This window comes from Cryobacterium sp. TMT1-2-1 (genome assembly GCF_004403955.1).
Lineage (GTDB): Bacteria > Actinomycetota > Actinomycetes > Actinomycetales > Microbacteriaceae > Cryobacterium > Cryobacterium psychrotolerans.
Genome location: NZ_SOHC01000005.1, coordinates 1 through 56,949 on the forward strand (window position 1 = coordinate 1; position 56,949 = coordinate 56,949).

A 56,949-nucleotide genomic window follows, 5' to 3' on the forward strand; every position below is an offset into this window, starting at 1 on the left:
CGAGCCGGCCTCGCCCGAAGAACCCGCGCCGCCCGAGGCTGCACCGGCGGCGCCCTCGCCGCGCACACCCGCGTTGCCCGCGCCCGCGCCGCCCTCGCCGGGTTCGGCGGGTTCGGCGAAGTCACCCATCAGGTAGGTTTCGCCGCCGCCGTGCGAGGTCCAGCCGATGTGGAGTGCGTCCCGCACGACGCTCCGTGCGCCGTCGGCGCCGACCACGTATCGGGCGCAGACCGAGCCCCGACCCCGTGCCGTGACCTCAACGTGGTCTCCGACGTCGCGCACCCCCAGCACTGTGACGCCGGGGCGCAGCCCGCCGGGCCGAAGCTGCTCGAACCTGGCGCGGAGCAGGGCCTCGGTCTCATACTGGGGAAGGGCGACGACGAACGGATACCGCGCCGCGGCCTCCGCGAAGGAGAGCCGTCCGAGCGTGCGCCCGTCGCAGCTCACGACGCCGCCGCGGATCCGCACGGCCCGCGCGATCAGGTCGTCGGCGACGCCGATCTGCTCCAGCGCCCCGAGCGACGGCGGGTGGATGCCGATCGCCCGCGAGCGCATCGACGGCTGCCGGCGCTGCTCCAGCACCTCGACGTCGACCCCGCGCACCGCGAGCAGACAGCCGAGCAGGATGCCGACGGGCCCCCCGCCGACGATGACGACGTCACGCATGCGCGGGCCCCGACCCTGTCGCCGAGCTTGAGCGTTCCGGTCGAGTTTGCCCGGCGCGCCCGTCAATCTCGACCGGAACCGTCGAACTCGATGACTGCGACCCCGATCCCGCACGCGAACCCGACGCGCCGGACGAGCGCGACACCGGCGCCTCCCAGTGCAGCACAAGCCGCGACGGGAGTTCCCGCGTCACCCGCCACCCGGCGGGGAGCACGCTCCGCAGCTCCGCGGCCGTGAAGCTGCGACGGATCGAGGTGAGCCCGTCGGCGCGAATGAACGAGCCGCGGAAGAACGGCCAGGTCGCCAGCCCGAAGCCGAGGTAGGCCGATCGGCTCCGCTCGATGTCGCTGTGCAGCACCCGCCCGGCGCACAGCCGCTCGGAGTCGACCAGCAGCCCGCCGAGCTCCGCCGCGCCCAGGTGGTGCAGCACATGGTTGGACACCACGAAGTCGAAACGGGCCCCCTCTGCGACCAGCTCGGAGCTCAGCGCCCGCCGGAACGACAGCCCGGGCAGCGGCGGGCGGGCGGTCGCGTACGCGTGGGCGCGGGCATCCGGGTCGATCGCGGTGACCCGCAACTGCAGCCCGTCGCGCGCGGCCCACCGGGCGAGCGCCCGCGCCACGTCCCCGCCGCCGGAGCCGATGTCGAGCAGAGTTCGCGGACGGGTGCGGGACAACGCCGGGCGGATGTCGCGCCGGTACATTCCCCGCCAGCCCGACACGAACGCGTTCACGATCCGGAAGTCGGCGTAGGTGCGGGCGAGCCGTTCGGGGTCGCACCCGGGGTCGTCCATGATTTCGACGGCGTCGCTCGCGCGCACGCGCAGCGAGCGCGCACGCCGCGCGGGCACGTGCGGCGCGGACAGGCCCATGCCCTAGCCGACGGCGACGGTCATCAGGCCGGACTCGACGGTCAGCCCCGGCCCGAAGGCCATGGCACAGACACGCTGTCCGTCCTCGGTCGTCGGGGCGTCCATGATGGCCTTCATCACGAAGAGGATCGTGGTGCTGCTCATGTTTCCGTACTGGCGCAGGGTCTCCCGCGACGGCACGAGCTGGGCTTCGGTGAGCCCCAGCTTGGCCTCTGTCTTGTCCAGGATGCTTCGCCCGCCCGGGTGGATCGCCCAATGCGCGATGGCCGTGCTGAGGGTGTCCGCCGGCGCACCCGCGCCCGGCCCCGCGCCCGGGCCTGACCCCGCGCCCACCGCCGCAGCCCCGGCACCGGCCCCGGCACCCGACGAGACCAGCGACTCGGCGAGCACCTGGGAGAGCACGTCGGCCAGGACCTCGATCTCCGCGGCCTCTTCCGCCTCCTCGACCGGCAGCAGTCCGGCCAGGGTCTCGTCACCGTCGAACAGCGGCGCGAGCGCGCCCTCGATGTGCTCGTCGATGATGTGCGGCACATAGGAGCTGAGCACCATCTCAAAGCCCTCGTCGCCGATCTTCCAGGCCATGTCCCCTTCGCCGACCGGGGTGATCACGGTTTCGAAGCGGTCGAGGTTCAGCGCGACCTCGCCCGGCGCCAGGGCGCGGCTGCTCACGATGCCGGCGGCGGCGCCATCCGCGAACAGGGAGGAGGCCACGATCGTGTCCGGGTCGTTGGAGCTGCGCAGGTGCAGCGAGCACAGCTCGGCGCTGACCACGAGCACGACGGCGTCGGGGTCGGCCAGGACGAACTGTTTGGCGGTGCGGAGCGCCGGCATCGAGGCGTAGCAGCCCATGAAGCCGAGGTGGTAGCGCTGCGTGGCGGGGCTGAGGCCGAGCTCCCGCACGAGCATGTAGTCAGGACCCGGCGCGTAGAAACCCGTGCAGGACACGGTGACGACGTGCGTGACATCCGCGGCCTCGATACCCGGGCAGGCGTCGACGGCGCGTCGGCCTGCCTCGACGAAGAGCTTCGTGGCCTCGGTGATGTACAGCTCGTTGCGCACCTTCGTGCTCGGCACCAGCAGCCGCTGGGTCACCGAGTCGAAGAACCGCGGATCGGCCGCGTCCCCGTCGAGGGTCAGCTCCTCGATCACGGTGTGCCGTTTCTCGATTCCCGACAGGTTGAAGGATGTCGACACCAGCCGCTGGGCGAGACGGCTGAGGTCGGGCTGGGCTGCGAAGACATCCCGCACCTCGTCCTGGATCAGGATGGTCGGCGGGACAACGGTCTGGATCGCTCTGAGCGTGACGGCCATGCCCCAGTGTGACACGCACCCGCCCCACGGGCCAGTTTCGGGTTGAGTTGCGGAAAAAGTACCGTCAATCTCACGTCGAAGGTGCTTTGTCCGCATCTCAACGGGAGGTGGCCGGTCAGGGCAGCGGGTCGAAGAGGCGGGTGGCCGTGAGCGCGATAAGGAAGCCGGAGGCGGCGATCGCCGTGAGGCCGCCGATGTAGGCGATCAGGGCACCGGATGCCCCGCCGGACGTATCGAGGAGGGTGACGACCAGCGCCGCCCCCGAGATCACCGCGAAGGGAATCGCGATCCACCACTGCCGGCTCGGGGAGTCGTGCGGCGGCAGGTCTGCAACCGCGCGGCTGAACGAGAGAACGGCCCCGCCCACGCACCCCCAGAAAGCGACCACGAGCAGCGCGGCGATCACGTCGCTGGGGCGGTGCCACTGGTCGGCCAGGGTAGACAGACCCGCGAGCACGGCGAAGACGGTGCCCCAGACGCCCACCCGCGAGCGTGTCCGGGGGCTGGCCACCAGGAATAGCGCCAGGGCGGATGCCGCGGCGACGGTCGTATGCCCGGAGGGGAATGAATTGCCGGCGTACCCCTCGACGCCGAGGTCGGGACGCGACAGGATGCCGTACTTGAGCAACTGCGTCGTCGCGATCGCGGCGGCGGCAACACCGACCGCCACGACGAACGTCTTCAGGTGGCGACGGATCAACGCGACGATGATCGTCAGCAACAGTCCGACCACGGCCGAGGCGATCGGCAGCCAGTCGAGGATTCCCTGCGTGAACGGGGTCACGCTCCGACGCCCGAATTCCGCGCCATCGTAGGCGAGCTGGTCGACCGCCTGCCCGGTGTGCGTCTGCACGAAGAACAGGTAGAGCAGCACGAACACGGCGGTCGACAGAAGCGCTCCGCCGAAGAAACGGACGGGGTTGGATCGGGTGCGCACGGTCCACCTTTGCACAGCCAGGCCGGTTCCTCCTGAATCCGCCGCGGCTCGGGCACGTAGCGAGGGACCCCGGCAACTGAAACAGCCTCCGGGGTCCCTCTGATCTGACTTGCGTCCGATGTCCAACACAAGCTACGCCGATCCTCAGCCGGCGCAAGGGTGCCGGCGCACGGGCGCCTGCGCACGGGCGCCGGAGGGGGCGCGCAGGGAGCCGGGGGCGGGGGGCCGGTTACGCCGCGTGACCCGCAGCGTTACGCCGTGTGACCCGCAGCGTTACGGCGTGTGACCCGCAGCGTTACGGCGTGTGAACGCGGGGCGGGGCGGAGGCCGCAATGGTTCGTACTCTGAAGTTCCCGCCCCACACTCTCCAGGAAGAAGCCTCCCGTGATTATCGAATCCTCCCGTTCCATTTCCGCCGACGAGCGCGCCGCTCGCCTTGTCTCCGCCGGCACCGCCTGGGCGGACCGGATCGGCGCCGACGCCCGGAGCGCCCAGCTCTCCTACACGGTCAAGGGAGAAGGCGAAGGTTCCGTTGCCAGCCGGATCACCGCCGGCCGGCAGGTCTTCTTCGTCGACGAGCCTGCCGCCCTGGCCGGCGACGATATCGCTGCCAGCCCCGTGGAGTACGCGCTGGGCGCACTCATCTCGTGCCAGATCGTGGTGTACCGCCTGTACGCGCAGAACCTCGGCATCCGCGTGGACTCCATCTCGGCCACGGCCGAGGGTGACCTCGACGCGCATGGCCTGTTCGGCCTCGACGACGCCGTGCGTCCCGGATTCTCCGCCGTGCGCCTCGATGTGCGGGTGACCGGCCCGGAGTCGGACGAGCGCTACGCGGAGCTGCACTCCGCAGTGGACGCGCACTGCCCCGTGCTCGACATCTTCACGAACCCGACGCCGGTGACGGTCTCGCTCACCGCAAACTAGCCGGGGCGAGGAGTCCTCTCGTTTCACCGTTCGCGGTCAGCGATCACCGCTTGATTTCACCGCAGGGCGGCGTACCGTGAAAGCATGTTCCCGTGGCGACGCGACCGGAGGACCGGCAGCGAAGACTCAACCAGCGCTGACACCAGCGCTGACAAGCGCAGCGCTGGTGTCAGCGCCGATTCAACCGGCGCAGGCGCAGCCCGCGCAGAGCCCGGCAAGAACTCGTTCCGGAAGAAGTCGCCGAAGCCCGGCGCGGAGAGTTACGGGTTCACCGGGCTCGAGGGCGACTTCGAGGCGGAACGTCGGCGCGCCGCCGAGGCGACGCACGAGCCAGCCGAGCCCTACGAGGGTGAAGACGGCAGGCATCCGCTGCCGGGCACGGCCGGCGGGCTGACCCACCCGTAGCAAACCGTGGCGAGCAACCGTCACGTCCTGAAACGATGAGCGGGGCCGGTGAGCGCTTCGGCCATGCCGCGCAAGATCCAGGTGCAGAGCTCGAACGAAGACCGGCTGACCGCGAAAGAGGGAGGCGAGCGCCAGACCAGCGGCTCGTAGTACGAACGCCGGTCCAGCAGGCCACACGGGGTCCGGGGAGCACTCCGGGCCCCCTGTTTTCGCGCCGGAATCACGGGGATCTCCGCGCCGGAATCACGCGCCGGATCCGTCGCCGCATCTTTTCTGTCCTCTCTTCTGGGGGCGCGCCGGTTACCTCCTGTTCATGTTCTTCTGCTCCAATAGAGGCAGTACCGTTAGTGCGCCGTCGCAGAGTGCGTACTTCCGAACGAATGGAAGCTCAGTGAACATTCGAACGGCCGAGCACCCCAGGCCGGAACATTTCCTGCTCCACCTCAGCGACACGCACCTGCTCGCCGGAGGCAATCGCCTCTACGGCAGCGTGGACAGTGCGGCGCACCTCGCCCGGCTCTTCGACGACGTTGAGGCATCCGGCGGTCGACCTGAGGCGATCGTCGTCACCGGCGACCTGGCCGACAAGGGCGAGCCGGATGCCTACGATCGGCTGCGTCGAATCGTCGAGCCCGCGGCGGAACGCCTGGGCTCACAGGTCATCTGGGTGATGGGCAACCACGACGACCGTGCGTCGTTCCGAGCCAACCTGCTCGACGAGCTACCCACGTCGAATCCGATCAATCGCGTGCACAATGTGAACGGACTGCGCGTGATCACCCTGGACACCTCGGTGCCCGGTCATCACCACGGGGAGATCTCTGCGGAGAGCCTCGGCTGGCTGGCGACACAACTCCGCATGCCCGCGCCCGACGGCACGATCCTCGCCATGCACCACCCGCCGGTGCCGAGCATGCTCGACCTTGCGGCGACGGTGGAGTTGCGCGATCAAAGCGCCCTGGCCAGGGTTGTGCGCGGCTCGGATGTTCGCAGCATCATCGCCGGACACCTGCACTATTCGTCAACCGCGACCTTCGCCGGCATTCCGGTGTCGGTCGCGTCGGCCACCTGCTACACGCAGGACCTCAACGTGCCCGTCGGCGGCACCCGGGGCCGCGACGGCGCCCGCGCGTTCAACCTCGTGCACGTGTATCAGGACACGGTGCTGCACTCGGTCGTGCCGCTCGGCAGCTACCCCACGCTGGACTACATCGATGCCGCCGAGAGTGCCCGGCGGCTCGCCGCCTCCAACGTGACGTTCACTCCCGCGGGTACTCTGCCAGTGTTCCGTGAACCGCCGATGACCACACCGATCCCGGTCCTGCGATAACGGATTCGCCGCTCACCCGGCTTTCGTTCTCCCAGGGGGCCGCGATCGGGAAGTACAGTTCAAGGAACCCGGTCACCGCTGCCACGCGCACCTCGTCCGAGATTTCCGGGAAGCTTCCGTCGTTCAGGCAGAACATGTCGTGGTCGCGGCGTTTGCGCAGGCGGTTCATCTGGCGGAGCGCCACCCGCAGGGTCGTCTCCACGTAGAGGGACTTCGCCTGCGTCTGGGCGACCGCGCGACCGGTCATCAGCGCGTAGTAGTGGTACAGCGAGTTGGTGACCGAGATGTCCGTCGCCGAGCGGAACCGGCTCGCGGCCGTGCGGGCGAAGTCCTCTGGGAACTCGGCCTCGAGCTGGCGCATGACGCTCTTCCGCATGGGGGCCGCTGTGTGCTCGAGGTGGCGGGTGGTGACCTTGCCGAAACGCTCGTGCAACAGGGCGCGGTTGACGCGCGCCGCATTCTCGAATCCGCTGCGGGTCGGGTCGTTCTCGCCCAGCCCGATCCGGGTCGACGCCTCGATGAACTTGGTCACGCCGCCCGGGGAGAAGAAGAGCTCCGGCCCGACCGGACGACCGAAGAACATGTCGTCGTTCGAGTAGAGGAAGTGCTCGGCCAGGCCCGGGATGCGGTGCAGCTGGCTCTCGACCGCGTGCGAGTTGTGTGTGGGCAGCACGCTCGGGTCGGGGAAGAAGTCCTCGCTGCGCATGAGCGTGACCTTCGGGTGGTCGGCCAGCCACTCGGGTGCGGGCGAATCAGTGGCGATGAAGATGCGCCGCACCCAGGGGGCGAACAGGTAGACGCTGCGCAGCGCGTACTTGAGCTCGTCGATCTGGCGGAAGCGGGCGTCGGACTCGTCGCCCTCGCCCACGACGTAGGCCTTCATCCGCTTGGCGCGTTCGCGCTGGAAGTCCGTCGACGAGCCGTCGACCCAGGAGAAGACCATGTCGATGTCGAAGCTGATGTCGCTGGCGAGGTCGTCGAACATGTTCTGCAGCGTGCGCCAGCTTCGGCCGTAGAGCTCGATCGTGGTTTCGCGTGCCTCTGAGCGCGGCATCCGGGTGCGCATGAGCTGGTTCTCGACCGGGGCGACGATCTCGTCGTCGCCGAAGCGCCACATTTCCAGCTGGAACGCGGTCTGCGAGCCGTAGCGGAGGCGGCCGATCGGTTCGATCCGCGGGCGGTACACGCGGAAAACGGAGGACTTGCGCAGCGACGAGAGGGTGCCGTCGGCCAGCAGAAGCGGCTCGGTCCGGGCGCCGTCCAGCGGCTTGGCGTAGAAAGGCTCGTTGGCGAACGCCGAGGCGAGCACCCGGGTGAGCGCCTTGCGGCTCTTGCGGTCGACCGCGATGACCGGGCGGCCGCCATCGCCGCGCACGAGCAGGAAGTCGATGCCGGCGGCCTCGAGCGCGTCGCGCACCGCGAGCAGGTCCTTGACCATGGACTCCTGGGGCGTGAAGTTGCCGTTGATGAGCGCGATTTCGCCCTTGCGCACGACGAGGTCGTCGCGATCGAAACGGCGGGTTCTGGCGTCCGGCGTGATCAGCACCAGTTCGGGTTCGGTGCTCAGGGAGAGGGTCGGCGGCGTCGGGGCATCCGCGCTCGGTGTGTCTGATCGATCGAATGTCGCCATGGTCCTCCTCAGGGGGTGGGAACACTCGTTCACGAGGCAACCACACGCTATGCCAAGGGGAGTGCGTCCGGTATCACCGAAGCGCTGCGCTGAAGTCCGAAACCGAGAGCGAAGCAGCCGGCGGAACGCGGTGGCGCTTCTTCCAGTGTACGCTGCCGCGGCCTGGGCCGAGATTGCGTGCTGCGCTGGCGCCTGGGTTGAGTTGCGGAGAACGCACCTTCGTTCGGAGATTGAAGGTACCTTTTCCGCAACTCAACGTGGCTGCTGGGCTGCAGTGCGCTCAGCTGCAGGGCGCTCGACTGGAGGGCGCTGGCCTAGAGTGCGCTGATCCCGAACAGGCCGATGATCAGGGCCATAACCACCAGGGTGACCAGCTCGTGGGCGATGTTGAGCACGGTCAGGCCCCACGGTCGGCGATCGAATGCGTCGTGGGTGACCATGCGCGCCGCGGTGAAGCCGGCCCAGAGGATGATCGCGGTCAGGACCGTGTTGGCGAGGAAGCTGCCCCCGTAGAAATTCTGCACGATCGCGGCGCTTCCGGCCAGCACCCACGCGGTGATAAAGCTGACAATGACCGTGACGATGATCGGCGCGGCCGCTCCCCCCATGGTTTCCGAGGTGTGGCCGACGGCCTTCATCCAGTACGTGCCGAACACCCGTCGCGCATACCAGATCGTGCCGACGACCATGCTGGAGGCGGTGGCGAGCAGCACAGCCCAGATGTTGACTTCGGGAATCATGGTGGAGTCCTCTCAGCAGCGGCGCCGCCCCGGAATCGCAGCGGATGCCCCGATGCTAGCGCCCGGGGGCGGCGACGGGCCTGATTTCCGGGGCGTCAGTCCTGTGCCGGAGCCTCAGCGGGTTCGGCCAGGTCCGCGCCGAGGTACTCGGCCAGCACGCGGGCGTGGTTGTCGCGCCGCTCCCGGGCGCCGTAGAGCAGGGTGACGCGCACGGGCGCACGCTCCGCGGCGAGCGCCCGCAACTCGGCCACGGCCTGCACGCTCGCCGGGTTCCCGTCGAGTTCGGCCCGGTACCGGAGCGCGAACTCGTCGAAGCCTCCCCCGTTGTGGAACCAGCGGCGCAGCTCCGTCGACGGGGCAATCTCCTTGAGCCAGGCGTCGAGCCGGGCGCGCTCGGTAGAGACCCCGCGCGGCCAGAGGCGGTCGACCAGCACGCGGCATCCGTCGTCGTCGGCCGGGTCGTCGTAGATCCGTTTGAGGGCGATGTTCCCGGGTTCGACGCTCATGGCCGGCCTCCCGCCGGGTCCAGGTTTGCCGGATCGGTGACCGGCAGTCGGCAGACGAAGTCGCGGCAGAGGTAGGCGGTCGGCGCTCCGGCGCGGGCGGTGCGCTCCGCGAAGAGTTCGAATCCCGAGGCGGCGAAGGCGGAGGCCTGGGCCTCTGTGACGGATGCGACGAGTCCACTCCCCCGCCGGCGAACGGCGGCGAGGAGGCCGGCCGGGTCCTCCGGCTCGCGGCCGGGCGCCGCGGCGGGCGTGACGACGACGAGCTGCTCGACCGGCGCAGCCAACTGCGCGATGAGCCGAAGCGCTGCCCCGAACGCGAGCGGGCGGGCCGGGGCCAGCGCGGTGAGTGTTCCCATCGCGTGCTCCGCGGTCGCGCGGTAGCGACGCTCCGCAGTGAGCAGGTAGAGCAGCTCCGCGGCGTCCGCGGTGGCGCTCAGCCCGGAGGGGTAGGCGCCCTCGGACGGATCGGCATCCAGGGCCAGGCCCTGCGCGGCCAGCACCGGGTCGGGACCGTTCGGGGCGGTGAACGGTTGCGCCAGGGGTGGGACGTCGGCGGGGGCGGGACTGTCGGCCGGGGCGTCGGCGGGGGCGGGACTGTCGGTGGCCGGGATTAGCGTGCTGTCAATGAGCCCGCGCGCCGCAGTGGCGTAGCCGCTCTCCCCCGTCAGCAGGGCGAGGTGAAGGAGTCCGTGTGCGAACATCCCGTAGTCCTCCAGGGTGGCCGGGGCCGTCGAAACCCGGTCGTCAATGGACGCCCGCACGAGGGTTCCGCGATCGTGCGGTCCGCGCTTCGGGAGGTGGTGCTCGAGCAGGAAATCGGCGGCCCGTCGCGCGGCGCCGGTGAACGTGTCGTTGTCGAAAGCGAACCCGGCCAGGGACAGCGCTGCGATGGCGAGCCCGTTCCAGCCCGTGAGGACCTTCGCATCGAGTGCCGGCGGGGTTTCGCCCGCGCGGCCCTCGGCGTCCAGCGCGTAGTAACCTCCCTCGACGCGGTGGCCGTCGACCGTGCTCTCGGAGTCCTGGGCGCTGGCGAAGCCGCCGCCGGGCAGTTGCATGACGGTGATGAGGAAGTCCGCGACACCCTCCGCGACCGAGCGCGCCCACTGCTCCCCGGTGACTTGCCACGCGCGGGTATACAGCTCGAGGAGCTGGGCGTTGTCGTAGAGCATCCGTTCGTAGTGAGGTTCGCTCCAGTCGCGGTTCACGGCGTAACGGAAGAAGCCCCCTTCGACCGGGTCCCGGAGCGGGGACGCCCCCATTCGTTTGAGAGCGCGCAGGGCCAGGGCCTGGCCGGCAGCAGGCCCGTCGGCAGGCTGGGCCAGCAGGAAGGCGAGCGCCGGCGCCGCCGGGAATTTTGGGGCTCCGCCGAATCCGCCGTGGGTCGTGTCCTCGTAGGCGGCGAGTTCGGCGACCGTGCGTCCGAGCGTGGCCGCGTCGGGCAGCGAACCGCCGCCGCGATGCTGCCGGGTGCCCTCGGTGATTGCCGCCGACAGGAGTGCGGCGCTGGCGGTGACCTCGTCACGCCTGGTGGTCCAGGCCTCCGTCACGGCTTCCAGCACCTGCCGGAACGCGGGCTGGCCGCGCATCGGCCGCGGCGGGAAGTAGGTCCCGGCGTGGAACGCCCGGCCGTCGGGGGTGACGAACACGTTCAAGGGCCAGCCCAGCCCCTCGATGAATGCGCCGGCCGCCGCGAGGTAGCTCGCGTCGACATCCGGATGCTCCTCGCGGTCGACCTTGATGCTGACGAAGTGCTCGTTGAGGTAGGCGGCGAGGTCCGGGTCGCTGAAGCTCTCCCGCGCCATCACGTGGCACCAGTGGCAGGTCGAATAACCGATCGAGACGAGCACCGGCAGATCTCGTGCGCGTGCCTCCGCGAACGCCTCCGCTCCCCAGCCGTGCCAGTCGACCGGGTTGTCCGCGTGCGAACGCAGGTAGGGGCTGATCGCTGTTGCAAGGCGGTTCGGCATGGCTCCATTCTGCTCCGCACCGGTTCGCGGTACCCCTATTGACCGGCGGCCGAGGGGGATATTTTGGCGCCATCGGGCTCAGTTCGAACAAAGAAGCTATGGCGTGACACAGGAAATCCTGGCGCAACGGCTGTGGACCGCTGCGCAGAACGATTCAGGCCTTCTCACCAGGCTACGGAGCGCATACCGCGGCCGGTTCGACGTACGAGATGCCCTCTGGTGGAGGGCCAATCCCCTCGCGCCGACTCCCTCCGGCCGGCCCGATCCGGCGGCCGAACTCTTCGAACTCAAGGCCGCGGTGTACTGCATGCATTCGGTCCCCGAGCCGCTCGTGGAGTTCGTCGACCCGATCACCCTGCGCACCGTGCACGCCACGGAAACCGAGCACCGCCTTCGTCAGCGGATGCGCGAGCAGGCACAGGAGGACGCCGCGCTCGACGCCGCGCTCGCGACAGCGGACCGTTGGGCGGACGCGGCCGACGTGCTCGACGCGCTCGACGGGCCCGCCCAGGCAAGCCCGCCGGCCGCGCTGGGCCGGGCCGACCCTGCCGATGAGGGCCTGGGGACCGAAAACGCCGACGACTCGGGGGCCGGCGGATGGAGGCCGCGGGGATCCGCCTCGCAGGGATCTGTTCCAGGGGGATCTGCCACGACTCGATCGCTCAGGACTCAATTCGGGCTCTACCCGGGCGCCCCCCGGCCCCAGCGCCGCTTCGCCCTGCTCCTGGTCGCCGTCGGCGCGCTCGTCGGCGCGCTCGTCGCCGCGCTGATGGTTCCGGCTCTCGTTGGCCCGGCCGACCTCCCCGAAGCGGCCGCCCCTGCGGCCGACATCGGCTCCGGGCCCGGGGCTCTCGGCGCGGCAGACCCCCAGGCACTCGAGCAGGACTACCTGCGCATTTTCGACGAGCCGGCGGACTTCGCCGACGGGAAGGCGCCGTACCTCGGCGCCGAATTCAGCCACGACTCGATTCGGAGCGTCGGTGCGGCGCCTGCGGGGGCCAGCTTCGGCGTCTACGTCGCCCGGCGCGGAACGGGTCAGTATTGCATCATCGTGCAAAACGCCGACCATACCGGCACGAGCGCCTGCGCCGGCCCGGGAACCCTGGCCAGGACCGGGCTGCGGGTCAACGCTACCGTGCGTGGGACCGTGTCGGTGGGCGGCAATCCGAGCAAGGCGGTGCTGCTCGAACTGTCCGTCGTCTGGGCGCCGGACGGATCGATCACGACGTCGTCGCACCCTCAGGGCGACTCGTGCGTGGCCTCACCAGCCATCTGCTGATCGACGAGCTCGCCCTGCGGCGCATCGCCCCAGCCGCGGCCGAGGGTCAGTTGACCTCGTCCGGATGCGCGCTGACGCGGCCGGCACGTTCGAGGGAGGTGATCGCGGCGAGCTCCGCGGCACTCAACTCGAAGTCGAACACGTCGAAGTTTTCCGCCATCCGCGAGCGCCGGTCCGACTTGGGGAAGACGATGTTGCCCATCTGCAGGTGCCATCGGATGACGACCTGGGCCGAGGTCTTGTCGTGCGCTGCCGCGGCACCGGCCACGGCGGGCTCGTCGAACAGGGGGTACTTGCCCTGGCCGAGCGGGCCCCAGGCCTCGATCTGGATGCCGTTGGCGCGCGCGAACGCGGTGACCTCCGGCTGCTGGTGGGCCGGGTGCAGTTCGATCTGGTTGACCGCGGGCACGACATCCGTCTCGGCCAGCAGGCGCTCGAGGTGCGGCACGAGGAAGTTGGAGACGCCGATCGAGCGGGCGCGGCCGGACTCGCGAATCTGCTCGAGCGCCTTCCAGGCCTCGACGTACTTGTTGTTGGCGGGAGCCGGCCAGTGGATCAGGTAGAGGTCGACGTATTCGAGGCCGAGCTTCTCCAGGCTCTCGTCGAACGCGTCAAATGCCGACTGGGTGCCCTGGCGGTCGTTCCACAGCTTCGTGGTCACGAACAGCTCCGAGCGGTCGATCCCGGAGTTCGCGAGTGCGTCGCCGACGCCGGCCTCGTTGCCGTAGATCGCCGCGGTGTCGATGTGGCGGTAGCCCACCTCGAGGGCATCCGAGACAATCCGGAGCGTCTCGTTCGGGTCGACCTTGAACACGCCGAACCCGAGCTGCGGGATGGTGTGGCCGTCGTTGAGGGTCAGGGTGGGTACCGGATTCGTCATGGGTCCAGCCTAGGGCTGGCGCCGGGGTGAGCGTCGCGCCGGCCACGGCCTCTTCGCGGGTGGCGCCGCGCGCAGCGAGGCCGGAGAAGGGTGCGCCGTGGACCCGCGCCGGGGAACCATCGCGCCCGGGAAGTACGATTGGGGTGCCATGCTCCCCGTTGCCATCACCTTCCCCGCCGAACTGCCGGTCAGCCAGCGACGGGACGACATCGCCGCCGCCATCCGCGACCACCAGGTCGTCATCCTCGCCGGCGCGACGGGCTCGGGGAAGACCACGCAGCTGCCCAAGATCTGCCTGGAGCTCGGCCGGGAGAGCATCGGTCACACCCAGCCGCGCCGCCTCGCCGCCCGCACGATCGCCGAGCGCATCGCAGAGGAACTCGGCCAGGAGGTCGGCCAGACGGTCGGCTACCAGGTGCGCTTCACCGACCGCGTCGGCGCCGACACCCGGATCAAGCTGATGACCGACGGCATCCTGCTGAACGAAATCCACCGCGACCGGATGCTGCGGAAGTACGACACGATCATCATCGACGAGGCGCACGAGCGCAGCCTCAACATCGACTTCCTGCTCGGTTACCTCCGCCAGCTGCTGCCCCGGCGCCCCGACCTCAAGCTCATCATCACCTCGGCGACCATCGACCCGCAGAGCTTCGCGAAGCATTTCGCCTCAGCCGACGGCACCCCGGCGCCGGTGATCGAGGTCTCCGGCCGCACCTACCCGGTCGAGGTCCGCTACCGCGCGCTCGTCGCCGAGGCCATGGACGAGGACGAGACGACGGATGCCGCGCCGGCCGTCGACCGCGACTACATCGAGGGCATCTCCGCCGCGCTCGACGAGCTCGAACGGGAGTCGACCGGCGACGTGCTCGTCTTCCTCAGCGGCGAGACCGAGATCCGGGATGCCGCCGACGCGCTGCAGGGCAAGTTCGCCTCCGGCGGCCGCACCAGCCCGACCGAGATCCTCCCGCTCTACGGCCGGCTCTCCTCCGCCGACCAGCACCGCGTGTTCCAGCCCTCTGCCGTGGCCGGCGTGCGCCGGCGGATCGTGCTCGCCACGAACGTGGCCGAGACCAGCCTCACCGTGCCGGGCATCAAGTACGTGATCGACGCCGGCACCGCCCGGATCAGCCGCTACAGCGTGCGCTCCAAGGTGCAGCGGCTGCCGATCGAGGCGATCTCGCAGGCATCCGCGAACCAGCGATCCGGCCGAAGCGGCCGCACCAGCGACGGCATCGCGATCCGGCTGTACTCCGAGGAGGACTTCACCCGCCGCTCCGAGTACATGGAGCCGGAGATCCTGCGCACGAACCTGGCCGCGGTCATCCTGCAGATGATCTCCCTCGGCCTGGGCGACATCGCCGCGTTCCCCTTCCTTACTCCGCCGGACTCGCGCGGCATCAAGGACGGCCTCGACCTCCTCGCCGAGCTCGGCGCCGTCGCCCCCGGCGCCACCGGGGCCGGCGCAGCGAAACTCACTCGGGTCGGCCAGCAGCTGGCGAAGCTGCCCATCGACCCGCGCTTCGGCCGGATGGTGATCGAGTCGAAGACCCAGGGCACCAGCCGCGAGGTGATGGCAATCGTCGCCGGGCTCACCATCCAGGACCCGCGCGAGCGGCCGCTGGAGCGCCGGGCCCAGGCCGACCAGCAGCACGCCCGCTTCGCCGACCCGACGAGCGACTTCCTCAGCCTGCTCAACCTCTGGAACTACCTCGAGACCCAGCAGAAGGAACTCGGCTCGAGCGCCTTCCGGCGCCTGTGCAAGACCGAGTACCTCAACTACCTGCGCGTGCGGGAGTGGCAGGACGTCTTCCGGCAGCTTCGGCAGCTGGCCAAGCCGCTCGGCCTGCAGATCGGCGAGCCGAGCGCGAACCCCGACGGCATCCACCGGTCGCTGCTGGCCGGCCTCCTGTCGCACATCGGGCTGAAGGACACCGCGAAGAAGGATTACATCGGCGCCCGGCAGCAGCGCTTCGTGCTCTTCCCCGGCTCGGCGCTGGCGAAGAAGCAGCCGAACGCCGTGATGAGCGCCGAGCTGGTCGAGACCAGCCGCCTGTTCGCCCGGATGAACGCCGTCGTCGACCCGGCCTGGGCCGAGGCGCTCGCCGGGGACCTCTGCAAGCGCAGCTACTCCGAACCGCACTGGGAGAAGAAGCAGGGAGCGGCCGTCGTCTACGAGCGGGTCACCCTCTACGGGGTGCCGATCGTGGCCAGGCGGCGCGTGTTGTTCTCCCGGGTCGACCCCGCCTACGCCCGCGAGCTGTTCATCCGGCACGCGCTGGTCGAGGGCGAATGGGATCGGGACCGGGCCGACAACCGCGCAGACAACCCCGTGGAGACCCGCGGCGGCCTGGGCGACAAGGGGCCCAACCGCGGCGGAAACCGGGCCGACGACCGGTCCGGCCGGCCCGCCTCGTCGCGTCCGGGGGCCGGCCCCGGTATGTGGGCGTTCGACCTGGCGAACAAGAAACTGCGCGCCGAACTGGCCGAACTCGAGGAGCGCACCAGGCGCCGCGACATCCTCTTCGACGACGAGGCCATCTTCGAGTTCTACCAGCGGCGCATCCCGGCCGACGTGAATTCCACCCGGTCGTTCGAGGCCTGGTGGCGCACGACAAGGCTCGAGACGCCCGACCTGCTCACGATGACCGCGGACGCCCTGGTCGCCGAGGACACCCCCGAGGTCGACGAGTCGCTGTTCCCACCCACCTGGCAGCAGGGCGACCAGCGATACGCGCTCGGTTACCGGTTCGAACCGGGCGCGGACGACGACGGCGTGACCGTGCGGGTGCCGCTCGCTTTGCTGGCACGGATGTCTCCAGCCGGCTTCGACTGGCAGGTGCCGGGGCTCAGGGCCGAGCTGGTCACGGCGCTGATCAAGTCCCTGCCGAAGGCAATCCGACGCAACGTCGTGCCGGCGGCCGACTGGGCGGTCCGGCTGCTCACCGAAGTGCCGCCGGCGCCGGGAGTGGTGTCGACGGTCTCGACCGGCTCCGCCGTCAGCGAGACCGCGTTCACCGAGACGCTCGCCGCGCTGATCCAGAAGCTCACCTACGTGCCGGTTGCCCGGGCGGACTTCGACCTGAGTCGCGTGCCCGCGCACCTGAGGATGACGTTCTCCGTGGTCGACGAGCGCGGCCGCACGGTCGCCGCCGGCAAGGACCTCGAAGACCTCCAGCGGCGCCTCGGCAGCCGCGTGCGAGAAAGCGTGGCGGCGGCATCCGCGGCCACCCCGAACGCCATTGAGCGCGGCGGCCTGACCACCTGGGACTTCGACGAACTCCCCCGCTTCCTCGACACGAAGCAGGGCGAGAACACGATCCGCGGCTACCCGACCCTGGTCGACGAGGGCACCTCGGTGGCGATCCGGATGATGAGCACCGAGGCCGAGCAGGCCCTCCACCTGCCGACCGGCGTGCGCCGCCTGCTGCTGCTCGCCACCCCGTCTCCGGCGGCGTATGTGCAGCAGCACCTCACCGGCGCGGAGAAGCTCAGCCTGGCCACCAGCCCATATCGCAGCACCGCGGCGCTCTTCGAGGACTGCCTCGCGGCATCCGTCGACGACGTGCTCTTCCGCGTGCGGCCGGGCGGCCAGGTCTTCATGCGGGCCGAGTTCGACAGCATCCGCGACCGCGTCTCGGGGGTCGTGATGGACTCGATGTTCGAAACCGTCGGCCTCGTCGCCCGCGTCCTTGCGGCGAGCCGGGCCGCCGACAAGCTGCTCAAGGCATCCACCAGCATGGCGCTGCTCCCCGCGCTCAGCGACGCCCGCCAGCAGCTCGAGGGCCTCGTCTACCCGGGCTTCGTCAGCGCGACCGGGCTTGCCCAGCTCCGGCACCTGCCGCGCTACCTGGCCGGCATCACCGCCCGGATCACCAAGCTCATCGACAACCCCAGCCGCGACCGGGTCTGGATGAACGAGGTGCAGGCCGCGACGGCCAGGTTCACGGATGCCGGCGGCGCGATCCCCCTGCCTCCCAGCGCGCCGGCCCACCTGGTTCGGGTGCGCTGGATGATTGAGGAGCTGCGGATCAGCCTCTTCGCCCAGGAGCTGAAGGCCGCGGAATCCGTCTCGCTGCAGCGCATCCAAAAGGTACTCGCGGGCTGAGCCGGCCTCCCGCGCTCGCGCCCGCTCACCCGCGTCCCGCCCGCGCTCCCGCGCCCCCGCGCTCGATTGAGTCGCGGACAAAGTACCTTCATTTCGAAATTGAAGGGTGTTTCTCCGCAACTCAGTTGGGTGTCCGCGACTCAGCGCGGGCAGGTCCTCCTTGCCTCCCGCGCGGTGTGGTGCTGCAATGGCCTCATCGCCCCACGCGGGAGTGGGACGCTGGATCGGGGATAGCCATGGACAAGTCATGGCGGGCGCTCGCGGCCGTCGTCGCGGCCACGCTCGCGGCTGCGCTCGCGGCTGCGACACTCATCGGGCCGGCCGCGCAGGCAGTCCAGGGCACCGCACCCCCGGCATCCGCCGCCGCACTCCCGGCCCAGCTCCCGGCCGGGGTCAACGTCCCCGCCCCCGGCACCTACGCCGGACCCGGCTTCGACGCGTGCTCCGCGCCGGCGCCGGATCTCATGGCCGCCTGGCTGACCGCATCCCCCTACCGGGCGGTCGGCATCTACATCGGCGGGGTCAACCGGTTCTGCACCCAGCCGCAGCTCACTCCCGCCTGGGTGAGCGCGCAGCAGGCGGCAGGCTGGCACCTGGTGCCGATCTACCTGGGGCTGCAGCCGTACTGCACGACATCGAACAAGGAGTTCCGGTTCACGGCAGCGAACGCCGCGGCATCCGGCCGGGCCGCCGCCGGCGACGCGGTTGCCCGGGCAAGCGCCCTGGGCCTCGGGCGCGGAAGCGCGATCTTCAACGACATCGAGGCGTACAGCACCACCGATCCGGTCTGCCGCCAGGCGGTGCTCACCTTCCAGAGCGCCTGGACCACCAGGCTGCACGACCTGGGCTACCTCTCCGGCTTCTACAGCAGCCTCTCCTCCGGGGTCGCCGACCAGGTCGCCGTCTACGGCTCGACCGCGTACGTGCGCCCCGATTACCTGTGGTTCGCCCGCTACGACGGCGTCGCCACCGTCGAGAACCCGGCCATTCCCGGCAGCTACTGGCCGCACCGCAGGATCAAGCAGTACCAGAACCCGGCGCTGACCGGCGGCCCGGAAACCTGGGGCGGCAAGACCCTCGAGGTCGACCGCAACCAGCTCGACGTCACCCCGGTGCCCGCGACTGCCTTCGGCGACTTCACCGGCAACGGCTGGTCGGATCTGATCTCCCGCCAGACCGCCACCGGCTACCTGTTCCTCTACCCGGGCAACGGCACCGGGCTCGGCAGCCCGACGCGGATCGGTTCGGGCTGGAACGGCCTGGACTCGATCAGCCGGCTCGGTGACTTCAACCGGGACGGCAAGGAGGATGTCCTGGCGCGCGATCCCGTCACCGGCGCCCTGCTGCTCTACCGCGGCACCGGCTCGGGGTTCGTCTCCCGGCTGACGATCGGATCCGGCTGGAACGGCATGCGCGAAATCACCCCGAGCGGCGACATCAACCTCGACGGCTACCCGGACCTGTTCGCCGTGGCGAAGTCGACGAGATGCCTGTACTACTACCGCGGGCGGGGCACGTCGCTCCTTCCCGGCGTGCGTCTTGGCTGCGGCTGGAACGCCATGAGCGAGCTCGTCGGCCTCGGCGACTTCACCCGCGACGGCCGGATCGACCTGGCCGCGCGGACGACCGCGACCGGCGAGCTCTGGCTCTACCCGGGCACGGCCACGGTCCTGGGCGCGCGCAGCCGCATCGGCACGAGCTGGAACACCATGCGCGACCTGGTCGGCGTGGGCGACTTCGACCGCGACGGCTTCACCGACCTCGTCGCGATCAAGTCCGCCACCGGCGAGTTGTTCCGCTATCCCGGCCGGGGAACCTCGCTCGGCACGGCCCTGCGCATCGGCACAAGCTGGACCGGCATGCGCCCCATCCTCTAGCCCCGCCCCCGGCTCATCCCTTCCGCGAAACCGCAGTTGTGCGCGCTAAAACACCCGAATGACGCGCACAACTGCAGTTTCGCGGGAGGGGGCGGCGGGGATGGAAGGGGGGTTAGGGGTTAGAGGACCTTCGAGAGGAAGGCCTGGGTGCGCCGGTGCTGCGGGTTGGAGAGCACCTCGTCGGGATCGCCGGACTCGACGACCACGCCGCCGTCCATGAACACGAGCGAGTCGGCGACCTCGCGGGCGAAGCCCATTTCGTGCGTGACGACGATCATCGTCATGCCCTCCTTGGCGAGCCCCTTCATCACGTCGAGCACCTCACCGACGAGCTCGGGGTCGAGCGCGCTGGTCGGCTCGTCGAAGAGCATCAGCTTGGGTTCCATCGCGAGCGCCCGGGCGATGGCGACCCGCTGCTGCTGGCCGCCGGACAGGTGCGCGGGATAGTAGTCCGCGCGGTCGGCCAGGCCGACCCTGGCCAGGAGAGCGCGGGCATCCTGCTCGACCCTGGCCTTCGCCACCTTCTTGACCCGCAGCGGCGCCTCCATCACGTTTTCCAGCGCCGTCATGTGCGGGAACAGGTTGAAGCGCTGGAACACCATGCCGATGTCGCGGCGCTGCCTGGCCGCGTCCTTGGGCGCCAGCTCGTAGAGCTTGCCGCCGGTCTCGCGGTAACCGATGAGGTCGCCGTCGACCATCAGGCGGCCCGAATTGACCACCTCGAGGTGGTTGATGCAGCGCAGGAACGTGGACTTGCCCGATCCGCTGGGTCCGACGAGGCACATGACCTCGCCGTGCTTCACCTCGAGCGAAATGCTCTTGAGCACCTCGTTCGACCCGAAGCTCTTCGATACGCGGTCGGCCAGCACCATGGGCGCCCGCGCTGCCGCGCTCGGCGTGGTCGCGTCACTCATCGCGGTCCTCCAGGCTCGGTCGGTGGTGGCCCGTCGCCGGGCGGCCGCACAACGGTGGGCTGGCCGGAGCCCAGCGGAACGGCACCGGTGAGGGTGCCCGACATCGTGTCGATCTTGCGGTCCTCACGTGCGCCCACGCCACGCGCGAAGCGCTTCTCCAGGAAGTGCTGGCCCACCATCAGGATCGAGGTGAAGAACAGGTACCAGATCGAGGCGACGATCAGCAGCGGAATCGGGGTGAACGTCTCCGCCGAGATGTCGCGGGAGCGGGTGTAGAGGTCGAAGCTGTAGGGCACGGCCGTCACGAGCGAGGTCGTCTTCAGCATCGAGATGACCTCGTTGCCGGTCGGCGGGATGATCACCCGCATCGACTGCGGCAGGATGACCCGCCACATCGTCTGGAACCAGGTCATGCCGAGCGCGGTCGCGGCCTCGTCCTGGCCCTTGTCCACCGAGAGCAGTCCGGCCCGCACGATTTCGGCCATGTAGGCCGCCTCGTTGAGCGCGAGCCCGATGATCGCCAGGGTGAACGTGCTCAGCGCGGCATTGGTCTCGAAGGAGAACCACGGCTCCATGAACGGGATGCCGATGTCGATCGACGAGTAGATGATCGACAGCAGACCCCAGAACACCAGCTGCACGTACACCGGGGTTCCGCGGAAAACCCACAGGTAGAACCAGGCGAGGCTGTTAACCACGGGGTTCGGGGTCAGCCGCATGACGGCCAGGATCACGCCAAGAATGATGGCGATCACCATCGAGTAGACGGTCAGCTGCAGCGTGTTGAGGGCGGCCTCGCTGATCCGGCGGTCGAAGACATACTTCGCGACGAAGTCCCACTTGTAGGCTTCCCGCCCGGCAGCGTCGACGATGAACAACACGAAGCCGATAACGAGCACGACGGCGAAGACGATGCGCCACGGATGCCGGAGCCGGATCGCCTTGATCGGCTCCGACTCCGTCGCGCCGCCCGCCGGCGGGGTGGCCCCCGCCGCCGGACGGCTGTTGTTCTCGGTGCTCACGCGTTAGCCGTTCGCGGCTGCGTTGATCGTGATCTCGTCGATGCCGCCATCGGAAACGCCCCACGCGTCGAGGATCTCGGCGTAGGAGCCGTCGTCGACCATCGACTGCAGCGCGGCCTGGATCGCCTCGGCCAGCCCGGAGTCCTTGCCGACCGCGATGCCGTAAGGCGCGACGTCGAACGTCTCGCCGGCGAGCTGGAGCTCGCCCTCGGTCTTCGAGATCGCGTACAGGGTGACCGGGGAGTCGGCGCTCATCGCGTCGACCTGGCCGAGCACGACGGCGTTGGTGGCCGCATCCTGGGTGTCGAACGGCTTGATGTCGATCGGCGCCTTGCCGGCGGCGACGCAGGCGTCGCTCTTGGCCGGCACCTCGTCGGTGTGCTCGTAGGTTGTGGCCTGCACGGCGACCTTCAGGCCGCAGGCGTCGTCGGGGTCGACGTCCTTACCCTTGGCCGAAGCCCACTGGATGCCCGCGGTGTAGTAATTGACGAAGTCGACCACCTTTTCCCGCTCGACGTTGTCGGTGAACGAGGAGACTCCGATGTTCACCTTCCCGCCGGTGACACTGGGGATGATGTTGTCGAACTTCGACACCTGGTACTCGGGCTCGAGGCCGAGCTTGGCGGCGACGGCGGCGGCGATCTCGATGCCCCAGCCGATCGGCGTGCCGGCCTCGTCCTTGAACTCGTTCGGCGCGTAGGTCGGGTCGGTGCCGATGAGGAGCGTGCCGGAATCGGCAATCTTCGCCGGCAGCAGCGCGGCGGCGGCATCATCCTTGGTGACGCTGGTCGTGGGCTCACCCGCGGATCCGCCGGGGCTGGGCGTCGAGTTGTCGACGCAGCCGCTGAGCAGGAGGACGGCCACGGCCGCAATGGCCGGGAGTGCATATTTTGCGCGCATGGCAAGACCTTCTTCGTAGTTGACGGTGCTGCGGGTTCATCATTGATCCGCGTTCGGGTGTGCGACAGGGATGAGCCTAATACAACCCTTCACGTGCGGATTCCGGCGCAGATAACGTTTTGGAGCAGCCATACCGGTCGCCGCTGCCGCTGTGCGTCCGGCTATGCTCGTCGGACCGAGTTCCCGGTATCGCCCGTCTCCACGGGCCGTCCCGGCAGGTTCGACCACTGCGACCAGGAGCCGGGGTAGAGCGCCGCGCCGAATCCGGCGATGGTGAGCGCCGCGGCCTGGTGGGCGGCCGTGACACCGGAGCCGCAGTAGACGCCGACGTCGGCGGCATCCGTCGCTCCCAGCGCTTCGAACCGGGCGCGGAGCTCTCCGGCGGGCAGGAAGCGGCCGTCGGGGCCCAGGTTCTCGGCCGTCGGCGCGCTGGTCGCGCCGGGGATGTGACCCGCCCGCGGGTCGATCGGCTCCGTGTCGCCCCGGTAGCGTTCGGCGGCCCGGGCATCGAGCAGCAGGCCGGTGCCGGGGAAACCGGCTGCGGCATCCGCGTCGAGCGTGGGCAGGCGGCCGTAGGCGAGCGTGACGGTGCCGGGGGCGACGGGCTCTTCGCCGCGGGCGAGCGGCAGGCCGGCGGCGCGCCAGGCCGCCAGCGCCCCATCGAGCAGCAGCACCTCGCGCACGCCGGCGTGGCGCAACAGCCACCAGGCGCGGGCGCCGGAGAGGTTGCCCAGGCCGTCGTAGACGACGACCGTGTCGCCGTCGTTCAGGCCCCACCGGCGGGCGGCCGCCTGCAGCGCGTCGATGGACGGCAGCGGATGCCGCCCGTCGGTCGGCGCGCCGTGGCCGGCCAGCTCCTCGTCCAGGTCGACGTACGCGGCGCCGGGGACGTGGCCGGCGAGGTACTCGGGCCGTCCGGGCGGGCCGCCCAACCGCCAGCGCACATCCAGCACCCGGATGTCGCCGCTCCCGGTCAGTGCCGCGGCAAGCTCCTCGGCCGAAATCAGGGTTCGCATCAGGCCAAGGCTACCCGTTCGGCCCTTCCCTGCGGCGACACAGGGAAACCGCGCGCGGCGGCGGTTCTGCGCCTCTTCCCGCTCCCGCACGGCGGTTTCCTGCGGGCCTTCCGCCAATAGACTTAGGGCTTGTGAGCAGTTACTGGAGCCTTCTGAAGACGCCGGGCGTTGCCCGAGTCATCGGCGCCCAGCTGACGGCACGATTCCCGTTCGGGATGCTCTCGCTCGCCTTCCTCATCCACCTCGAGCAGGTCTACGACTCGTACGGCGCGGCCGGCCTCGTGCTCGGCGCGATGAGCATCGGCCAGGCCATCGCCGGCCCGCTGACCAGCCGGCTGATGGGCCGCTGGGGCATCCGCCCGGTCATCCTGGTCACGATGACGGTCTGCACGATCTCGATCGTGCTGATGGCCCTCCTGCCGCTGGCGGTCTACGGGGTCATGCTGATCGGGTTCCTCGCCGGGCTGTCGATGCCGCCGATCCAGCCGGCCGTGCGCACCATCTACCCCAAGATCGTCAACTCGCGCCAGCTCACCCCGCTGTTCTCGCTGGATGCCTCGGCGCAGGAGATCATCTGGGTGCTCGGCCCCGTGATCGCCACGTTCGTCGCCATCCAGGTCAGCGCCGTGGCCGGCATCCTGCTGGCCGCGGTCTTCCTCGTCGGCGGCGGCCTCTGGTTCGTCTCGCTGCCGGAGGTCGGCCGGGTGCGCATCCCGCGCAGCAAGCGCACCATCGGCGCCGTGCTCAAGAAGCCGCAGGTGCTGCTTAGCACGATCGTCGGCTTCATGCTCGTCGCGGCATGCGCCGCGGTTGAGGCCGGCGTGGTGGCCGCCTTCGGCCACGGCAGCGCGGACTCGGGCTGGGTCCTGGGCATCTTCGCGATCGGGTCACTGATCGGCGGCCTCGCCCTCGGTCACGCCCCGATCGGGCCGTGGGCGCTGGCCGGGCGCATGCTCATCGTCACGGTCGGCCTGGTGCTGGCCTCCTTCGGCCTGGGCTTCTGGTGGCTCTCGGTGACCCTCCTGCTCGCCGGCGTGGGCATCGCCCCCGCCTTCGCCGTGCTGTTCGGCATCGTCTCGGCGAGCGTCAAGTTCAGCGACACCGCCGAGGCGTACGGCTGGGTGGGCACCGGCCAGCTGATCGGGGCCGCCCTCGGCTCCGCGGTCGCCGGCTTCCTGATCGACCACTCCGGGCCCACGTCCGCGATCATCGCCGCCGCCGCCTTCGCCGCCCTGGGCACGCTGATCCCGGCCGTCGGCAGGCGCTGGCATCCCGACCTGCGCGGACGCGACGTGGGCCCGATCCCCGACACCGAGCCCATCCGCACCATCCAGGTCTCCTAGCCCTCCCTTCACCTTCTCGCCCCCTACGCCGAACTGTGAGTTTGGCACCTTCGTGGGCGTCGGGAAGGTGCCAAACTCACAGTTCGGCGAGGGGGTGTGGACAACTTCGGACGAGGGCGCGCGCATCCGTCATCATCATGGGCATGGCCGCCCGAATCGTGCTCCCGCCCGAACTCGCCGACGAACCGTTCTCGGTTCGCCGGGCCCGGGAACTGGGGCTCGGTAAGAGCCGCCTGGGTGGCACCGATCTCGACAAACCGTACCGCGGGCTGCGCACAGTCGCGCCCGCGCCGACGTCGGTGCTTGAGCTCAGCCGCGCCTATGCGACCCGGATGCCGCCCACACACGTGTTCAGCCACGGCACGGCCGCCGTGCTCCACGGCATGCCGCTGCCCGGCCGGCTGGTGCACGAGCGCGTGCTCCACGTGACCGTACCGGCGAAGAACCGGCCGCCGCAGGTAGCGGGGATCGTCGGGCACGAGCTGCAGGCAGTCCTGATGGATGTCGAACTTCTGGACCTGCTGCCGGTCACCTCCCCCCTGCAGACCTGGATCGACCTCGGCCCCCTGCTGACGCGGGGCGAACTCGTCGCGGTCGCCGATTTCCTCTGCGCCGGCACCACGCCGCGCTACGAGCCGCAGGACCTCCGCGCGGCCGCCGCCCAGCTGAAGGGGCGCCGCGGCTGCCGGGCCCTGCGGGAGGCCGCCGCGCTCGCCCGCGCCCGGGTCGACTCCCCCAAGGAGACCGAGGTCCGGCTGCTGCTTGTCGACACCGGGCTCCCCGAGCCGGTCGCCAACTTCGAGGTGACTGATGCCGCGGGTCGCGTCATCGCGCGGGTCGACCTCGCCTGGCCGCAGTTCCGGCTGTGCATCGAGTACGAGGGCGACATCCACCGCACGGACCGCCTGCGCTTCCGCAGCGACATCACGCGCAGGGAGCGGCTCGAGGACGCCGGCTGGCGCGTCATCCGAATCACCGACGACGACCTGCGGGACGGCGGCCGAGAGCTGCTGCGGCGGGTGCGGTCCGCCCTCGCCGCCCGAGGCTGCCGCGCCTGACCCGCCCACTTCCCCTCGCCGAACTGTGAGTTCGGCACCTTCGTGGGCGTCGGGAAGGTGCCAAACTCACAGTTCGGCGGAAGAGGGTTGAGTTAATGGGGGGCATGGATACGTGGCTCAGGCTTAATGACGGGCGGAGCATTCCGCAGCTCGGCCTCGGCGTGTACAAGGTGACGGATGCCCTCGCCGCGGACACCGTGCAGGTCGCGCTCGACGCCGGGTACCGCCACATCGATACCGCGGCGATGTACGAGAACGAGCGCGGCGTCGGCCGGGGCATCGCCCGGTCCGGTCTTCCCCGAGGCGACGTCTTCGTCACCACAAAGGTCTGGAACGACCAGCACGGCTACGAGGAGACCCTGCGCGCCTTCGACGACAGCCTCGCCAGGCTCGGGCTCGACTACGTCGACCTGTACCTCATCCACTGGCCCGCGCCGCGGCAGGACCGCTACATCGACACCTACCGCGCGCTCGAGACCCTCCGGGCCGACGGGCGCGCCCGCTCGATCGGCGTGTCCAACTTCCACACGCACCACCTCGACCGGCTGCTGCGCGAGACGGATGTCGTCCCCGCCGTCAATCAGGTCGAACTGCACCCCTGGCTGCAGCAGGCCGAGGTGCGCCGGTACGACGCGGCCCACGGCATCCTGACCGAGGCCTGGTCTCCGCTGGCCCGAGGGCGCGCGATCGGCAACCCCGTGCTCGACGCGATCGGCGCCCGGCACGGCAAGACCGCAGCCCAGGTCGTGATCCGCTGGCACCTCGAGCTCGGGAACGTCGTGATTCCGAAATCCGTGACGCCGGACCGCATCCGCGAGAACATCGACGTCTTCGACTTCAGCCTGGCCTCCGAGGACCTGGCGGCCATCACCGCGCTGGACTCCGGCGAGCGCACCGGCAAGGACCCCGACGACCACGGATAGGGGCGGCACGAGAGGCCGGCGCCAGACCGGCGCGAGCCCGGCGCGGCCGAGCGCCTAGCCCAGCGGCACGAGCGCGGCCGGGCCCATCGGGTCCGGCACGTCCTCCGCGTTGGGCAGGCTCGTGATGAACCGGAAGAAGACGACCGCCAGCAGCGTGGCGATCCCTCCCCCGATGATGAACGGCAGCGCGAGGTCGACCCGGCCGACGAGCCCGCCGAGCAGGCTGCCCAGCGGCATCGCCCCCCAGAGCAGGGTGCGCCAGGTTCCGTGCACCCGGCCGAGCAGGTGCCCGGGGATGATGCTCTGCCGCAGCGACATCACGAGGATGTTCCAGACCGTGATCGACCCGCTGGAGAGCGCGAAGGCCACTCCGACGACCCAGACGTTCGGCCAGACCCCGACCAGGATCAACGTGCTGCCGCTGAGCAGCAGCATGAGCGCCATCGTCGGGCCCGCGTTCAGCCGGTTCTTCAGCGGAGCCGTCAGGACCGAGCCGACGATCCCCCCGACCGCACCGGAGAGCATGAACACGCCGAAAGCCGCCTCCGGTACCCGGAGGGGTCCGAGCAGGAACAGCACGAAACTCGCCGTCGCGAACGAGAAGGCCAGCCCGCCCGCGGTACTGACCAGCCAGAGCGTCACCAGCATCCGGCTCTTCACGATGAACCGGTAGCCGTCGACGAACTGGAGGTACCAGGCCACCTGCGGCGTGTCGAGCAGTGCGGCGTGCTGGCGGCCCGAGGCGACCTTCGGCAGCAGGAGCGCGAGCGCGGCGGCGCCCAAGAAGGCCAGCGCGTTCACGCCCAGCGGGATCAGCACGGACACCGCGAACAGCAGGGAGGTCAGCGGCCCGGACAGGAAGCTCTGCACGACGAGCTCGCCGGCCTCGATCCGCGAATTCGCCCGGGGCAGATCCACCCGGGCGACGATGCTCGGCACCACCGCGCGGGTCGCCCCGTCGTACACGGTCTCGAAGGCGCCGTAGACGAAGATGACCAGGTACAGCCACCAGATCGTGAGGCCGTTCGTCGCGCTCAGCACGCACAGCGCGACGGCGAGCAGCATCCGCACGGTGTCGGCGAGCGCGAGGGCCTTGCGCCGGTCGATGCGGTCGATCAGGATGCCGGCGGGAATGGCGCAGAGCAGCCACGGCAGCATCGCCATGGCGGCGATCCCGCTGATCAGCAGAGGGTCGTCGGTGAGCCGAGCCGCCAGCAGCGGCATCGCGGTGCGGGCGATCCCGTCGCCGAGGTTGCTCGCGATACTGGCGGCGAAGAGATTGGTGAAGGCGGGCCCGAGCCCGCGCTTCGCCGGCGCGGGCGAGCGATCGCCCCGCGCATCCGTCGCAGCGGCCTCCCCCGGGCCGGTCACCACCGAGAGTGGATGTTCTCGCGCAGGAGTCGGTCGTAGATGTCCTGAACACCCTCGTTGAATGCGAGGCTGAGCGGTTCCGCGCGTCCGGCCGCGGCGTTGGCCTGCGCCTGCGAGATCGAGCGCGCGCCGGGGATGACGCTGCTGACGCCGTCGATCTGGGCGACCCAGGCGAGCGCCGCCTGGGCCGGCGTCAGGCCCTCGGGAACGAGCGCGGCGAATTCCGCCGCCGCGGCCAGCCCGGTCTCGAAACCGACCCCGGAGAAGGTCTCCCCCACGTCGAAGGCGCTGCCGTCGAGGTTGTAGTTGCGGTGATCGGTCTCGGCGAACTTCGTGTCGCGGGTGTACTTCCCGGTCAGCAGCCCGCTCGCCAGGGGAACCCGCGCGATGATGCCCACCCCGGCCGCGCGCGCCGCCGGCAGCACCTCGTCCAGGGGCTTGAGCCTGAAGGCGTTGAGGATGATCTGCACGGTCGCGACCCCGGGCCGGGCGATGGCCGCGAGTGCCTGGTCACAGGTCTCGACGCTGACGCCGTAGGCGGCGATCGCGCCTTCGCTGACGAGGGTGTCGAGCGCGTCGTAGACCTCGTCGGACTCGATCACCGAGCTCGGCGGGCAGTGCAGCTGCACGAGGTCGAGCCTGTCGGTGCGCAGGTTCGCGCGCGACCGGTCGGTCCACTCGCGGAAGTGGGCCAGCACGTAGTTCTCCGGCAGCTGCTCGGACCGGCGTCCCATCTTCGTCGCGACCGTGATGTCCTGGCCCGGCGCATCCACCTCGAGGAAGTGGCCGATCAGGCGTTCGCTGCGCCCGTCGCCGTAGACGTCTGCCGTGTCGAAGAAGGTGACGCCCGCGTCCACGGATGCCGCGAGCACGGCCAGCGCGTCGGCCTCGGAGACGTCGCCCCAGTCCGCTCCCAGCTGCCATGTTCCAAGTCCGATGACCGATACGGTTCGCCCGGTCCTGCCGAGGGTTCGCTTCTCCATGACGCCAGCCTAACCACCCGCGCGCGCCCTCGCGAGGTGCCGCGGCCGCCGCGCCGCTCCGCACCGCTCAGTCGACGGGAGGGCGGCGCGAGTCCCCGGCGGCCGACGCGGAGATCGCCCTCGATCCGGCTTCCTCGATCGCCCGGACGACGGTCCGCGCCAGGCGCGGCCGGATGAGGTGGTCGTTCGCCTCGACTCGGTACGTGGTGACGTGCCGCATCCGCTCAATCACCGTCATGCTCCCCGGCGCGATGAATGCGTCGAGTGACCCGTAGACGACCGCGACCGGGATGTTCAGGCTCGCCACGTCGCTCACCACGGTCTGCGACTCTATGCAATGCTCGAGCGACTTCACGAACGGGGTCCAGCTTTTCGTGGTGATCTCGAAGATCCCCTTGGGCAGCAGCCGCGAGATGATGGCCGCGTTGGCGAGCGTGAAGTCCTTGTTCGCCCGCAGGAATTCGTAGGCTCGCAGGTAGGCGGTCACCCGGCCGCGCACGCGGGGGTCGCCGATATCGGCCGGCGAGAGGTAGACCGGCGGGCCGACCAGCACCAGTCCGGAGACGTTTCGGCGGTTCTTCGCGGCGTAGCGGGATCCGATCAGGCTGCCCAGCGAATGCCCGACGAGGGTGAACGGCTCGTCGAGCTTGAGGGAGCGGATGGTGGCCTCGAGCGAGGCCACGTGGTCTTCGAGGGTGTACTCGGAGTTCTCCGGCGCGGGCGATTCGCCGAAGCCGAGGATGTCCACTGCGATCACGCGGTGTCGCGGCACCAGCAGGGGGACCATGTTCCGGAACGTCACCGACGACGAGGCGATCCCGTGCACGAGGACAACCACGGGACCTGACCCCTCATCGGTGGCGACGTGCAGGAGCGGTGGACGGCGCCGGCCGAACACTGCCGCGAGATCCGCCCACCAGGTCATGCGTCCAGTATGGCCGCGCCGGTCGAACCCCGACGCCGAATTGTGATTGGACTCCCAGACAACATGCAGACAGCGGCCGTCCGCGTGGCCATACTGTGAGGCATGAAGCGAACCCTGGCCGCCACCGCGATCGTACTCGCGGCGCTCATCCTCTCCGGATGCACGTCATCCGGGTCGAGCGACAGTTCCGGACCGCCGGTCAGCGACGGCGGCGTCACCGACGGCGGCGGCGTCACCGGCGAGCCGGCCCCGGACAAGGGAGTCACCGGCGGCGGCGAGGTCGTGACGGACAACCGCGACGTGATCACCACCGGAACGGTCTCGCTCACGGTGAAGGATCCGATCGAGGCCGCCCAGACCGCCGCGGACATTACCGAGAAGGCGGGCGGTCGCGTCGACAGCCGCACCGAGAACCCGAGCGTCGACGACCAGCCGGCGAGCGCGAACCTGGTGCTGCGCATCCCCGCCGACGAGCTCGACAACGCCGTCGTCGAGCTGAAGAAGCTGGGCACCGTGAACAGGGTGTCGCTGAACTCCACGGACATCACCCAGCAGACGCAGGACATCGAGGCCCGCATCACATCGCTGCAGACCTCCGTCGACCGGCTGCTCAGCCTGATGGCCAAGGCGACCGACGCCACCGACCTGATCGCCATCGAGAGCGCCCTGTCGCAACGGCAGAGTGAACTCGAAGGGCTGCAGGCGCAGCGCGACTACCTCGCCGACCAGGTCGATTTCTCGACGATCAGCCTCGAGCTGTACTCCGAGGGCACGGTCGATCCGCCCAATCCGGACAACTTCTGGGACGGCCTTCTGGCCGGCTGGAACGCGCTCATGTCGGCCCTCGGCGGCGCCCTCGTGGCCATCGGATTCCTGCTGCCCTGGCTGGCGGTGCTCGGCGCGATCGGCGCGGTCGTGCTGCTGATCGTCTGGCTGTCAACAAGGAAGCGCAAGGCTGCATAGGCTGGCAGGTGTGAACGATTCCACGCCTGCCACTCCGCCGCTTCTGAGCGACGAGTTGTTGGCGCGGATTCACGGGCGAGCGGCCGGTTACGACCGGGACAACGTCTTCTTCACCGAGGACCTCGCCGAGCTCGCCGAGGCCGGCTACCTCCGCGCCCTCGTCCCGGCCGGCTTCGGCGGACTCGGCCTGACCCTGCAGCAGGTCTCGCGCGAGCAGATCCGGCTCGCTGCGCACGCGCCGGCGACCGCCCTCGCCGTCAACATGCACCTCGTCTGGACCGGCGTGGCCAGGGCGCTGCTCGAGCGCGGCGACGACAGCCTCGCCTTCCTACTCGAGGGCGCGGCGGCCGGCGAGGTCCTCGGCTTCGGCGTGAGCGAACCCGGCAACGACCTCGTGCTGTTCGGGTCGACGACGGATGCCCGCCCGCAGCAAGGCGGCGGCTACCGGTTCTTCGGCACCAAGGTCTTCACCTCCCTCTCCCCCGCCTGGACCAGTCTCGGCGTGATGGGGCTGGACTCCTCGGCGCCGGGCGCCCCGAAGATCGTCTGGGCGTTCATCGACCGCAGCGACCCCGGCGTCAGCGTCAAGGACGACTGGGACACGCTGGGCATGCGGGCCAGCCAGAGCCGGAGCACCGTGCTCGACGGCGCGTACGCCCGGCCCGACCGGGTGTTCCGCCGCCTCGACCCTGGGCCCAACTCCGATCCGCTGATCTTCGCCATCTTCGCGACCTTCGAGATCCTGCTGGCGTCCGTGTACACCGGCATCGGCCGGCGCGCGCTCGAGCTCGCCGTGGAAGCGGCCGGGCGGCGCACCTCGCTGAAGAACGACGGGCGCAGCCTGGACCAGGACCCGGACATCCGCTGGCGGGTCGCCGACGCCGCGATCGCCATGGACGGCATCTACCCGCAGATCGACGCGCTCGCCCGCGACGTCGACGCGCTCGCCGACCACGGCGCCCAGTGGTACCCGAGGCTCGCCGGGCTCAAGCACCGGGCAACCGAGAACGCGAAGCACGTGGTCGACCAGGCGCTCCGCGTCAGCGGCGGCTCCTCGTATTTCGCCGGGAACGAACTCGGACGGCTGTACCGCGACGTGCTCGCCGGCCTGTTCCACCCCTCCGACGCCGAATCCGCACACTCCACCGTGGCCTCGGCCTGGCTCGGACCGCTCACTGACTCTGGACCCGCAAAATGACCAAAACCTCGAGCATCGGCATCATCGACACCGCCGCCCACACCCGGGCCGTCCTCGACCTCACCATGCGCCTGGCCGAAGTCATTTTCGCCGCCGGCGCCGGCGCGGAAGATGCCACGGCGGCCATGGAGGCGATCACGCGCGCCTACGGCCTCAAGGGCACCGAGGCGAACATCACGCACACGATCATCAACCTGACCCACGAGGATCCGGCCACGCACGAATCCATCTCGCGCAGCCGAAACGTGAAATACCGGTCGCTGAACTACGCGAAGCTCACGGCGACATCCGAGCTGATCGCCGAGATCCTCGAGAACCCGATGGATGTCGCGGACGCCCGGAAACAACTGGCCACGATCGTCAGCGCGAAGCCGCAGGTTCCGATGCTGTTCCGCCGCGTCGGCTGGAGCCTGGTCGGTGCCGGCGCGGCCGTGCTGATCGGCGGCGGACCGGTCGTGATCCTGGCGGCGTTCGTCGCCGCGTTCATCATCGACCTGATCACGACCATGCTGGACAACCGCCGCGTCCCGGTGTTCTACCAGACGGTGGTCGGCGGCGCGATCGGACCGATCCTGGCGGCCCTCGTGCAGGTCATCGACCCCAGCGCCAACCCGTCGCTCGTCGTCGTCGCCGCGATCATCATGCTCCTGGCCGGGGTGACCACCTTCGGCGCCGTGCACGACACCCTGTCCGGGTTCTACCTGACCGGAACCGCCCGCGCCCTGGAAGCCATGGTCATCACCGGGGGTCTGGTCACCGGTGTTGCCGGGGCGTCGCTGATGCTCAGCCGGCTCGGCCTCGGGCTGCGGGTCGACTCGGATGTGGCCCTGACGCTGGCCAACCTGCCGCTGCTGCTGGTGGCATCCGTTGTCGTCGTCATCGGCTTCGGGCTCGCCGTTCAGGTTCCCTGGCGCGCGTTCTGGGTGGTCTGCCTGCTCGGCGCCGTCGCCGAATTCCTCTACCTGGCCGGAGCGAACGCGGGCTTCGGCCTGGTCTGGTCGTCGGGCGCGGCCGCGGTCGGCGTCGGCCTGCTCGCCGCGGTGGCCGCGCGCATCGTGCGCACGCCGCCGCTGGTCATCATGGTGTCGGCGCTCGTTCCGCTCGTGCCGGGACTGAGCCTGTTCCGCGGCCTGCTGCAGGTGTCGGAGGGCGAGATCGAGGGGCTGCTCAGCCTGCTGACGGCCGGCGCGGTCGCCGCCGCGCTGGCGGCGGGCGCCATCCTCGCCCAGTCGCTCGTGCAGTTCGTCTGGGGTCCGGCCCGCCGCCTGCAGCGCCGCTCCATCGGCCCGCTGATGGCGCTGCCGATCGCGCTCGGACGCGGCTCCGGCAAACGCATCTAGACGCCCGACGCGCCGATTCGGGCGATCCCGCGTAGGGTCGAGGAAACGGATGCCGCCGGGGCTCGGTTCGAAGGGGTACACATGGCTGACAAATCACCGAAGAAGGATGCGTCCAAGAAGGTCGCTGGAAAGTCGCTGAAGGAGAAAAGGGCCGACAAGCAGGCCAAGTCGAGCGAAACCGAGAAGGCCAGGAAGCGCTAAGGCCTGTCTCCTCCACCATCACCGGGTGCTGCCTCGCAAGACGGGGCAGCACCTTTGTTTTCCCGAAAGCCCTGTTGCTGAAAGAAAGGTCCCCATGACGCTCCCCACCCAGGACACCGTTGTGCTCTACCCGTCCGGGTCGGTGCGTAACGCAGCCACGGTCCTCCATGTCGAGGTGCTGCCCGGCGGGCGGGTGGCCGTGCTGCTCGACGCCACGAGCGTGCACCCCGTCGACGCCGGCTGGCCCGACCAGGGCGCCGACGCGGCCGTGCTGCGGATCGGGGAGATCGACCACACCGTCGTGGACGCCATCGTGGGGGCAACCGACGGGGCCGAACTGCACCTGGGCCGGGACATCCCGGTCGGCAAGGGCACCGAGGGCTGGGCGTTTGTCGTGGTGCACGTGCTGGAGAGCGGCGCCCTGGCGGCCGAGGGCGACCCGGTGCGCGTGTCCGTGGATGCCGGCGCCCGGCTGCGCACGTCGGCCGGCCACACCGGCTGCCACGTGGCCTCGCTCGCGCTCAACCGCGCCGTCGCCGACCGCTGGAAGAAGGAGATCCGCGCCGACGGCCTCGGCAACCCCGACTTCGACGGGGTGGCCATCGACGTCTCCCTCATCCGCGAGAACGGATCGACCGATACCTACCGTCTCGGCAAGTCCCTGCGTAAGAAGGGCTTCGTCACGGAGGGCCTGGCCGACGACCTGGCCCAGGTGCAGGACGCGATCAACGCGGCCCTGGCCGGCTGGGTCGCCTCGGGCGCCGCCGTGCGGATTGAGCGCGACGGCGATCTGCTCACCGACCGCCGGTACTGGGTCTGCGAACTGCCGGAGCAGACCGTGCGGATCCCCTGCGGCGGCACGCACGTGGACTCGCTGGCCGAGCTCGGCGCGCCGCAGGTGCTGCTGTCCCTGTCGGAGGTGGACGGCACCAGCGTCCTGACGATGGAGACCAGCGTCGGCTGAACTCCCTCAGTCGGCTGAGCTGCCTCGGTCGACGAGGATCGCGTCCACCGGTTCGTCGCCGCGGATCTCGCGCAGCAGCTCCACGATCCGGTCGACGACGGCCATCGAGATGCCGGCGCAGACAATGCTGTGCGGTCCGAGTTCACCGAGCCCGCCGGCGCGCACCCGGATGACCTCCCAGCCGACCTCGCCGAGCGCGGCGTCCTTCTCCCGGTCGGACGCCTCCTTCAGCCCGCGGTGTGCCGTGCCGTCCCGGCCGGGGTCGTCGTACTCAATCGCGACCTTGAGCGCGGGAATGATGATGTCGGGCCAGACCTCGGGCTTGCCGTAGAAGGTGCGGCTGATCCGAACGGCGTTGACCCGGTGCGGCAGACGGATGCGCTCGGCCAGCAGCATCCGCAGCCGCTGCTCGGTCATGGACGTTCGTGTCTTCAGCCCCGGTTTCATGAACGGGATGCCGCCCTCGAACCGTGCGGACGGCGCCTGCGCGTTCGCCCGGCACTTCGGGCAACCGGGCCCGGTGAGCGCCTCACGGACGCTCGCCTCGAACCGGGAATGCCCGCGTTCGCAGATCCACTCGTAGGAGGCCCCGATGCGGGTTTCGGCCGCGAGGGCCGCGCGACCGCCGGGGGCCACTTTCCGCAGCAGCTGAGCGCGGCGGCGTTTCGTCTCGGCCAGGAGCATGCAGAGCGGGCAGTCACGCTGGAGGGTGATCCTCGCCTCGCCCGGCGGGGCACCGTGCCCGCAGCGAAAACGGACGCTGCTGCCCTGGTTCGCACCATCGCCCATGCCTGCCCTCCTCCTGTCTGCATCCACGCTAATCACGTCCACCGACATCCGCGGGGACGGCGCGTCACACCCGCCCGCCGGGCTGCCGGATGTGCGATTCTGGGACCGGGACCGGACAGAGAGCACCCGGCCGCCCAGAGTTGGAGTTCCCGTGACGATCCCCGAGCCCGCCGCCGCCACCGTCCCCGAGCCCGCCGCCCAGCCCGAGCCCGAGCCCGAGCAGAGCGACCGCATCACCCTGCGGTTCATGGCCAATCCGCAGGATGTCGCCGCATCCGGCACCACGGTGGCCGCCGGCAGCGTACTCGAGTGGATCGACAAGGCCGGCTACGCCTGCGCCGTCGGCTGGAGCGCCTCCTACTGCGTCACCGCGTACGTCGGCAACGTCCATTTCACGCGGCCGATCGAGCCGGGCAGGCTTGTCGAGGTGCACGCCAGGATCATCCACACCGGCCGCACGAGCATGCACGTGCTGGTCACGGTGGAGACGACGGATGTCCGCGAGCGGCGGTACACGCCGGCGACACACTGCATTCTCGTCTTCGTGGCCATGGACGACGCCCGCCGCCCGCGCGAGGTCCCCGAGTGGCGCCCGCGCTCGGCGGCCGACGAGGCGCTGCAGCGGAACGCGAGGGAACGGCTCGAACCGCGCCGGCGCATCCAGGCCGCCATGCGCGACCAGCTCTATTCGGACGAGGGCACGACCCCCAGCACAGTCTTCCGCTTCCTGGCTGCGCCCGGCGACGTGAACTGGGGCGGCAAGGCTCACGGCGGAACGGTCATGCGCTGGATCGACGAGGCGGCCTACGCCTGCGCGGCGAGCTGGAGCTCTGAGGCAGCGGTGGCGGTGTACTCGGGCGGCATCCATTTCTACCGCCCGATCCGGATCGGCGACATCGTCGAGGTGGATGCCCGGCTCATCCATACCGGACCGCGCAGCATGCACATCAGCATCCGGGTACGCTCCGGGAGCCCCCGCACCCCGCACGACCTGCAGCTCACCACCCAGTGCATGAGCATCTTTGTCTCCCGCGGGGCGGACGGCGGCGCGGAGCCGGTGCGCTCGCTCCCCCTCGCCAGCGCGGAGGACGAGCGCCTCGACGCCCACGCCCGGGCGCTGATCGCGATGCGCGCCGACCTCCCGACCCTGCCCGTGGGCCTCGCGCACACCCCCTAAAGCGAACGCCACCCGCCTCCACGCTGAGTTGCGGACAAAGTACCTTCAATTTCCCAACGAAGGTACTTTTTCCGCATCTCAGCCAGGGCTTAAACCGGGAAGGGCCCGCCTTGCGGCGGGCCCTTCCTCAAACAGCGGTGGAGCTAAGGAGATTCGAACTCCTGACCTCCTCGATGCGAACGAGGCGCGCTACCAGCTGCGCCATAGCCCCCGACTGCTACTGAAGAATATCATGCACGCGCGGGTGGTGTGTGCCGCGGTCGGGTCGGCTGGGTCGGCTATCCGACGGCCCGACGGCGACGCAACACGGCGTCGAGGTCGGTCATGCCGGGTTCGGTCTCGCCGACGACGCCCATCGAGGCGAATCGGTTCGGCGCCGAGGTGCCGGCGGAAGCCGGCTGGGCGGCGGGGCGCGCGGCGGCCGGGCGGGAGATCGGGGTGACGGCGGCGGCGATCCGGGCGGCCCGGAGGGCGAGCTCGGATTCGGCGGCCGCCTTGCGCAGCTCGGCCGCGGCATCCACCGACGCCATCGCGGTCTGCGCGATCGAGCCCCGGGACAGGTGCAGGGGGCGCGGAAGGGGCTGCGGAGTCCAGGTGGGGTTGGCCACCGGGGCCTCGTCGAAGTGCACGGGTTCGAAGCGTTGTGCCGTGAGGGATGTCGCGATCGGCGCCCGGGCGAACACCCGGGCCGCACGGGCGATTCGGGCCAGCCGGGACAACGAGCCGAACGCCAGGGCGACGGCGATAGCGCCGAAGCCGAGCACGGTCCACGAACCGGCCACCAGGGCGGTGACCGCGCCGACCACCAGCGAGACGAGTCCGGACAGGAGCACGAGGGAACTGAGCGCGCGCCACCTGCGCAGCCGCCGGAGGGCGAGCGCGGGCGACCCCGCCGAAGCGGAAGCGGAAGCCGACCGGGCGAGGCCGGCCGCGCGCCGCGCCGCAGCGGCGGCATCCACCGCCTGCTTCGACTCCGCACGGGCATCGTCTTCGGCCCGGGCGAGGAGTTTCTGCTGGGCGGAGACCGTGCGCGCGTTCGCCTCCAGCCGAACCTGCTGGGGAACTTCGGCGGTTTCGGCCATGATTCGCAGCGTCTGCTGCAGCCGAACGGCGTTGCGCTCCACGGCGAGGTACTGGCGACGACGGGACCAGGTCGGCATCAGATAGGTCACCCAGAGGGTGGCGGCGACCGCCACCATCACTCCACCGCCCAGCGCCTCGCTACTCATGGTCACTACGGTATGAGCGCGGAGCACCACCGGGCATGATTACCAAGGGTGTGTCACCGCCCAATGATGGGCAAGGGCTGCGCGGCGGCGGCGAGATCCGCCGGCGACACCATGGCCGCATCCTCGGGCACGAGCCCGGCGCGCCAACGGCGCAACACACCCTCCGGCAGTTCCTCGGCGACGAGGCCGAAGCAGAAATGGTCGCGCCAGTCCCCGTTGATGTGGATGAAGCGGCGCCGGAGCCCCTCGTACCGGAATCCGAGCTTCTCGACCACGCGCAGCGACGGAGCGTTCTCCGGTCGGATGCAGATTTCCATCCGGTGCAGGCCCAGTTCGGTGAAACAGTAGTCGGTGGCCAGGGCGACCGCCGCCGGCGTGATCGATTTGCCGGCGAATTCCTTGCCCGCCCAGTACCCGATCGTGGCCGACGACAGCGAGCCCCAGGTGATCGACGACACGTTCAGCTGCCCGGCGATCTGCCCGTCGTACTCGACGATGAACGGCAGGCCGTGCCCGGCCCGGGCGTTGAGCAGCAGGTTCCGGATGCTCGCGCGGGTGTCGAAGGACATCGGCGCGTACGGGTTGGTCGCTTCCCAGGCGCGCAGCCACGCCCGGTTCTCCAGGAGAACGCGCTCGAGGGCCCTGGCATCACGCACCCGGATCGGGCGCAGGGCGACGGGGCCCTCGTGGAGCGTCGGGATCGCGAGTGGCACTGCTTGCCTGTCTAGTCGTGGGCCGCGGCCCGGTGGTTTGCGCCCACTGTAGTCGTCTGGCCTAGCTCATGCGGCCGGCGAAATCGCGCAGCCAGGGGCGAAGGTCCGGACCCAGGTCGTCGCGATCCACGGCGAGCTGGATGATGGCCTTGATGTAGTCGAGCCGGTCGCCCGTGTCGTAGCGTCGGCCGCGGAAAATCACGCCGTACACTCCCCCGGTCTCCTCCGGGGTGATAGCCATTTCCTGCAGCGCGTCGGTGAGCTGGATTTCGTTTCCCTTGCCCGGCTTGGTGTGCTCGAGCACGTCGAACACCTCCGGCCGGAGCACGTAGCGCCCGATGATGGCGAGGTTCGAAGGGGCGTCGGCGGCGCTGGGCTTCTCGACCAGGCCGGTCACGCGCACGACGTCGGGATCGTCGGTCTCTTCGATCGCGGCGGCACCATACATGTGGATCTGCGACGGGTCCACCTCCATCAAGGCGACAATGCTGGCGTTGCGCTTGTCCTGTTCGTGCAGCATCTTGCCCAGCAGCGGGTCGCGGGCGTCGATGATGTCGTCGCCGAGGAGAACGGCGAAGGGTGCCCGGCCGACGTGCATCTTCGCGCGCAGGATGGCGTGGCCGAGGCCCAGGGGGTCGCCCTGGCGCACGTAGTGCATGTCGGCCAGATCGGTGGATTCGTTGACCTTGGCCAGTTTGGTCAGGTCACCCTTGCGTGCGAGCAGGTCTTCCAGCTCGGTCATCCGGTCGAAGTGGTTCTCGAGGGAGTTCTTGTTGCGTCCGGTGATCATCAGGACGTCGTGCAGCCCCGCCGCGACCGCCTCTTCGACGACGTACTGGATGGCCGGCTTGTCGACAACGGGCAGCATCTCCTTCGGCATCGCTTTGGTTGCCGGCAGGAATCGTGTGCCGAGTCCTGCTGCAGGAATGACGGCCTTGGTTATAGGGGTGCCCATGGGGTCAAGGGTATCGGCATCTAGGATGACTTTATGGACTCCGACATCCCTCACCGAAAGCGGGCGCTCCGCGCCGAGTTGCGGGAGCGCCGTCAGAACATGACTTCGGTCGAGCGAGAGGCCGCGACTGCGGGTCTCACCGAGAACCTGCAGAGCCTCGCCATCGACCTGTCGGCCCGGTCGATTTCGTGTTACCTCTCCTCCCGCACCGAACCCAATACCCGCCCCTTCGTGAACTGGGCGGAGGCCGACGGCATCCGTGTCCTGTTCCCGGTGTCGCGCGAAGACGGGCTGCTCGACTGGACCGTCGGAGAAGGCAATGGCGAGACGGAGGGCATCGCCGGGGTTCCGGAGGCCGCCGGCACGCTCCTCGGCCCGATCGCCATCAACGACGTCGACCTGATCATCGTTCCGGCGGCGGCCGTCGACAGCACCGGCATGCGGATGGGCTGGGGTCGCGGTTATTATGACAAGACCCTCGGCTCCATGGACAAGTGCCCCCCGGTGTACGCCGTCGTGTTCGACAACGAGTTCGTCGACGAGGTGCCCCGCGAGGTGCACGACCAGCCGGTCAACGGACTGGTCACCCCCACGAGAATCATCTCGTTCTAAGACCCCTGGCCAGCATTTCGCTCGCCGTTCCATCAGCTGGAGATTGACGTGCCCACTTACTCGTACCGTTGCACGGAGTGCGACACCGCCTTCGACATCCAACAGTCCTTCAGCGACAGCTCACTGACCGTGTGCCCCACCTGCCAGGGCAAGCTGCGCAAGGTGTATTCCGCGATCGGGGTGAGCTTCACCGGTTCCGGCTTCTACCGCAATGACGCCAGGGCGGAAGCCACTGCGTCCCGGGACACGAGGTCAGGCGCGAAGAAGGCGGCCGACAAGGCTCCGGAGAAGGCGTCCGAGAAGCCGGCGAAGGCTGCCGGCGAGAAGTCGTCGGCCGCGCCCGCCGCCACGCAGAGCAAGCCGTCCGCCAGTGTCTCGCCGACCACGTCGAGCACGGGCTCCTCTGCCCCGAAAAAACCGTAGTGGAACGCTTTGAGAGAGGTTCGATCATGATCAAGGGCTTCAGGGACTTCATCATGCGCGGCAATGTGATCGACCTCGCGGTCGCCGTTGTCATTGGCGCGGCATTCACGGCGGTCGTGAATGCGATCGTGACGGGGATCTTCAACCCCCTGATCGCGACGCTCTTCAACGCCGAAAGCCTGGCCGAGTCCATGATCGTGGAGCTGCCGGGCGGGGCGAAGATGTCCTTCGGGCTCGTGCTCGCCGCGATCATCACCTTCCTGCTGATTGCGGCCGTGGTGTATTTCGTCTTCGTGCTCCCGCTCAACAAGATGAAGGAAGCCCAGGAGCGCCGCCGAGCCGCCGGCGTCCCTGCCGCCGCGGAAGCCGTCCCTGCGACCGAGCTCGACCTGCTCGCCGAGATCCGCGACCTCCTCGCGTCGAGCGCGAGCGAGGCCGCCAGCGAAGGCCCCAAGCACACGCTCTAACCAACGGGCCCGGCCCGACCGGCTACCAGTGCGGCGGGCGGTCCCGCCGGAGTCGGTCGTCGTTCGCGCCACGGGACCCCGACGCCGTGGGGGCAACGCCGCCCTCCTCGCGCTCGATCGGCACGTCCGGGCTCGGGTCCGTATTCGGCGCGGGCAGCAGTTTGGCGCGTCTCGCGCCGCGCTGGCGCACGATCGGCTGCCGGGGTGCGCCGGTCGTGCCGGCGCGCTCGTCCGCGCCACTGGTGTCGTCTTCAGCGCTCATGGGACAAGGCTAGCCCGTCAGTCGCGGGCAGGCACGACCGCGATCGGAGCCGTCGCCAGCTCGGCAGCGGGGCCACCCCGCTTGACCCCGGCGAGAGTCGCCACCCGCTGGGCGACGGCATCCGGGTTGCTGAAGAGTTCGAAGCTGTGCACCCTCAGGTAGTGCCAGCCCAGCCGGCGCAGCACCTCGGGGCGCAGCCGGAGCGACTCGCGCAGGCTCGCCCGGCCGACGACGGCGTCCGTTTCAACGACGACCGCACGGCCGGCGTGCGAGGCCGCGAGCGCGAGCTTGCCGCGGTGGCCGAGGGAGACGGTCAGGCCCAGCCGTTCGAGCCGGCCGGCCAGGTCGACCAGCATCGACTCACTCGGGTCGGGCGCCTGGTTCTCCCTGGCGCGCGCCTCGGTTTCGCTGAGCACCTGGGAGAGGGCCAGGATGCCGTGGCGCTGGCGGTCCGCGTCGATGTCCTCGGGCCGGAAGCAGGAGACGATGTCCATCGCACGCCTGGCACGGGTCATGCCGATGGCGAGCAACCGTTCGCCGCCCGGCTCGCCGAGGGACCCGAAGTTGGAGAGCAGCCGGCCGTGCGGGGTGCGCCCGTAGCCGATCGAGAAGATGACCCGGTCGCGGCTCTGCGCGACGGCCTGCTCGAGGGTGAGCACGGTGAACGGCTCGGCGCGGTCCTTGAGGATGAAGTCGGAGAGGTCGGTGCGCTTGGAGAACGCGGCCAGGACCGCCTGGTGCACCCGCACGGAATGGCGGGCGCTCGCGGTGATGACCATGAGCGACTCGCGGGGGCGCTTGACCGCGTGGTCGAGGACCAGTTCGACGACCTTGGCGACCTCGGCGTCGACACTCTCGATGGCGCCGCTCTCCGCATCCGGCATGCCGCGGCCGCCGGCGACGTAGCTGAGGCTGAGGCTCCCGTGGCCGAGGAAGCTGCCGGCCCAGGGCAGGGAGTCGATGCGGCCGCCGTAGAAGCGGTGGTTGACGATCTCGGCGAGGTCTTCTCCCCCGGCGCGGTAGCTGCGGGTGAGGGTGAGGGTCGGCAGCAGTTCGCCGAGGCGCGCCAGCGCCGAGTCGGCGTGCAGGGCGTCCACGTTGTGCGGTTCGGCGTCCCCGGATTCGCCGATGCCGGTCTCGAACGGTGAGGGCGTCTGGGTGACCGGGTCACCGAAGGCCACCACCTGCTTGCCGCGGCGAACCGCCCCGACGTTCTCGGCGAAGGTGGTCGCACCGGCGTCGACGAGCAGCACGGTGTCGAAGCTGAGCCGGTCGTCCAGGTCGGCGACCTCATACGGGGAGGCAAGCCACACGGGCGCCAGCACCCGGCCGAGGTGGGGGGCGGCATCGTGCAGCCTGGTCGGCGTGGCGCGGCCGGAGCGCAGCAGCCGGCGCAGGTGGTCGGCCTCCTCCGGCCAGTCGACGACTCCGATCTTCCACGTCTCGGCGAGCAGCCAGGCCACCAGCTGGCCGGTGGCGGATGCGTGCGCCTCGTCGACGAGCCGGAAGTCGGCTTCGAGGCGGTCGAGCACCTGCGTGTTCGCGTTCAGGAGGGCCTTGTTGTCGCTGAGCATCGCCTCGAGCACGGACTGCCACCAGGCGAGCTCGAGTTCGTCGGCGACATCCTTCTCCGACACGTGACGCTGTGCCAGGTCGGTCATCAGCGGGTCGAGGTTGTGCTCGCGCAGGGTGGAGAGCAGCGCGGTGCGCTCGTGCAGGTTCGCGAGCACTTCGCTTTCCGCGGCCAGCCCGGCGACGGTGTAGATGAGAGCCTTGATCGGACGGTTGGCGAGCATTCGGGTGGTCCCCGCGGCGCCGAGCGGAATGTCGAGCAGGCCCAGGTCTTCGGCGACGCGCTGGTAGGCCACGTGCACGTCGTTGATGCCGACGGGGACCTCGGGGGTGGAACCCGCGACGACGTACCGCTGCCAGAGGGTGCGCTGCTGCTGGATGCGGCGGAGGCTCTCGTTCATGTCGCTGACGTGCACGCCCGGCCGCAGGTACTCGTCCGCGAGCTTGCGCAGCCGGCGACGGCTGCTGGAGGGCATGTCGGGCGAGTCGCGCCGCGCCGAGGTGGCGGCGATCAGCTCGGTGAGCGGCCGGTCGTACACGGCCGGCTGGAACCGGTCGAGCGTTTCGCGGATGTCGAGCAGCAGCCGCAGGTAGATGCCCAGTTCCGCGATGGTCTCGAAGGGACGCAGCCGGGTCTGGCCGACCAGCCCCGACGCACGTTCGAGCAGGCGCGGCAGTTCGATCTGGTTGACCCGTTTGGCCAGCTGGTGCGCCGACGACGCCTCGGCGGTCGAGGTGAACGTCGCGCCGTACCAGGGCGAGTCGCCCGGGCCGTAGCGGAACTCGCCGAGCGCCGCCGCCTTGATCAGGGTCGCCGCGGCGGCCCCGCGGTTGTGCGCGAGCCGTTCGAGTGCGCCGCGGTCCAGCCGCGCGATCGTCGAGGGCGGGGACGGCAGCTGGGCGAGCCGGGCCAGTTCGCCGAGCGCGTCGAGCACGGACACGCCGAGCGCCGCGTCGCGCCGGGACAGGGCCGATCGGTAGTCGAGCAGAACCTTGCGCAGGCGCACGAGCGCGTCGTCGACGTCGCCCACGCGGGGCTGGGTGGCCTTCTCGTTGCGCGTGATCGACTGCACGAGGTCGCGGCGCAGGTTGCGCGGCGTGACGGCTGCTCCGGGGAGGCCGACCTGCACGAGTCGGTGGGCGATGCCGTCGAGGCTGGACCGGCGGGCGCTGACCACGAGCACGCGTTTGTGCTGGGAGATCAGCGCGCCGATGGCATTGACGATCGTCTGCGTGCCGCCCGTGCCCGGCAGCGTCTTCACGACGAGCGAGTTGCCGGCGGCGATCTGCGCGATGACGTTTTCCTGCTCCGGGTCGGCGTCGAGCAACAGGATGTCGGTGGCCGGCGGGCGCACGTCCTGGCCGATCGGGACGACCGGGTTGTACGCGGTCTCGACGGCGCGGCGGGCGGAGGGGTTTCCGGCGACCGCGTCGAGCAGCGGGTGGTCCAGCCGGGCGATGTCGGCGGCGAGGGCTCGCCCGACGTCGGCGAAGGAGGAGACCACCAGTCGCGGCACGACGTTGAACCAGGGCAGGTGCGAGGTGAGGCCGCGGAGCCGGTCGATCACCGGCTGGGGCTTGAACGCGCCGTTGGTGACCGCGAGCGCCACGAAGGCGTCCGCGTCGAGGGTGATCTGGAACTGGTCGTGCAGGGCGCGGGCCAGTTCCGGGTTGAGGAACGGCTGGCCCTTGAGCTTGAGTTCGAAGTCGCGCCCGTAGCGCCGGATCGCCAGCGGACGCAGCAGGATGGGCGCGCTGAACTCGGCCTCGCCGTTTTTCCACTGGGCCAGGCCGATGGCCAGGTTGACCGATTCGATCCCGCGCATGGAGCGCAGCTCGATGCCCTTCTGGGTGATCTCGTTGGCGGCCAGGCGGGCGTTGCGCAGCGCGAGCTCGTCGCGGATCAGGTTGGAGAGCAGGGTGGTCTTGCCGGTGATGAACTGCGGCAGGCCACCGGGGTGCGTGGCGCTGAGCTCGATGCGCGTACGCGTGCCGTCGTTGAAGTGCAGCAGCGGGGACCGGCCGCCGACCGCGGCGAGTTCGTCGCGCCAGCGCTGCCAGGTCGGCTCGGCGATATTGCCGGCCACCAGGGACGGATCGCCGAGGCTCACGGAGTGCGGGGAGGTCGAATTCGGCGCGTCGGAGCCGGACGCATCCGTGTACTCCGACAGGATGCCGTCGTCATCTTGTTTCTTATCGAGGCGCCACACAGGGATACCCTAATTCGGACTGGCACGGTTTGCGGGTAGGCGCCCCCGGGTTTCGCTCGATCACTGATGGTCAGAGCCAGTTGCGCTTCTTGAAGATGACGTAGAGGCCCACGCCCATCCCGACCATCAGGGTGACGGCGAACGGATAGCCCCACTCCCAGAGAAGTTCGGGCATGTGCCGGAAGTTCATGCCGTAGATCGTGCCGATGAGCGTGGGCGCGAACAGGATGGCCGCCCAGCCGGAGATCTTCTTAACCTCTTCGCTCTGCGCCAGGCTCGTCTCGGAGAGGCTGCGGGTTTCATCGTTCTGCCGCTGGTTCACCAGGGTGCTGTGCACGGTGAGCGCGTTGGACAGCAGCTCCCGGAACGAGTCTCCCCGTTCCACCACGCGGATGGTGTGGTCGAGCACGTCGCGCAGGTGGTGGCGGATTTCCACGTCGACGTTGCGGGTCTCGAACCCGCGCTGCAGGGACTCCATCATGCCCACGAGCGGCTGGGTCGCCCGCTGGAACTCGATCACCTCGCGGGAGAGCGCGTAAATGCGGCGGGACACCTCGGGGTCGCCGGTGAAGAGCTGGTCCTCGATCTCATCGATGTCGTTCTCGAGGCCCGCGACGACGGGCCCGTATTCGTCGACGATCTGGTCGAGGATCGCGTAGAGCACGGCCTCGGGCCCGAGGGCCAGGAGCGCCGGGTCCTCCTCCATGCGGCGGCGCACGGTCGCGAGGTTGGGGGCCTCGGCGTGACGGATGGTCAGCACGAAATCCGGCCCGACAAAGAGGTGCACTTCGCCGAACTCGACCCGCTCCTCCGCGTCGATGTACCGCGCCGGGCGCAGCACGAGGAAGGCGATGTCGTCGAAGCGTTCGAGCTTGGACCGCTGGTGGCCCTTCAAGGCATCCTCGACCGGCAGGTGGTGCAGATTGAACTCCTCGGCGACGGAGCGCACTTCCTGCTCGGTCGGCCGGTACATGCCGATCCAGGCGAACCCCGCGTTCGCCTTGAGGACTTCGTAGGTCTCATCGAGCGAGGCCGGCGTCGCCGCCCGTCGGCCGTCCACGTAGATCGCATTGTCGATCAGCGCCATCGGTTCTCCTTCGCTCGCGTACCAGTGTCGCAGGGGCGGGGCGAACTGTGGTGCAAGCCGGGCGGGCCGGGCATGCGAAAGGGGGCCAAACCCGAATTGGCCCCCCTCGCAATTCCTGGCCAGGGTGACAACCCGAATGTCTCCTGAACCGGCGATGCAGCTCGAGGAGCGTGCATCGTGTTCCATAGTCTGCGGCAGCGCCGACGCCTCCGGTAGTCAGCTCTTTGGGGGACCGGCGGTCGCGCGTCAGCCGCGGCGCACCGCGCCCGCCAGCCGGCCGGCGTCCAGCGCGAACAGGTCTCGGGATCCGGCGGTGGCTGCCCCGAGCAGGCCGGCGCACTGCGGCAGGAGCTGCTCCGCGTAGAAGCGGGCGAGCACGAGCTGGGTCTCCGCCATCTCGGCGTCGCCGGTGGCCGGCCCGGCCAGGGCCGAGCGGGCCAGCAGCCATCCCCCGACGCAGAGCCCCCACATGCGCAGGTAGGGCGTGGAGCCCGACAGCGCGGAGTCCGGGTCGGTGCTTCCGGTGGAAAGCATCCACGCGGTGGCCGTTTCGAGGGCGTCGAACTGCCGGCCGAGCTCCATCCGGATCAAGTCGAAGTCATCGCCGGCGCTCGCCAGCTCCGCCTCGACCTCGCGCATGGTCGCGATGAACTCCATCGCCGAGGCGCCGCCGCGCACGCCGAGCTTGCGGCCGACGAGGTCCGCAGCCTGGATGCCGTTGGTTCCCTCGTAGATCGGGGTGATCCTCACGTCGCGGTAATGCTGCGCGGCTCCGGTCTCCTCGATGAAGCCCATGCCGCCGTAGACCTGGAGCGCGAGGGAGGTGATCTCGGTGCCGAGGTCGGTGCCGAACGACTTGCAGATCGGGGTGAGCAGGCCGACGACCTCGCCGGCCCGCGCGGCGGCCCGCTCGTCCTGGTCGTGGCTGGCGTGGTCCATCTGCACGGCGTTGAAGAGCATCATCCGGCGGAGCGCTGCGAGGTAGGCCCGCTGGGTCATCAGCAGGCGGCGCACGTCGGGATGCTCGATGATCGCCGAGTCCTTCCCCTCCGCCCCGATCGCCAGGCCCTGCCTGCGGTCCTGGGCGAAGTCGAGCGCCTGCTGGTAGGCGCGCTCGCCGATGGCGAGGCCCTGGGTGCCGACGGAGAGCCGGGCGCTGTTCATCATCACGAACATGATCCGCATGCCGAGGTTCTCCTCGCCGATGAGGTAGCCCGTCGCGCCCTCGTAGGAGAGCACGCAGGTCGGCGAGCCGTGGATGCCGAGCTTGTGCTCGATCGAGAGGCAGGTGACCGGATTGTGCTCGCCGAGCGAGCCGTCCTCGTTCACCAGGAACTTGGGCACGATGAAGCAGGAGATGCCCCTGGTGCCGGCGGGTGCGCCGGGCGTGCGGGCCAGCACGAGGTGCACGATCTGCTCGGCCAGGTCGTGCTCGCCGTAGGTGATGAAGATCTTCTGCCCGGTGATGGCGAAGGTCCCGTCACCGTTCGGCGCGGCACGCGTGGCGAGCGCCCCGACATCCGACCCGGCCTGCGGCTCGGTGAGGTTCATCGTGCCGGTCCACTCGCCGCTGATCATTTTGGGGAGGTAGCGCTGCTTCTGGGCATCGTCGCCGTAGTGCAGGAGCGCGTCGATGGCGCCCTGGGTGAGCAGCGGGCAGAGCGCGAAGGCCATGTTGGCGGATGCCGTCATCTCCTGGATCGCGAGGTTCACCGACCAGGGGAATGCGCCGCCGCCGAACTCCTCCGGGAACGGGACCGAGCCCCATCCGGCGTCGACGTACTGGCGGTAGGCCGCCTTGAACGGGGCCGGCGTGACCACCGAACCGTCGGGCTGGCGGCGCGCGCCTTCGACGTCGCCCGGCTGGTTGGTCGGCGCCACGACTTTGGCCATGAAATCGCCGCACTGTTCGAGGAGGTCGACCACGGTGTCGAGGTCGGCATGCTCGTAGCCGGGCAACCGGGCGACGCCCGGGTAACCCACGACATGCTCGAGGACGAAGGCGAGATCGGTCAGGGGAGGTCTGTAGGTGCTCACGATCGTCAGCGTAGCCCAGCCTCCAACATCCGCCGTAAGGCGTTGTAGGAAATATCCAAGTTGTTGGCGGTGAAGTGCCCCTGGAGGGATTCGAACCCCCAACCGTTTCCTTAGGACGGAACTGCTCTTCCGTTGAGCTACAGAGGCTGACCGGTCAAGTTTAGCGGTGTGCGCCAAACCCGGTGTGCGCCGACTATGTCGGGGGGTACAGGAAGAGCGGCACCTCGCTGGCCGGGACGGTGCGCGTGTGGTACGCGCTGCTGCCCATCCAGTTGTACTCCTCGAGCACGACGGAACCGCCGGCCGAGACCGACTGCACGTAGGCAACATGGTTGTAGTTGAACCAGGCGACCGCTCCGACGACGGGCTTGTTGCCGGTGGCCCAGCCGTGGCCGGACCAGGCGTTGGCCCATTGGGAGGCGTCTCCGCCGCCGGGGGTGAGGTTGCTCCAGGTCCAGCGCCAGTTGCCGCCGGTCACGCCGGCGTCGCGGTTGAGGCGCCAGGCGACGAAGTCGACGCACTGTCCGTAGACGTAGCCGAGCGGAGAGAGCCCGCTCGTCTTGCCCGCCCAGGGGTAGTCGTCACCGTCGGCACGGATGCCGTAGACGGCGTAGGCGGCGGTCGTCGCGCGGGCCGCGTCAGCGGCCTTCTCCGCGGCGGCCGCGGCGGCGGCGCGCTCACGCTCGGCCAGTTGCGCGGTGGTGGTCGCGCTGAAGCCGTCGCGGGCGACCGAGATGCTCGCCGAACCGGCTGCCACGGTCACGTCCTGCGCTTCCGCCGACGCTCGCTGGTGCGCCGTGCGGGCGCCTACGAGGCCCTCGCCCGGCGTGAACGCGTAGGCCGGGAGCGCCGCGGTGAGGAAGAGTCCGGGAATCGCGAGCAGGGTGACCGCGACCGTCAGGGGGCTGTTGCGCTTGGAAGGCGGCGGGCGCGTGGCCGCCGGCGTTGGGGTCACGGGCTGCGCGGCCATGGGCCGCGCGGCTGCGCGGGCGGCATCCGGGGCCACGCTGACGGCCGGGGCGGCCTTCTGCTCGGCCGGCTCGGTGGAAACTTCCGGGGTTTCTCCTGCCTCCCGCTGCGCGCGAAGTTCGCGGCGCGTGGGAGTCGCAGTGGAGTTCTCGGGAGAACCGGTCTGGCCGGGCTGGGGCAAAAGGGGGTCCTCCGGAGTGCGGGTTCAGGTCGTCTGGCTCCCCCACACTATGGGAACGAGCGCCGAATGTCACCTCGGGCGTTACATTGCCGTGACTTTCGCGTCGTCCTCAGGCTGCCGGGGCGAGGTACTCGTCCCACTGGGGCAGGGGGCGCTCGACGCCTCTGACCACCCAGGTGGTCCCCTGCGGCATGCGCGGATCGAAGAGCAGGTCCCAGTTCATTTCCGCCGGCGTGTGGTCGCCCTTGACGTTGTTGCAGCGCAGGCAGCAGGCGACGAGGTTGTCCCAGGTGTCCCGGCCGCCACGGGACCGCGGCAGCACATGGTCGATCGTGCTGGCCGATTTGCCGCAGTAGCCGCAGCGATGCTCGTCCCGGCGCAACACTCCCCGCCGGCTGACAGGCACGGCCACCGACCGTGGGATGCGCACGTATCGGGTGAGCAGGATGACGCTCGGGCGCTCCCAGAACCCGGAGGCGGCCACGACCGGGTGCTCCTGGTCGCTCTCGACGATCGTTGCTTTGTGATTCATGACCAGCACGAGTGCCCGTTTGAAGGACACCACGGCGAGGGGCTCGTACCCCGCGTTGAGGACCAGTGTGCGCATGCGCTCCCTTTCGAAGGAGGCTGGACGGCTTCCAGCCATTCGAACTACGTTCCGGCGCCCAGCGAAACAGGAGAGTGCAGCCAAACAAGAAAGAGCGCTGTCACGAGGACAACGCCCGACGAGCCACGGCGTGGCCCGGACATGTTTGACTGCCGTGCCGCAGCACCGAGTGTCCGCGCACATCCATGGCATGGACTGTGCGAAGCTCGCGCATTGGCTCTCCCGAAAGAAAATCGCAGAACATCAGGCCCTCAGGTTAACGCACAACTGGCGTTCCACGAAAATATGGCACGCCAGATGTGCTAAGGGCGGGTCGGCGGGGCGGCCGGCCGCGGATCAGGTTCCGATGCGGACGATGTAGTAGTTGCTCGTCCAGATGGGCTGGACCCGCACCCTGGTGCCCGAGTATGGGGCGTGCAGGATGTTGCCGTTGCCGGCGTAGAAGCCGATGTGGCCGGGCATCACGACGAGGTCGCCGGGCCTGGCGGAGGAGGTCGCGACGCGGGTTCCGGCGGCGGCCTGGCCGGCCGACGAGTGCGGCAGGCTCACACCGAACTGCGCGTAGACGTACATCACAAGCCCGGAGCAGTCGAAGCCGGCCGGCGTCGATCCTCCGTATACATAGGGGACGCCCTGGTACTGCGCTGCGACGTTGTAGACCGAGGACAGGCTGACGTTCGGATGCGCCGGGGCGGCCAGATACTGCTTGGCCGACGGGCCGGTGTACGACGCCGCATACGAGGTCATCTGCCTGGCCACTTCCTTGCGGCGCGCCTCAGCGGCCCTGGCCGCCGTTGCCGCGGCCCTGGCCCGGGCGCGGGACGCCAGCTCCTCCACCGTCGTCGCCGTGAAGCCGTCCCGGGAGACGCTGGTCGTTGCCGCCAGCGTGGACACCTCCACGGCCTGCGCGCCGGACCGGGCGAGCTCGGTGGCCGCGGTCGCCCCGTAGCGGATCTCGCCCTTGCCCGGCGTGAACGCATAGGCGGGAAGCGCCAGGGTGGCGACGAGCCCGCCGGCGAAGGTCATGACAACGATGTTGCCGAGGCTCCCCCGCCGGATCGAGGGCCGGGGTTGCCGGGGGACGGGAGCGGGCGGGGAGACCTCCCGCGGGTCCTGCGTGTTGAGTTTCGGATTTGTTCCGCGACGGAACCGTGTGATGCCGTAACCAGCCAAAGTTTTTACCTCCGGCGCCTCGACAACACTAGGGAGTTGTCCCGTCCACTGCGCTCATGGCGTGTGATGTACCGAGTCAAGAGACGGGAGGGAAAGGCGTCTTAACCCGGGCCCTTCGACCGACTTCCGGCCTGCGGGACAGGTCCGACGCTACGTGACGATCCCTCGTTTGTCACTTTCATCGACACATTTTTAACGAATTGGTAACGACAAACCGGCTGTGAGGGAGTGGCTCCCCCACGGTTCAGGCCGAGGCCGGCGGGGTGGCGACGAAGATGTGGACGGCCAGCTCGTGGGGCAGTTCGAGCCCCTCAGCGAACCCCTCGACCCGCACGGAAACGTACTGTCCGGCGGCCCGGAAGGTGCCGGTCCGGCCGGGCAGCACGCCGGCCTGCTTGAGCTGGCGCAGCAGCTCCGGGTCGAACTGCACGGGTTCGCCCAGTCGCCGGATGACGGCCGTCACGGGCTCGCGGGACGTCGCGACCACATCGACCAGGCTGGTCACTCCGGCCATGAACGCGACGGCGGGCGAGTCACCCAGCTCGTCGAGGCCTGGGATCGGGTTGCCGTAGGGGGATTCGGTCGGATGGCCGAGGATCTCGAGGATCTTGCGCTCGACCTGCTCGCTCATCACATGCTCCCAGCGGCAGGCTTCGTCATGGACGAACTCCCACTCGAGCCCGATGACGTCGCTGAGCAGCCGCTCGGCGAGGCGATGCTTGCGCATCACGTGGACGGCCTTGCTGCGCCCCTCGGTCGTGAGTTCCAGATGGCGGTCGCCCGACACGATGACCAGGCCGTCGCGCTCCATCCGGGCGATCGTCTGCGATACCGTCGGGCCGGAGTGGCTGAGTCGCTCGGAGATGCGTGCCCGGAGCGGCACGATCTGCTCCTCCTCGAGGTCGAGGATCGTGCGGAGGTACATCTCGGTGGTGTCGATCAGATCAGTCATCCGCAGCCCTCCGCTCGCCCTCCAGCAACGTCACAACCCTACCTGTCGCCTCCCGGCCAACTAGAATCGCCCTATGCCGGATCTGAAAATTCCCTCCGAACTCCTGCCCAGTGACGGTCGATTCGGCTGCGGCCCGTCGAAAATCCGGCCGGAACAACTCGAGCACCTGCTCACCGCGGGAGCGGCGGTGCTCGGCACGTCCCATCGCCAGCCGCCGGTCAAGGACCTCGTCGGTCGCGTCCGATCGGGCCTCGGCGAACTGCTGCGCGCGCCGGACGGCTACGAGGTCGTGCTCGGCAACGGCGGATCGACCGCCTTCTGGGACGCGGCCGCTTTCTCCCTGATCGACAAGCGCAGCCAGAACCTCGTCTTCGGCGAATTCGGCGGCAAATTCGCCGCTGCCGCGGCTGCCCCCTTCCTCGATGCACCCGACGTGATCTCGGCGGCTCCCGGTTCGCGCAGCGAATTCGTGGTCACCGAGGGAGTCGACGTGTACGCCTGGCCGCAGAACGAGACGTCGACGGGCGTCATGGCGCCGGTCACCCGGGTGCACGGCGACCCCGGTGCGCTCACCGTCATCGACGCCACGAGCGCCGCCGCCGGCATCGACTTCGACGCCGCAGCGTCGGATGTCTACTACTTCGCCCCGCAGAAGAACCTCGCCTCCGACGGCGGCCTGTGGCTGGCCCTCTTCTCCCCCGCCGCCGTCGAACGGGTCGAACGCATCGCCGCGAGCGGCCGGTACATTCCCGAGTTCCTCAGCCTGAAGAACGCGATCGACAACTCGCGGCTCAACCAGACGCTGAACACCCCCGCACTGGCCACCCTCCTGCTGCTGGAGAGCCAGCTCGACTGGATCAACGGCAACGGCGGACTGGCCTGGGCGTCCGCACGCACGCGGGAATCGTCATCCGTGCTGTACGAGTGGGCCGAGCGCGTCGACTACGCGACGCCGTTCGTCACCAACCCCGATCACCGTTCGCAGGTTGTCGTCACCATCGACTTCGACGAATCGGTGGACGCGGCCGCCGTGGCGCGGACGCTCCGTGTCAACGGAGTCGTCGACACCGACCCGTACCGCAAGCTGGGTCGCAACCAGCTGCGCCTCGCGACGTTCACGGCGATCGCGCCGGACGACGTGCGCAGCCTCGTCGGGGCGATCGAGTACGTCGTCGCACACCTCGGCCGGTAGACCAGATGCGGCTCTGGCTGAAAGACAGCGAACGGCGCCCCGACCCGCTGCCCGCGCGCACGGATGCGCGCACGGCCTTCTTCGCGGGTTCGGCGGTGTGGCTAGTCGTCCTCGTCGTCGCGGTCGTCTTCCGCGTCGAACTCGCCGCTCGCGGCTTCGAATGGTGGGTCTGGTGTGCCGTCATCGGTCTCGGCCTCGGCCTGGGCGGCCTCGCCTGGGTTCAGGGGAGACGCCGCTAGCGCTTCCCCGAAATCGATGCCGTCGAGTTCGTCGTCGCCGCCATCCTCGTCTTCGAACTCGTCGTCCTCATCGAGGGCGTCGGCTTCGTCCGTCTCCACGTCGAACTCGTCGAGGGCGTCCAGCGCTTCGGCGGCGGCCTCGGCCTCGGCGAGTTCCTGTGCGGTGCGGTGGTCGGCCAGCCGGTCCGACCACGGAACCCACTCGGGGGCGAGCAGGGCTTCGCCGCCGGGCATGAGCTCGGTCTCGAGCACGGAGGGCTGGGAATCGCCATCGATGCGAGACAGGCTGACGGTCCAGTGCCAGCCGGGGTAACCGGTCATCAGGCAGTCGAAGAGGAGCGACACGACGTGTTCGCCCTCAACGATGTGGCCTACCGGTTCGCCGATGGTGTCAGCGGGGGTGATCTCGATCAGGGCGGCGCGCGCCACGTCAACGGCCTGGAGCAGGGTTTCGTCCGCCAGCTCAGGCATCGAGCTCCTCGGCAACCTTGCGCAGCATGGCCGCGATCTTCTTGCTGTGGGAGCTTTCCGGGTAGCGTCCTCGGCGCAGGTTGGCGCCCATCCCGTCGAGCAGCTTGACCAGGTCCTCGACGATGATCGCCATGTCGTCGGCCGACTTGCGGCTGAGCTTTGCGAGGCTCGGCGGTGACTCGAGCACCCGCACGGACAGCGCCTGGGCGCCCCGTTTGCCGTCCGCGATCCCGAATTCGAGCTTCGTCCCGGCCTTGACCGTCACGCCGGAGGGCAGGGCGGAAGCGTGCAGGAAGACCTCCTGGCCGTCATCGGAACTGATGAAGCCAAAACCCTTCTCTTCGTCGTAAAACTTGACCTTGCCGGTAGGCATCTAGACCTCGCTGGGTTCCGGGCGCGCGGAAATGCGCGTCATCCGAGCCAAGCCTATTCGCTTCGGCGGGTCCCCGCCCCGTCTTTGTCGGGTCCGACCACTATCCTTGGGGTGTGACCATTCAAACCGCACAAAGCTTCAGCCGGATCGAGCGCATCCTGGCATTTATGGTCGCGGGTGTTGTGGGTCTGTCGATCCTCGCCTTTCTGGGCATCATCTTCGGCACGATGGCCGGAGCCGGAACCAACGACGGTTTCAGCTCGGGAATCTGGCCGGTCATCTTCACGCTGCCGTACTACGGCCTGCCCGCCGGTTTCCTGGCCATCGTCGCCCTCATGGTGTTGACGGGCGTTCGCCGCAGTCGCGAGGCACGCCAGAGCAGGCGGTAGCGGCATGCTCTCGCTGGCAACGCGTCTCCGGTCCCTCGACGACGAATCCCTGCGCCTGGCGATCGTGGCCCGCTCCGTGCCGGCCACCGGCATCCGGGACTTCTTCGACCTGGCCGAGAGCCTGCTCGACCCGGCCTCCGTGCAGGCCGCGCTGGCCCACCTGGACCGGGCCACCCTCGCCGCCCTGGCCGTAGCCGGCGAGCTTGCTGGCGGCCTGGCCGCCGCGGACCCGGCCACCCCGGGGCCGACGATCGCGGAGCTCGCTGACCGATTGACTGTGCTTGCGGGGGCATCCGTCGCGGAAGCCGACGTTGCCGCGCGCGCCGCGGAGCTCCACCGCCTCATGCTCGCCTGCGTCTCGGACGGGCGGCTGGCCCCGTACGACGCCGTCAGTGCCCAGCTCCAGCGCTGGTCCGCCGACGGACTGCCGAGCGCCACCGAGCTGGCGGCCGCCCCGCAGCCCGCGCCCCTCCCCCCGGCGTCGGAGAACGACATCCGATTCGCCGACCGGCTGGCCACCGAGCGCGCCTTCACCGCCGTCTCCGCGATCGCCGAACTGGTCACGGAGCTCGCGCGCGAGCCCGCACGTGAACTCAGCCGCGGCGGGCTGGGGCTTCCGGACAGCAAACGGCTCGGCCTGGTCATGGCGGTGGACCTCGAGATCGTCGCCCCCCTGGTCGCGACCGCCGCCCGAGCCGGACTCATCGCTCAGTCCAACGGACACTGGCTGGGCACCGAGGCCGGGGAGGCCTGGATGCTCGAGGGCACCACCCGTCGCTGGGCGGCGCTCGCCCGCGCCTGGCACGATGCCCTGCCTGCCGATGTTCGCACCCTCCTGGCCCGCCGCCCCGCGTTCTCCTGGGGCGCGGGCCTGCACGCCTTCGTCAGCTGGCTCTACCCGGCCGGCGGCGACGCGATCGACGCACGCGTGAGGGAATTCACTCGCGATGCCGAACTCATCGGGGTCATGGCGCACCACATGACCAGCCCGGCCGGGGTGGCCCTCCTGGCCGGCGACCTCGACGCGGCCGCCGCACTCATGGGCAGGTCGCTGCCGGCCGAGGTCGGCGCGGTGTACCTCCAGCACGACCTGTCGATCGTTGCCCCCGGCCCCCTCGCCCCCTCGATCGACGCGCGGCTCCGCGGCCTGGCCGATGTTGAAAGCCGCGAGCTCGCCTCCAGCTACCGCATCACGGCGGCCTCGGTGAGCCGCGCCCTGGCGGCCGGCGAAACCGCCGACTCGCTGCTCGACTTCCTGCGCGCCGTTTCGCTCAGCGGCATCCCGCAGCCGGTGGAGTACCTCATCCGGGAATCGTCGGACCGGTACGGCCGCGTCCGGGTGGGCAGTGCCCACGCCCCCGGGTCCCCGACGCAGAGTTACGTCCGCTCGGACGACGCCGCGCTGCTGGGCACCATCGCGGTCGATCAGACCTTCGCGCCGCTCGCGCTCGTTCGAGACACCGAGAATCGCCTGACCAGCCGCATCCCCGTCGAAACCGTGTTCTGGGCGCTCACCGACGCGCGCTACCCGGTCGCCGCGGAAGACAGCGACGGCGAGATCGTGCACCTGCGCCGCCACCAGCTCGCCCGCGTGCAACCGGTCGTCGTGACCGACCCGGCTGCCGCGCTGGTCGAGAAGCTCCGCGCCGGTGACGGCGGGGAGGTCATGGCCGGGGACGCGTGGCTCGCCCGCCAGCTGGACACGGCCATCAAGGGCAAGCAAACCGTCACGGTGAGCATCGCCATGCCCGGCGGGGTCGTCGTCGATTACCTGCTCGAGCCGGCGAGCGTGGGCGGCGGGCGCTTCCGCGCCCGGGACCGCCGCGCCGACATCGAACGCACGCTTCCGCTCTCGAGCATCATCAGCATCACGCCGGTCGGGTAGGTCGGCTCCCGGCTTTCAGCGCGCGCTGGCGTAGGATTACCGGTTATGTCTGACGGACCCCTGATCGTCCAAAGCGACCGCACGGTTTTACTCGAGGTCGCCCATCCCCTCGCGGAGGATGCGCGTCACGACCTGGCCGTGTTCGCCGAGCTCGAGCGCGCCCCCGAGCACATCCACACCTACCGGATCACCCGCCTCGGGTTGTGGAACGCGCGGGCGGCGGGGCACGACGCCTCCGACATGCTGGCCACGCTGGAGAAATACTCGAAGTTCGCCATTCCGCAGACCGTGAGCGTCGACATCACCGAGACCGTCGGCCGTTACGGCCGGCTCGTGATCGAGCGCGACGACGCCGGCGCGCTCATCCTGCGCAGCAACGACCAGGCCGTGCTGATGGAGATCTCGGGCGCCAAGCGGATTTCGCCCCTGC

The 56,949-nt window shown here is 69.8% G+C and carries 51 protein-coding genes and 2 tRNA genes (1 of these 53 only partly in view); 21 read left to right on the forward strand and 32 right to left on the reverse strand.

The genetic code is table 11. The features are described 5' to 3' along the window. The 4 genes from E3T33_RS00730 to E3T33_RS00750 all read right to left on the reverse strand — a co-directional run. A partial coding sequence (locus E3T33_RS00730; RefSeq protein ID WP_134574536.1) for an NAD(P)/FAD-dependent oxidoreductase occupies positions 1-666 on the reverse strand: 666 nt, incomplete at its 3' end. Next, positions 659-1,537, reverse strand: a complete 879-nt coding sequence (locus E3T33_RS00735) for a class I SAM-dependent methyltransferase (RefSeq protein WP_092321062.1) — start codon at positions 1,535-1,537, stop codon at positions 659-661. The genes E3T33_RS00730 and E3T33_RS00735, both read right to left, overlap by 8 nt. Before the next feature lie 3 nt (positions 1,538-1,540). Then, positions 1,541-2,848: a type III polyketide synthase gene (locus E3T33_RS15475; RefSeq protein ID WP_241982780.1), complete on the reverse strand. Its 1,308-nt coding sequence runs from the start codon at positions 2,846-2,848 to the stop codon at positions 1,541-1,543. A gap of 115 nt (positions 2,849-2,963) precedes the next feature. Continuing rightward, entirely contained in the window at positions 2,964-3,785 is an 822-nt protein-coding gene (locus E3T33_RS00750; protein WP_166784350.1) for a phosphatase PAP2 family protein, read from the reverse strand. A 384-nt stretch (positions 3,786-4,169) separates the two neighbouring features. Between E3T33_RS00750 and E3T33_RS00755 the strand changes: the two genes are divergently transcribed. The 3 genes from E3T33_RS00755 (at position 4,170) to E3T33_RS00765 (ending at position 6,447) form a co-directional block, all read left to right on the forward strand. Next, complete coding sequence (locus E3T33_RS00755; protein ID WP_092321060.1) at positions 4,170-4,712, forward strand: OsmC family protein; 543 nt, start codon at positions 4,170-4,172, stop codon at positions 4,710-4,712. 84 nt (positions 4,713-4,796) lie between these two features. After that, a complete protein-coding gene (locus E3T33_RS00760) occupies positions 4,797-5,117 on the forward strand; it encodes a hypothetical protein (protein ID WP_092321059.1) in 321 nt (106 codons plus the stop codon). A 391-nt stretch (positions 5,118-5,508) separates the two neighbouring features. Further along, positions 5,509-6,447 (forward strand): phosphodiesterase, encoded by a 939-nt coding sequence (locus E3T33_RS00765; RefSeq protein WP_241982778.1) that lies wholly within the window; start codon positions 5,509-5,511, stop codon positions 6,445-6,447. On the opposite strand, the gene E3T33_RS00770 is transcribed toward E3T33_RS00765, so the two are convergent. The 4 genes from E3T33_RS00770 to E3T33_RS00785 form a co-directional block, all read right to left on the reverse strand. Further along, the gene (locus tag E3T33_RS00770) at positions 6,377-8,077 is read right to left on the reverse strand and encodes a stealth family protein (RefSeq protein ID WP_134574538.1); all 1,701 of its coding nucleotides are present in this window, start codon (positions 8,075-8,077) and stop codon (positions 6,377-6,379) included. The two genes, E3T33_RS00765 and E3T33_RS00770, sit on opposite strands and share 71 nt — an antisense overlap. Positions 8,078-8,391: 314 nt before the next feature. Next, positions 8,392-8,817 (reverse strand): DUF1761 domain-containing protein, encoded by a 426-nt coding sequence (locus E3T33_RS00775; protein ID WP_092321056.1) that lies wholly within the window; start codon positions 8,815-8,817, stop codon positions 8,392-8,394. 95 nt (positions 8,818-8,912) lie between these two features. Beyond that, positions 8,913-9,323: a DUF488 family protein gene (locus E3T33_RS00780; RefSeq protein WP_092321055.1), complete on the reverse strand. Its 411-nt coding sequence runs from the start codon at positions 9,321-9,323 to the stop codon at positions 8,913-8,915. Continuing rightward, positions 9,320-11,290, reverse strand: a complete 1,971-nt coding sequence (locus E3T33_RS00785) for a DUF255 domain-containing protein (protein WP_134574539.1) — start codon at positions 11,288-11,290, stop codon at positions 9,320-9,322. Before E3T33_RS00785 ends, E3T33_RS00780 begins: the two co-directional genes overlap by 4 nt. A 103-nt stretch (positions 11,291-11,393) precedes the next feature. On the opposite strand from E3T33_RS00785, the gene E3T33_RS00790 reads away from it, so the two are divergent. Beyond that, on the forward strand, positions 11,394-12,569 hold the full coding sequence (locus E3T33_RS00790) for a hypothetical protein (protein WP_134574540.1): 1,176 nt from the start codon (positions 11,394-11,396) through the stop codon (positions 12,567-12,569). A gap of 46 nt (positions 12,570-12,615) precedes the next feature. Here E3T33_RS00790 and E3T33_RS00795 read toward each other — a convergent pair whose 3' ends face one another. Further along, the gene (locus E3T33_RS00795; RefSeq protein ID WP_092321052.1) at positions 12,616-13,449 is read right to left on the reverse strand and encodes an aldo/keto reductase; all 834 of its coding nucleotides are present in this window, start codon (positions 13,447-13,449) and stop codon (positions 12,616-12,618) included. 148 nt (positions 13,450-13,597) lie between these two features. On the opposite strand from E3T33_RS00795, the gene hrpA reads away from it, so the two are divergent. Both hrpA and E3T33_RS00805 read left to right on the forward strand, forming a co-directional pair. Next, on the forward strand, positions 13,598-17,557 hold the full coding sequence (hrpA, locus tag E3T33_RS00800; protein WP_134574541.1) for an ATP-dependent RNA helicase HrpA: 3,960 nt from the start codon (positions 13,598-13,600) through the stop codon (positions 17,555-17,557). Positions 17,558-17,793: 236 nt separating this feature from the next. After that, positions 17,794-19,434: a glycoside hydrolase domain-containing protein gene (locus E3T33_RS00805; RefSeq protein ID WP_134574542.1), complete on the forward strand. Its 1,641-nt coding sequence runs from the start codon at positions 17,794-17,796 to the stop codon at positions 19,432-19,434. Positions 19,435-19,553: 119 nt separating this feature from the next. Here the strand turns inward: E3T33_RS00805 and E3T33_RS00810 are convergent, their stop codons facing one another. The 4 genes from E3T33_RS00810 to E3T33_RS00825 form a co-directional block, all read right to left on the reverse strand. After that, complete coding sequence (locus tag E3T33_RS00810; RefSeq protein WP_134574557.1) at positions 19,554-20,306, reverse strand: amino acid ABC transporter ATP-binding protein; 753 nt, start codon at positions 20,304-20,306, stop codon at positions 19,554-19,556. A 38-nt stretch (positions 20,307-20,344) separates the two neighbouring features. Beyond that, a complete protein-coding gene (locus tag E3T33_RS00815) occupies positions 20,345-21,370 on the reverse strand; it encodes an amino acid ABC transporter permease (RefSeq protein WP_092321048.1) in 1,026 nt (341 codons plus the stop codon). A 3-nt stretch (positions 21,371-21,373) separates the two neighbouring features. Beyond that, on the reverse strand, positions 21,374-22,270 hold the full coding sequence (locus E3T33_RS00820; RefSeq protein WP_134574543.1) for an ABC transporter substrate-binding protein: 897 nt from the start codon (positions 22,268-22,270) through the stop codon (positions 21,374-21,376). A gap of 161 nt (positions 22,271-22,431) precedes the next feature. Beyond that, on the reverse strand, positions 22,432-23,286 hold the full coding sequence (locus E3T33_RS00825) for a sulfurtransferase (RefSeq protein ID WP_134574544.1): 855 nt from the start codon (positions 23,284-23,286) through the stop codon (positions 22,432-22,434). Between the two features lie 131 nt (positions 23,287-23,417). Between E3T33_RS00825 and E3T33_RS00830 the strand changes: the two genes are divergently transcribed. The 3 genes from E3T33_RS00830 (at position 23,418) to E3T33_RS00840 (ending at position 26,610) form a co-directional block, all read left to right on the forward strand. Then, positions 23,418-24,629 carry an MFS transporter gene (locus tag E3T33_RS00830; RefSeq protein ID WP_092321045.1) on the forward strand — a complete coding sequence of 404 codons (1,212 nt, stop codon included), beginning with the start codon at positions 23,418-23,420 and terminating at the stop codon, positions 24,627-24,629. Positions 24,630-24,772: 143 nt separating this feature from the next. Continuing rightward, complete coding sequence (locus tag E3T33_RS00835; protein ID WP_134574545.1) at positions 24,773-25,687, forward strand: hypothetical protein; 915 nt, start codon at positions 24,773-24,775, stop codon at positions 25,685-25,687. 104 nt (positions 25,688-25,791) lie between these two features. Beyond that, positions 25,792-26,610, forward strand: coding sequence for an aldo/keto reductase (locus E3T33_RS00840; RefSeq protein ID WP_134574546.1), 819 nt, complete (start codon positions 25,792-25,794; stop codon positions 26,608-26,610). Between the two features lie 54 nt (positions 26,611-26,664). Here E3T33_RS00840 and E3T33_RS00845 read toward each other — a convergent pair whose 3' ends face one another. The 3 genes from E3T33_RS00845 to E3T33_RS00855 form a co-directional block, all read right to left on the reverse strand. Further along, positions 26,665-27,981: an MFS transporter gene (locus E3T33_RS00845; protein WP_166784352.1), complete on the reverse strand. Its 1,317-nt coding sequence runs from the start codon at positions 27,979-27,981 to the stop codon at positions 26,665-26,667. Next, positions 27,978-28,964: an aldo/keto reductase gene (locus E3T33_RS00850; RefSeq protein ID WP_092322143.1), complete on the reverse strand. Its 987-nt coding sequence runs from the start codon at positions 28,962-28,964 to the stop codon at positions 27,978-27,980. The genes E3T33_RS00845 and E3T33_RS00850 overlap by 4 nt, the downstream gene beginning before the upstream one ends. Positions 28,965-29,031: 67 nt before the next feature. Next, positions 29,032-29,889, reverse strand: coding sequence for an alpha/beta hydrolase (locus tag E3T33_RS00855; RefSeq protein WP_092322145.1), 858 nt, complete (start codon positions 29,887-29,889; stop codon positions 29,032-29,034). A 102-nt stretch (positions 29,890-29,991) separates the two neighbouring features. On the opposite strand from E3T33_RS00855, the gene E3T33_RS00860 reads away from it, so the two are divergent. The 4 genes from E3T33_RS00860 to E3T33_RS00875 all read left to right on the forward strand — a co-directional run bounded on the left by E3T33_RS00860 (position 29,992) and on the right by E3T33_RS00875 (position 34,555). Further along, positions 29,992-30,852, forward strand: coding sequence for a DUF4349 domain-containing protein (locus E3T33_RS00860; RefSeq protein ID WP_092322146.1), 861 nt, complete (start codon positions 29,992-29,994; stop codon positions 30,850-30,852). A gap of 10 nt (positions 30,853-30,862) precedes the next feature. Beyond that, positions 30,863-32,050 carry an acyl-CoA dehydrogenase family protein gene (locus E3T33_RS00865; RefSeq protein ID WP_092322147.1) on the forward strand — a complete coding sequence of 396 codons (1,188 nt, stop codon included), beginning with the start codon at positions 30,863-30,865 and terminating at the stop codon, positions 32,048-32,050. Continuing rightward, a complete protein-coding gene (locus E3T33_RS00870) occupies positions 32,047-33,390 on the forward strand; it encodes a threonine/serine exporter family protein (protein WP_092322149.1) in 1,344 nt (447 codons plus the stop codon). The genes E3T33_RS00865 and E3T33_RS00870 overlap by 4 nt, the downstream gene beginning before the upstream one ends. A gap of 295 nt (positions 33,391-33,685) precedes the next feature. After that, positions 33,686-34,555 carry a metal-dependent hydrolase gene (locus E3T33_RS00875; RefSeq protein WP_092322150.1) on the forward strand — a complete coding sequence of 290 codons (870 nt, stop codon included), beginning with the start codon at positions 33,686-33,688 and terminating at the stop codon, positions 34,553-34,555. Between the two features lie 6 nt (positions 34,556-34,561). On the opposite strand, the gene E3T33_RS00880 is transcribed toward E3T33_RS00875, so the two are convergent. After that, a complete protein-coding gene (locus E3T33_RS00880) occupies positions 34,562-35,344 on the reverse strand; it encodes a hypothetical protein (RefSeq protein WP_092322152.1) in 783 nt (260 codons plus the stop codon). 151 nt (positions 35,345-35,495) lie between these two features. On the opposite strand from E3T33_RS00880, the gene E3T33_RS00885 reads away from it, so the two are divergent. Next, positions 35,496-36,521 (forward strand): acyl-CoA thioesterase, encoded by a 1,026-nt coding sequence (locus tag E3T33_RS00885; RefSeq protein WP_241982779.1) that lies wholly within the window; start codon positions 35,496-35,498, stop codon positions 36,519-36,521. Positions 36,522-36,659: 138 nt separating this feature from the next. On the opposite strand, the gene E3T33_RS00890 is transcribed toward E3T33_RS00885, so the two are convergent. The 4 genes from E3T33_RS00890 to galU form a co-directional block, all read right to left on the reverse strand. Then, positions 36,660-36,732: transfer RNA gene (locus E3T33_RS00890), tRNA-Ala, on the reverse strand. A gap of 67 nt (positions 36,733-36,799) precedes the next feature. Further along, the gene (locus E3T33_RS00895; protein ID WP_092322153.1) at positions 36,800-37,750 is read right to left on the reverse strand and encodes a hypothetical protein; all 951 of its coding nucleotides are present in this window, start codon (positions 37,748-37,750) and stop codon (positions 36,800-36,802) included. A gap of 53 nt (positions 37,751-37,803) precedes the next feature. Further along, the gene (locus E3T33_RS00900; RefSeq protein ID WP_092322155.1) at positions 37,804-38,463 is read right to left on the reverse strand and encodes a GNAT family protein; all 660 of its coding nucleotides are present in this window, start codon (positions 38,461-38,463) and stop codon (positions 37,804-37,806) included. Between the two features lie 61 nt (positions 38,464-38,524). Next, positions 38,525-39,418: a UTP--glucose-1-phosphate uridylyltransferase GalU gene (galU, locus tag E3T33_RS00905; RefSeq protein WP_092322156.1), complete on the reverse strand. Its 894-nt coding sequence runs from the start codon at positions 39,416-39,418 to the stop codon at positions 38,525-38,527. Between the two features lie 33 nt (positions 39,419-39,451). Here galU and E3T33_RS00910 point away from each other — a divergent pair, with 33 nt between their 5' ends. From E3T33_RS00910 to mscL, 3 genes are read left to right on the forward strand one after another with little or no spacing between them, the layout of a single operon-like run. Further along, positions 39,452-40,030: a 5-formyltetrahydrofolate cyclo-ligase gene (locus E3T33_RS00910; RefSeq protein ID WP_092322158.1), complete on the forward strand. Its 579-nt coding sequence runs from the start codon at positions 39,452-39,454 to the stop codon at positions 40,028-40,030. A gap of 48 nt (positions 40,031-40,078) precedes the next feature. After that, the gene (locus E3T33_RS00915; protein WP_092322160.1) at positions 40,079-40,453 is read left to right on the forward strand and encodes an FmdB family zinc ribbon protein; all 375 of its coding nucleotides are present in this window, start codon (positions 40,079-40,081) and stop codon (positions 40,451-40,453) included. A gap of 26 nt (positions 40,454-40,479) precedes the next feature. Beyond that, positions 40,480-40,920, forward strand: a complete 441-nt coding sequence (gene mscL / locus E3T33_RS00920; protein ID WP_092322450.1) for a large conductance mechanosensitive channel protein MscL — start codon at positions 40,480-40,482, stop codon at positions 40,918-40,920. A 22-nt stretch (positions 40,921-40,942) separates the two neighbouring features. Here the strand turns inward: mscL and E3T33_RS00925 are convergent, their stop codons facing one another. From E3T33_RS00925 to E3T33_RS00965, 9 genes are all read right to left on the reverse strand, one after another. Beyond that, positions 40,943-41,182: a hypothetical protein gene (locus tag E3T33_RS00925; RefSeq protein ID WP_092322161.1), complete on the reverse strand. Its 240-nt coding sequence runs from the start codon at positions 41,180-41,182 to the stop codon at positions 40,943-40,945. 17 nt (positions 41,183-41,199) lie between these two features. After that, complete coding sequence (locus tag E3T33_RS00930; RefSeq protein ID WP_092322452.1) at positions 41,200-44,925, reverse strand: AAA family ATPase; 3,726 nt, start codon at positions 44,923-44,925, stop codon at positions 41,200-41,202. 109 nt (positions 44,926-45,034) lie between these two features. After that, a complete protein-coding gene (locus E3T33_RS00935; protein WP_092322163.1) occupies positions 45,035-46,051 on the reverse strand; it encodes a magnesium and cobalt transport protein CorA in 1,017 nt (338 codons plus the stop codon). 246 nt (positions 46,052-46,297) lie between these two features. Continuing rightward, positions 46,298-48,088 (reverse strand): acyl-CoA dehydrogenase, encoded by a 1,791-nt coding sequence (locus E3T33_RS00940; protein ID WP_092322164.1) that lies wholly within the window; start codon positions 48,086-48,088, stop codon positions 46,298-46,300. Between the two features lie 75 nt (positions 48,089-48,163). After that, a tRNA-Arg gene (locus E3T33_RS00945) sits at positions 48,164-48,235 on the reverse strand. Positions 48,236-48,281: 46 nt separating this feature from the next. Beyond that, positions 48,282-49,238: a CHAP domain-containing protein gene (locus E3T33_RS00950; RefSeq protein ID WP_092322166.1), complete on the reverse strand. Its 957-nt coding sequence runs from the start codon at positions 49,236-49,238 to the stop codon at positions 48,282-48,284. Positions 49,239-49,347: 109 nt separating this feature from the next. Next, positions 49,348-49,845, reverse strand: a complete 498-nt coding sequence (locus tag E3T33_RS00955; protein ID WP_092322167.1) for an HNH endonuclease — start codon at positions 49,843-49,845, stop codon at positions 49,348-49,350. A gap of 336 nt (positions 49,846-50,181) precedes the next feature. After that, positions 50,182-50,871 (reverse strand): C40 family peptidase, encoded by a 690-nt coding sequence (locus E3T33_RS00960; RefSeq protein ID WP_134574548.1) that lies wholly within the window; start codon positions 50,869-50,871, stop codon positions 50,182-50,184. 391 nt (positions 50,872-51,262) lie between these two features. Next, positions 51,263-51,970 carry a metal-dependent transcriptional regulator gene (locus E3T33_RS00965; protein WP_092322170.1) on the reverse strand — a complete coding sequence of 236 codons (708 nt, stop codon included), beginning with the start codon at positions 51,968-51,970 and terminating at the stop codon, positions 51,263-51,265. Between the two features lie 73 nt (positions 51,971-52,043). On the opposite strand from E3T33_RS00965, the gene serC reads away from it, so the two are divergent. Further along, positions 52,044-53,162 carry a phosphoserine transaminase gene (gene serC, locus E3T33_RS00970; protein WP_134574549.1) on the forward strand — a complete coding sequence of 373 codons (1,119 nt, stop codon included), beginning with the start codon at positions 52,044-52,046 and terminating at the stop codon, positions 53,160-53,162. 101 nt (positions 53,163-53,263) lie between these two features. Here the strand turns inward: serC and E3T33_RS00975 are convergent, their stop codons facing one another. Together E3T33_RS00975 and E3T33_RS00980 are read right to left on the reverse strand one after the other, a co-directional pair. Next, the gene (locus E3T33_RS00975) at positions 53,264-53,872 is read right to left on the reverse strand and encodes a DUF3027 domain-containing protein (protein WP_092322173.1); all 609 of its coding nucleotides are present in this window, start codon (positions 53,870-53,872) and stop codon (positions 53,264-53,266) included. After that, complete coding sequence (locus tag E3T33_RS00980; RefSeq protein ID WP_092322175.1) at positions 53,865-54,245, reverse strand: cold shock domain-containing protein; 381 nt, start codon at positions 54,243-54,245, stop codon at positions 53,865-53,867. The genes E3T33_RS00975 and E3T33_RS00980 overlap by 8 nt, the downstream gene beginning before the upstream one ends. Before the next feature lie 113 nt (positions 54,246-54,358). Between E3T33_RS00980 and E3T33_RS00985 the strand changes: the two genes are divergently transcribed. The 3 genes in view from E3T33_RS00985 to E3T33_RS00995 are tightly spaced (at most 45 nt apart) and all read left to right on the forward strand, a layout consistent with a single transcriptional unit that may run on beyond the window. Beyond that, positions 54,359-54,634: a multidrug ABC transporter ATPase gene (locus E3T33_RS00985; protein WP_134574550.1), complete on the forward strand. Its 276-nt coding sequence runs from the start codon at positions 54,359-54,361 to the stop codon at positions 54,632-54,634. Positions 54,635-54,638: 4 nt separating this feature from the next. Continuing rightward, the gene (locus tag E3T33_RS00990; RefSeq protein ID WP_134574551.1) at positions 54,639-56,519 is read left to right on the forward strand and encodes a helicase-associated domain-containing protein; all 1,881 of its coding nucleotides are present in this window, start codon (positions 54,639-54,641) and stop codon (positions 56,517-56,519) included. Positions 56,520-56,564: 45 nt separating this feature from the next. Then, positions 56,565-56,949: the 5' end (the start) of a DNA repair helicase XPB gene (locus E3T33_RS00995; RefSeq protein ID WP_092322180.1), read on the forward strand. 1,256 nt of this gene lie beyond the right edge of the window; 385 of the gene's 1,641 nt are visible here — the first part of the coding sequence; its start codon is at positions 56,565-56,567; its stop codon lies beyond the right edge, outside the window.

Coding starts and splice junctions, on each gene's coding strand:
- E3T33_RS00735 (WP_092321062.1), bottom strand. CDS start 1,537: ATGGGCCTGTCCGCGCCGCACGTGCCCGCGCGGCGTGCGCGCTCGCTG.
- E3T33_RS15475 (WP_241982780.1), bottom strand. CDS start 2,848: ATGGCCGTCACGCTCAGAGCGATCCAGACCGTTGTCCCGCCGACCATC.
- E3T33_RS00760 (WP_092321059.1), top strand. CDS start 4,797: ATGTTCCCGTGGCGACGCGACCGGAGGACCGGCAGCGAAGACTCAACC.
- E3T33_RS00770 (WP_134574538.1), bottom strand. CDS start 8,077: ATGGCGACATTCGATCGATCAGACACACCGAGCGCGGATGCCCCGACG.
- E3T33_RS00775 (WP_092321056.1), bottom strand. CDS start 8,817: ATGATTCCCGAAGTCAACATCTGGGCTGTGCTGCTCGCCACCGCCTCC.
- E3T33_RS00780 (WP_092321055.1), bottom strand. CDS start 9,323: ATGAGCGTCGAACCCGGGAACATCGCCCTCAAACGGATCTACGACGAC.
- E3T33_RS00785 (WP_134574539.1), bottom strand. CDS start 11,290: ATGCCGAACCGCCTTGCAACAGCGATCAGCCCCTACCTGCGTTCGCAC.
- E3T33_RS00795 (WP_092321052.1), bottom strand. CDS start 13,449: ATGACGAATCCGGTACCCACCCTGACCCTCAACGACGGCCACACCATC.
- hrpA (WP_134574541.1), top strand. CDS start 13,598: ATGCTCCCCGTTGCCATCACCTTCCCCGCCGAACTGCCGGTCAGCCAG.
- E3T33_RS00805 (WP_134574542.1), top strand. CDS start 17,794: ATGGACAAGTCATGGCGGGCGCTCGCGGCCGTCGTCGCGGCCACGCTC.
- E3T33_RS00810 (WP_134574557.1), bottom strand. CDS start 20,306: ATGGTGCTGGCCGACCGCGTATCGAAGAGCTTCGGGTCGAACGAGGTG.
- E3T33_RS00820 (WP_134574543.1), bottom strand. CDS start 22,270: ATGCGCGCAAAATATGCACTCCCGGCCATTGCGGCCGTGGCCGTCCTC.
- E3T33_RS00825 (WP_134574544.1), bottom strand. CDS start 23,286: ATGCGAACCCTGATTTCGGCCGAGGAGCTTGCCGCGGCACTGACCGGG.
- E3T33_RS00835 (WP_134574545.1), top strand. CDS start 24,773: ATGGCCGCCCGAATCGTGCTCCCGCCCGAACTCGCCGACGAACCGTTC.
- E3T33_RS00840 (WP_134574546.1), top strand. CDS start 25,792: ATGGATACGTGGCTCAGGCTTAATGACGGGCGGAGCATTCCGCAGCTC.
- E3T33_RS00850 (WP_092322143.1), bottom strand. CDS start 28,964: ATGGAGAAGCGAACCCTCGGCAGGACCGGGCGAACCGTATCGGTCATC.
- E3T33_RS00855 (WP_092322145.1), bottom strand. CDS start 29,889: ATGACCTGGTGGGCGGATCTCGCGGCAGTGTTCGGCCGGCGCCGTCCA.
- E3T33_RS00860 (WP_092322146.1), top strand. CDS start 29,992: ATGAAGCGAACCCTGGCCGCCACCGCGATCGTACTCGCGGCGCTCATC.
- E3T33_RS00870 (WP_092322149.1), top strand. CDS start 32,047: ATGACCAAAACCTCGAGCATCGGCATCATCGACACCGCCGCCCACACC.
- E3T33_RS00875 (WP_092322150.1), top strand. CDS start 33,686: ATGACGCTCCCCACCCAGGACACCGTTGTGCTCTACCCGTCCGGGTCG.
- E3T33_RS00880 (WP_092322152.1), bottom strand. CDS start 35,344: ATGGGCGATGGTGCGAACCAGGGCAGCAGCGTCCGTTTTCGCTGCGGG.
- E3T33_RS00895 (WP_092322153.1), bottom strand. CDS start 37,750: ATGAGTAGCGAGGCGCTGGGCGGTGGAGTGATGGTGGCGGTCGCCGCC.
- galU (WP_092322156.1), bottom strand. CDS start 39,418: ATGGGCACCCCTATAACCAAGGCCGTCATTCCTGCAGCAGGACTCGGC.
- E3T33_RS00910 (WP_092322158.1), top strand. CDS start 39,452: ATGGACTCCGACATCCCTCACCGAAAGCGGGCGCTCCGCGCCGAGTTG.
- mscL (WP_092322450.1), top strand. CDS start 40,480: ATGATCAAGGGCTTCAGGGACTTCATCATGCGCGGCAATGTGATCGAC.
- E3T33_RS00925 (WP_092322161.1), bottom strand. CDS start 41,182: ATGAGCGCTGAAGACGACACCAGTGGCGCGGACGAGCGCGCCGGCACG.
- E3T33_RS00935 (WP_092322163.1), bottom strand. CDS start 46,051: ATGGCGCTGATCGACAATGCGATCTACGTGGACGGCCGACGGGCGGCG.
- E3T33_RS00955 (WP_092322167.1), bottom strand. CDS start 49,845: ATGCGCACACTGGTCCTCAACGCGGGGTACGAGCCCCTCGCCGTGGTG.
- E3T33_RS00960 (WP_134574548.1), bottom strand. CDS start 50,871: ATGACCTTCGCCGGCGGGCTCGTCGCCACCCTGGCGCTTCCCGCCTAT.
- E3T33_RS00965 (WP_092322170.1), bottom strand. CDS start 51,970: ATGACTGATCTGATCGACACCACCGAGATGTACCTCCGCACGATCCTC.
- serC (WP_134574549.1), top strand. CDS start 52,044: ATGCCGGATCTGAAAATTCCCTCCGAACTCCTGCCCAGTGACGGTCGA.
- E3T33_RS00975 (WP_092322173.1), bottom strand. CDS start 53,872: ATGCCTGAGCTGGCGGACGAAACCCTGCTCCAGGCCGTTGACGTGGCG.
- E3T33_RS00980 (WP_092322175.1), bottom strand. CDS start 54,245: ATGCCTACCGGCAAGGTCAAGTTTTACGACGAAGAGAAGGGTTTTGGC.
- E3T33_RS00990 (WP_134574551.1), top strand. CDS start 54,639: ATGCTCTCGCTGGCAACGCGTCTCCGGTCCCTCGACGACGAATCCCTG.